This window comes from Streptomyces sp. AM8-1-1 (assembly GCF_032229325.1).
GTDB lineage: Bacteria > Actinomycetota > Actinomycetes > Streptomycetales > Streptomycetaceae > Streptomyces > Streptomyces achmelvichensis.
The window spans coordinates 7805108-7860130 of sequence record NZ_CP135086.1 but is presented as its reverse complement, the minus strand read 5'-3'; the positions used below and the strand labels follow the sequence as shown (position 1 = coordinate 7860130).

The following is a 55023-nucleotide window of genomic DNA, read 5'->3' as shown; positions in this document are numbered from 1 at the left end:
GGCAGCGATCACACCGAACCTCATCGGCAGGACCGGCCCGGCGGCTGCCAGCTCGCCCAGGACGTTCTGGTGGGCCATCAGGTCGCGGCGCCGGGCGCGCAGACCGGCGGGCGCGTCGGAGACAGCGGCGGCGAGGTCGCCCGCCGGTACGAGCCGTACAGCCGCTCCGCCCACGCCGTCGGTCACGGGGGACGGCATGCCGTCACGGACGAACGCGTAGACGTAGATGCCGTGCTCCGGTCGGGGGTCGACGGCCACGATCAGTCCTCCTCGGTACGGCGCCGGGTGCGGGACGAAGTGCTGCGTTCGCGGGAGCCGCTCTCGCGCGTACGTGAGGAGGGACGCCGGCGCGATGCACGGGACTCGCGCTCCTCTTCCTGCTCCTCGTAATCGTCGTCGTCGTCATCGTCGTGGCCCTGGCCGAGGGCGCCCTTGACCTTGTCCCCGATGGACCGCGCGGTCCGCTTGGCGCCGGCCTTGGCGACCCGGCCGCCCATGCCCTCGCCGAAGAGCTCGGGCACCGTCGTGGTGCGGGAGTCGTGCTCAAGGTCCAGGCGGTTGCAGGCTTCGGCGAACCTCAGGTACGTGTCGACGCTGGCGACGACGATGCGGGCGTCGATCTTCAGAATCTCGATCCCGACCAGCGAGACGCGGACGAAGATGTCGATGACCATGCCGCGGTCGAGGATGAGTTCCAGGACGTCGTAGAGCGTGCCGGCGCGCGGTGCGCACACGACCTCGTCGCTGTAAGTGGTCATGGACGGGCGATCCTCTCGGGTGATCCGGACAACCGAAGGTCAGCTGTCGGCCGATCCCCTGCGGTACCTGCTGATGCGGCGGTACGAGACCAGTCCGCCCTCGTCGTCGAGTTCCACCTCGTAGGTGGCGAGCAGGCTGGTGGTGTCGGGGATCCGCGCCACCTCCAGCACATCGACGTTGACCACCCAGCCGTCGTCGGTGCGGCTCACGGCCGACACACCTTCCGAGGGATGGTCGATCAGGCCGGTCAGCGTCCGGCAGGCGCTCCGGGCGGCATCCTCCGCGCCTCGTACCGACCGGTCCTTGGAGGAACCGGCCGCGGACGACGACTTCGTACGCCGCTCACGTGTGTCTGCCATGAGCTCACCTTCGTCGCCGGTGACGCGGGGCGCGCGCCGGGTTGGGCCGGACGGGTGCCGGGGCCGTCGGCCATCGGTGCCGCCGTGCCCGTGCCCGTGCCCGTGCCCGTGCGTAGGCAGCGGGTGCCGCCCTGGCCGGTGCCCGTGCGGTGGGCCGCGGGTACCGCCCCGGCCGGAGCGCGGCTCCGGGGCCCAGGTGCCCTTCGCGCTGATGTGCGGTTTGCTGGAGAGGTGCCCCGGTCGGCCGTGGGCCGTCGCTCCGTGTGCACGGGCCGCACGCACCGCTAGCGCCCGGGCACGGCGCGGAGCCCGCCCGCCGAAGGTTGTGCCGTGTGCGTGCTCTGTTCAGGAGGTTGCGCGATGAAGCGGAAGCCGTTGACGGCCTTGCAGGAACTACAGCTGTCGCCCAGCGAGCGAGCGGCCCGCGGGCGCGCCGCACGGGCGCGTGCTCCCCGGTCCGGCCACGCCGAATTCATGCCGTCGCGGCATCGGCCCGACCCGATCGACGTCATCGACAAGCAGTCCGCACGGCGCGTGCCGGAACTCGTCCCGATCCGCTACGGACGGATGTCGGAATCTCCGTTCCGCTTCTACCGGGGTGCGGCCGCGGTCATGGCGGGCGATCTGGCGACGACCATCGACTCGGGTCTGCGCGCCCAGCTGTGCGGCGACGCGCACATGATGAACTTCCGTCTGCTCGCCTCTCCCGAACGCAATCTGCTGTTCGACATCAACGACTTCGACGAGACCCTGCCCGGACCGTGGGAGTGGGACGTGAAGCGTCTCGGCGCCAGTCTCGCGATCGCCGGCCGGGAGAACGGGTTCTCGGACGCAGAGCGCGCCATGATCGTCCGGTCCGCGGCGCGGTCCTACCGCGAACACATGCAGGGTTTCGCGCGAATGCGCACCCTCGACGTCTGGTACGCCAAGTCCGACGCCGATCAGATGTCTGTCATGGCATCGGGCCGGCTGCACAAGCGGGGTCGCAAGCAGCTGTCCCGCGCGCTGACGAAGGCCCGCGGCCGCGACAGCCTCCAGGCCTTCAACAAGCTCACGCGGATCATCGACGGCGAGCGGCGGATCGTCGCGAATCCGCCGGTCATCACTCCCGCGGCCCACCTCCTGCCGGACTTGGAACGCGTCGACCTGGAAGAGAAACTCGCCGGTCTGATCAACCGCTACGCGAAGAGTCTTCAGTCGGACCGCCGGCACCTGCTGGAAGGGTTCACTCCGGTGGATGTGGCGCGCAAGGTCGTGGGGGTCGGCAGTGTCGGTACCCGTTGCTGGATCGTGCTGCTGCTCGGACGGGACGGGCAGGACCCTCTGATCCTCCAGGCCAAGGAGGCCGATACCTCCGCACTGGCGCCGCACCTCGGCAGCAACAGGCTCGCCACGGAAGGAGAGCGGGTGGTGGCGGGCCAGCGTCTGATGCAGGCGGCGAGCGACATCTTCCTGGGCTGGGAACGGGTGCACGGAATCGACGGCTGGGAGCGGGACTTCTACGTTCGCCAGCTGCGGGACTGGAAGGGCGTTCCCGAACCGTCGTTGATGGTGCCCCGGGGCATGAACCTGTTCGCCGAACTGTGCGGGGCGACCCTGGCCCGCGCGCACGCGCGGTCGGGCGACCGGATCGCCATCGCCGCCTATCTGGGCCGCAGCGACATCTTCGACCGCTCGCTGGCGCTCTTCGCCGAGGCCTACGCGGATCAGAACGAACGCGATCACCAGGCACTTCTCGACGCGATCAAGAGCAAGCGGGTCACCGCTCAGGAGGGGTGAGCCTCCCGACGACACCCGCCGTGCCCTGCGCACGGCGGCGCGCCGAGGCGTGTCAGGTCAGATGGCTGCCAGGAGCCGGTCCAGGGGGCGCGGTACCTGTCCGGGCTCGAGAACCTCGACGAGCGAGCGTGCGTAGTGCGCCTTACGGCCGGAGTGCGTTCCCATGAAGCGCAGCAGTTGCCGCTCCACGGTCCGCTCACGCTGCGCGGGCTGTTTCTGGAAGATGCGGAACGAGCGCAACTCGCCCTGGGCCTCGACCACTTCCTGCACCTCCTCAGGTCCGAGAGCGCGGATCAGCTCGTCCTCCAGGTCGGCCACGCAGACGTAGAAGCCGAGTTGCTCCATCTCGTCGCGACTGCGGGCGTTGCCCACGCCCGCCGCCTCCAGCCGCTGCTGGAAGAAGTCCTCCTCGCCGGCGTCGCAGAGACCGGCCAGCCGGACGTCGATCCCCTGCGGGCCGAACATCTTCAGGAACCGCCCGATGCTGGTGGCACCTCCGAGCGGTACGACGGAGATCCCCTCCGCGTCGAGCCGTCTGCCGTACCGGGCGGCCAGCACTTCGAGCGCGATCCGGTCGCTGTCCCCCTCGACCAGGACGACGGTCCGCACACCGACGGCGAGCCGCTGGGCGACGGCTTCGGCCTCTACGGCCCCGCCGCCCCCGGCCGCGCACTCGACGACGGCCAGTCGGAATCTCCTCATGTCCTCCGGGTGCCCCGGCATCCGCTGCGGTCCTCCCGTTGATCGGACGTCCTTGCCCGCCCCATTCTCGTCGGCCGCCCCGGAGCTTCGCCGCCCATTTATCACCGGGGCCTCGTCAGACTGTCCTTCCGCCGGTCGGAGCGTGCGGCAGTGTGTCTCTGCCGCACAGCACCTCGTCCTGCCTAGCGTCACCTCCATGACGACGTTCAGCAGTTTCGCCGTGCACATCCCCGACGCCGACCTGGAGCCCGACCCCCTGGATCCCTCGCAGATCGTGCAGGGCACGCCCGAGGTGTCGGGGAAGGTCCTGTGGGAGTCGGAGGACGGCAGGAACATCCGGGGGATCTGGCAGATCACGCCCGGCGTCGTCACGGACACCGAGGCGGACGAGCTGTTCGTGGTGGTCAGCGGCCGCGCCACCATCGCCGTCCAGGACGGACCCACGTTCGACGTCGGGCCGGGCGACGCCTGCGTCCTGCGCGAGGGCGACCGGACCACGTGGACCGTGCACGAGACCCTGCGCAAGGCGTACCAGATCACGACGTCCTAGCGGCACGGGCCGGTGGCCGGGCAACGTACTGCGGTCCGCCGCGACAGTCCGCAGCACGCTGCCCGGTTCCGTATGTCCGGTCGGCTACCTTCTGGTGCGTACCCGCCCGAAACGGGCACCCAGGGACCACGACGGAAGGGCGCCCGTATGTCCAGCGACCCCCCGCACCCGTCCGCGGGCGATCGCCTCACCGGCGCCACCGGCATCACCGCCGCCCGCGCCGGCGACCCCGCGGCCGCACGGCTCAAGGAGCGGATCTACGCCACCATCACCCTGGCTGCCGTGATCGTGACCCTCGCCGAGGCGGACACACCCGGCCACAGCGAGTCCGCGATCACCGTCGCGGTGACCGCGCTCGGGATCTGGCTGGCCACCCTGGTCGCCGACGAGCAGTCGCACCGCGCCATGAGCGGGCGAGGGGCGACCTGGACCGAGGTCCGGACGGCACTGCACATCTCCAGCCCGCTGCTGCTCTGCGCGGTGGGGCCGCTGGTGCTGATCGGCATGTCGGCCCTGGGCGTCGTGGAGCTGGACACCGCCCTGCTGATCAGCGCCGGCGTGGAGGTCGCGACCCTGTTCCTGTGGGGCTGGCGGACGGGACTGCGGATGGGCAACGGTCCGCTGAGCGCCCTCGTCTCGGGGCTCCTGGACACCGCGATCGGGGTGGGAGTCGTGGGCGTGAAGCTCCTCGCGGGTCACTGATCCGGTGCCCTCGGATCTCCCGGACCGCGTTCGAAGATCCGGATCGAGGGCAGGTCCTTGTGCAAGGCCGCAGAGAGCACATCGTGTTGGTACGCCAGTCCGTTCGAGCGAGGAGGATTGCATGACCACGTACGTCATCACCATCCCGGGCACATTCCTGCGCGAGCTGAGCGAAGGGGCCAGGGCCGAGGTCGAGGAGACGCTGCGTCCCGCCGATCCGCAGCAGACGTCGCTCGGACGTCTGGAGGATCTCGACATTCTGACGATCAACGAGAACGGCACGTTCAGCATCCGTCTGGAGGTGGAGGCCGACGACAGCGGCGGCGCGGAGGCGCAGGCCAAGGCGGCCGCCGCGACAGCGCTCAGCCGCGCGGGCTTCACCGAGGACGACGCACCGCTCGGCCCGGCCGCGGTGACGGGCATCGACGTCTGAGGGCTGTCGTCCGGATCGGGCCGCAGCTGAGTGCCCGTGGGGTCGCCGGCCTTTCCCGTCAGGGATGGCGGCAGGCGTTGCGCTGGTCCCGCGCCGGCCGGTGGCCCGGTCCGTTCTTCCGCCGAGGGGGCGGGGACGACAGGATGTGCGCGGTCTGCGCCCGGTCCCATGCCCGCCCCCACACCTCGAGGTCGTCCTCGTCCGTGACGCCGCAGGTCTGGATGAAGGCCAGGACGAACTCGCGTCGCGGGTGGGCCCGTTGGGTGAGGACCCTGCCGATCGTGGCGTGCGGCAGCTGGCCGTGGCTGCCGGCCTGCCTCTCGAGATCCCGGTAGGGGCGGCTGCCGTCTCTGCGGTACAGCTCCAGCAGGGCGAGGTGGAGTCCGGCGAAGGTGGTGACGTAGTCGATCCGGAGGCGGCTCGCGCCGTGGCCGGGCCAGGTGCTGCGGGCGTCGTAGCGTGCGCCCTTCCACAGGCGTTCCGCCTCCGCCGGGTCCGCCCCGCAGACCTCGGCGAGCGCTTTGACGACCACCAGCCGGGGCACCGTCCGGCCCGATACGGCCCGGCTGAGCGTGGCCTTGCTGAAGTGGGTGCGCTGGGCCAGTTCCGTGTAGCTCACCTGGGCGTCCGCGCGGCGCTGTCGCAGCCAGCTGGCAAGGGCGTGCAGCGATGTGGTGCACGGCGCGATGGGATTCTCGGCGCGCCCCATACGACGCCCTCCTGGCTGGGAACGGAGGCGAGCCCGCGGTCTCTGGACGTGGGGTGGAGAACGCGCAGCGTTTTCCCGCCGCCGTCTCGGCATTTACAAGATCAGATTACCTGCCCGCAGAGTCGATTGTCGGCAGTTGCCGCAGGAGACCGGTGGCGGGGGACGCTGCGGCCCGAAGACCGCTGACTCCCACCGGGGACCGCGGACCTGCGCATCTGCCGACGGCCCGCCGATGGGGGAAAATCGGTGGTACCGGACGTCCGCGCCCCGGTCCGCCCGGTACCCGCGATCCAGGGAGTCCCCATGGAGCTGCATCTGGCAGGCAAGGTCGCCGTGGTCACCGGCGCGAGCAAGGGCATCGGGCTGGCGGTGACCCAGGGGCTGGTGGCCGAGGGCGTGAACGTGGTCGCGGGCGCCCGTACCCTCACCGACTCCCTCGCCGACCTCGCGGCCGGCCCTCAGGTCCGGCCGGTACTCGTGGACCTCGCGACGCCGGAGGGACCCGGCGGGCTGGTGGGCGAGGCCCTCGACCACTTCGGCGGGGTGGACATCGTCGTCAACAACGTCGGCGCGGTGCGCCCGCGGTCCGGCGGCCTCGTCTCCGTGACCGACGAGGACTGGTCGGAGTCGCTGACGATCAACTTCCTGAGCGCGGTGCGCACCACGCGGGCGGCTCTGCCGTATCTGATCGACCGCGGTGGCGGTTCCGTCGTGACCGTCAGTTCGGTCAACGCCTTCCTGCCGGATCCGTCCATCATCGACTACTGCGCGAGCAAGGCGGCGCTGTCCAACTTCTGCAAGGCCCTCTCCAAGGAGGTCGCGTCCCGCGGGGTTCGCGTCAACACGGTCAGTCCCGGCCCCGTGGAGACCGCGCTGTGGCTCGGCGAGGACGGGGTCGCGGCGACGGTCGCGGAGTCCAGCGGCGCCACGCCCGACGACGTGACACAGCGCGCCGCGGCGCAGTCGGCCACCGGACGCTTCACCCGCCCGCAGGAAGTGGCCGATCTGGTGCTGCTGCTGGCCAGCGACCGTACGGGCAACGTCACCGGCGCCGACTTCACGATCGACGGCGGTCTGATCACGACGCTCTGACGCCTCCACGTCCGTCGACCACCGGGTGGTATGCATGCCGGACGTACTCCGGTTACCACTGAACGCACGGCTTCGGCCAGGATGGGCCCCATGATCGAGATCCGCACACCCCGCCTCATCCTCCGCCGCTGGCACGACGACGACCTCGTACCCATGGCGGACATCAACGCGGATCCACGCGTCATGGAATGGATCGGCGACGGTTCGGTCCGTGATCTGGAGGCCACCGCGGACGACATCGAGCGGTGGGAGGAGGAGTGGGACGAGGAGGGCTTCGGTCTCTTCGCCGTCGAACTGCTGGCCTCGGGCGAGCTGATCGGCTTCGTCGGACTGTCCGTGCCCGAGTTCCTGCCGGAGGTGCTGCCGGCCGTGGAGATCGGCTGGCGGCTCGGTCAGCAGTTCTGGGGGCAGGGTTATGCGTCCGAAGCCGCCCATGCCACCTTGGAGTTCGCGCTGCAGGACCGCGGTCTGGACCGGGTCATCAGCATCGCCCGGCCCGGGAACGAGGCGTCGCAGAACGTGATGCGCAAGCTCGGGATGGAACCGGAACGCGAGACGGTCCACCCGGCGTACGGCCATGCACTGACCGTCTACGCCATCGACCTCACGGAATTCGCCGCCTGACCGCACGGGGCCCGACGCCCCGGTCTTCTTTCCCGCCCGCACCGGGACCGCGCCCCTTCCGCCCGCCCAGAAAGAGCACGCTCATGACCCTCACCACCCTGGACCCCACCACCGCGCTGGTGGTGATCGACCTTCAGCAGGGCATCGTCGGCAGGCCCGTCGCCCCGCACTCCGGTGCCGAGGTGGTCGCGCGCGCCGCGCGGCTCGCGGACGCCTTCCGTGCCCACCGCTCCCCCGTGGTCCTGGTCCGCGTCAGCTTCGCCGCCGACGGGGCGGACGCCCCGCCCGGCCGCACCGAAGCCGGCCCGCTCGGTGCCATGCCCGAGGGGTGGGACGTGATCGTGGACGAACTCGCGGGCGGCAGCCACATCGCCGTGACCAAGCACAACTGGGGTGCCTTCCACGGCACCGACCTCGATGTGCAGCTGCGGCGCCGCGGTGTCACACAGATCGTGCTGGCGGGCATCTCCACCAGCATCGGCGTGGAGACCACCGCCCGCGCCGCCTACGAGCACGGCTACCACGTCACCCTCGCCACGGACGCCACGTCCGACACCGATGCCGACGCGCACCGCAACAGCGTCGAGCACATCTTCCCGCTCCTCGGCGAGACCGGGACCACCCATGACATCATCACTCTCCTGGAGAAGACATCCGGCTGACATCCGCGACGGACTCCACCAGACCGATCGGCCACGGGGGCCGCACAGGGGCACAAGATCCTGCTGCGGTGCACGCGTTGCGCGTCAGTTCCTCCCGTCGAACGGGCATATGATTCGTCGGGCTTCGTACCCACAGCGCCTCGTCATGGCGGTGGTGGTGCGGGCCGGCACCCACAAGCGTCGGCGGAACGACCACGCCGCGTCGCACTTCATCCTCGGAAGGCCTGCATGACCACTGATGCGCCCCGGCGCGACGGCGACGAGCCGACGCGCAGCACCACAGCTGCCGCGGGTTACACGGATCTGTTCCGTGAGCCGCAGTACCTCATCGAACTTCCGGAGCTGGAGGAAGACGATGCGCTCCCCGGCCGGCTTCCTTCGCAGGCCTGACGCCTGTCACGGGCGCGTTCCGCACAGAGGAGCGGCCCGGCGGATGTCCGCCGGGCCGCTCCTCTGCGTTTCCCGGGCCGTGAGGCCGGTTCGCTCCCCGTGTCAAAGGGGGAACGTGCCGATCGCGGCTACTTCCCGCGGTAGGCGTCCCGGATCGTCTGGGTGAGGGTGTTGCCCTGCTTGTCGGCGACAACCGCCCGGAACGAAATCGCCTGTCCCGCCTGCGGGTTGCGCACGATCACCCCGCCGCCGACGACCGCGGCCTTCTTCCACGTCTTGCCGTCGTGACTGACGTGCACGACGAGCGAGGCGAGGTTCTTGCCCGCGCCGGCGCCCTGGACGCTCACCGGCACCCGCATCAGAGCTCCTGCCCTGGCGGTGGAGTCCGCCGCCAGGCGCGGCGTGAAACGGACGACGGAGACCGGCAGGGACTGCTCGGAGGCAGTGTGCCCGGAGGTGAACGTCCATGCGGCGCTCACCTCGGTCGCGGCGCTGGGGCCGCCACCTCGTACGGCCGACGCGGTCAGCCGGAACGTGCCCGTGTCCGCCGGAACGGTGACGCCCTGCCAGCAGTTCAGCATGTCCCCGGAACCGTCGACCTCGACGCCGTCGCGATACAGCGCCGTCGCGAGGGTGTCGGTGTCCGAGAAGCTCCAGTTGCCCGTGCCGTGCCGGAACAGGTCCAGGCAGCCCGTGATGGTGTCACCGTTCCGGACCACCCCCTGCGACTCGCCGAGCCCGGGGCCGAACACGCCGATGCCGAGGTCGTCGCGGTACGCCCGTCCTGCCTCGTACCGCTTGATCCCCGTCCCGTGCGAGATCTCCGGCGAGGAACCGGTGTCGTCCCACTGGTCCAGCCCGATGGCCCAGGTGGTACCGGCCGGGGCGCTGAGGAACAACGTGGCAGCCGCCGGAAGCGGCCGGGTCACGGACGGGCTGAAGATGGAGCCGAAGCTGTCGTCGATGAACGGCGTCGCCACGAGGGCTCCCTGCTTGCCGCCGACCGTGGCACCGAGCCGCAGGCCGACCCTGGCGAGCTCCGCCCGCTCGGCCTGCCGTTCGAACCCGGTGGCCAGCCGTGTCACCTTGCTGCCGTAGGCGAGGCGGTATTCGTTCGTGCCCCGCCGGTCGAATGCGTTGAACTGCTGGAACAGCGTGCCGTCCGTCGAGAAGTCCGGCCCCAGCTGGGCCGTCCGCATCGTCTCGAACGAGGGTCCGGTCATGCCGGCCGAGAAACCGTAGTCAGGGGTGTCGAGTTCGATGAAGGTCTCGGCGAACACCCGCTCGGCAGCGGGGTCCGGACCGGTGATGCTGATCGGCTTCGCGGTACGGGCGTCCAGGGTGACCGTCGTGTCCTCGGTGACCTCGAAGTGGGGTGCCGAGATCTGGCTCCTGCCCTCGTCCTCCTCGATGATCAGTGCGTCGAGGTAGTAGACACCTTTCGGCAGCCGCGCCGTGTAGGTGCCGCCCGCGCCTGCGGTCGCGTAGTCCGTACCTGGTGCGCCGAGCCCGGAGAGCCGGTTCAGCGAGGGCCAGTACTCCTTCGCCGGCCCACCCGTGCGGTCGAGGTGGCGGACCGTCACGTCGTAGGTCTCCACCTCGCGCTCGACCGCCGCCACGGTGCGTACGGTCCGGCCCGCACCCTGGGCCGTCACCGTCGCGCTGTACATGCCGTTCACCTCGCCGCCCGGCCGGGTGTCGGCCGTCAGGTCGACCGCGGCCGTGCCGCCCGCCGGCACGGTCAGCCGCTCCGCGCCGAGAGTGAACATGCCGGCGGGTCCCGGCTTCCCGTCGGGTCCGACAGCGGTCACCGAGAGGTCGAGCGTCAGAGGCTCGCCGCCGAGGTTGCGGTAGGTGAGCCTTCTGGTCTCCGGCTTGTCGTCGGCGTGCGGGTAGGCCTGACGGGCGAAACCGACGGATGTCGGCTCGGCGACGACCGACACCTTCATGGCCGCCGCCACATCGACACGGCCGCTGCCCTCCGCGAAGGCCCCCGCGCCACCGGGTCTCGCGCCGGCGACCAGCGCGGCCTTGAGTTCCGTGCTCGTCCACTGCGGATGCTGCTGCTTGAGGAGCGCGGCGGCTCCCGCGGCGTGCGGGGTGGCCATGGACGTCCCCGAGATGGTGACGTATCCGGGCGGCTGCTCCCCGACCTCGCCCGCGATCCTGCTGCCCGGTGCGGAGGCCGCGGTGATCTCCACTCCGGGCGCGGTGACGTCGGGCTTGACGGCTCCGCCGCCGGCGCGCGGGCCGCGGCCGGACGACGGCGCGATCACATCGCCCGTGTCGACCGACCCCACGGCGAGCGCGGCGTCCGCACTGCCCGGGGAGTCCAGAGTGCCGACGCCCGGACCGGAGTTGCCCGCGGCGGCCACGACGAGAATGCCGCGTTCGGCGGAGAGCCGGTTGACGGTCTCCTCCACGGGGTCGACGCCTGGGCTGTCCGGGCGGCCGAGGCTGAGGTTCAGGATGTCGGCGTTCTGGGAGGCGGCCCACTCCATCCCGGCGATGACGGCGGAGTCGCTGCCGTACCCGTCGTCGTCGAGCACCTTGGCGTCGAGGACGCGCGAGCCCGGTGCCACACCCCGGAACCTCTCCGCCGACCCGGCGCCCGTGCCGGAGGCGATGGAGGCCACATGGGTGCCGTGCCCGAGGCGGTCCTTGGTGTCCGCGGCCCAGGAGAAGTTCGCCTCGGCCGCCTGCCGGCCCTGGAGATCGGGATGCGTTTCGTCGACTCCGCTGTCCAGGACGGCGATCCGGATGCCCTCGCCGTCGTAGCCGGCTGCCCATGCGGCGGGGGCGCCGATCTGCGGAACGCTCCGGTCCAGGTTCGCCTTCCGGACGCCGTCGAGCCAGATCCGCTCGAGGCCGGGTGCGGCGCTGCGCTGCCCGGCGCCGCTCGCGGACGCCCGGGTCAGGGTCTTCCACGCACTGCCCGCGGACGCTGCGGGGACGGTGACCGCGTCCGCGTCGATCCGCGGGAAGGTACGGCGGACCGTGGCCGCGCCGTCCTTGCGCAGAGCGCTTTTCAACCCCTGGGCCGTGCGCGCCCCTGCTGTGGTGCCCTGGCTGCCGTAGGTGACAATCAGTGGCAGCCCGGTCCGCGCACTCCCCCGATGCTGGGCCCTGGTGAGTTCACCGACATCGAAGAGCCGTTCGTCGACGCGCCCCGAACGGATCAACTGCCGTGCGTCCTGGGGCAGCACAAGCGTGCGACCCTTCGTGCGTTCGATCCTGATCGGTATGTCGTCCCGCCCCTTGCCGGGCACGATCCGTACGGGTTCACCCGCCGCGTCGACACCCACCGAGTCACCCGTGACCAAGGTGATCCACCGTGCTACGGCGGCGTCCGCGCGGGCGGCCGAACTGCCCGACGCCGGCGATGCGGAGGCCGGAGCGGCGGCGGTCGGCGGGGCGGTGACCAGCCCGGCGACACACGCAAGCGCCACGGCCGCGACGACGGTACTCGGTCCGCTGTGTCTTCTGTGCAACTCTCCCCCTCAGAGAACGCTGAGCACATGAGAGACATGTGGCTCCTGTTGGGAAGACGCGGCCGGCGGTGCGGAATGTTTCACTTCCACATGCCCCGGGGTCACACAAATGGCCCTGACCTATGACGAGATGCCGATTAGGGCGTACGGCTGATAAAGCCCGGCCCCTGCAACCCGCCGCGGGAGTTACGCCTCCTGACACTCAGTGACACACACATCACAGGAGGCTCTCATGCACAGCTGGCACACCACGGACACGGCAGCGCCGCAGACGTCGCAGGAGATCGACCCGTACCGCTTCCCCGGTGCCTGGTACCTCGGAGGGCGCACGGTGGACACCCTCACGGACTCGGCCGGTGACTACCTCCTGCCGGCTCCGGACCCGAGGGAGCGCGTCCCGTACGTGCTGCCGATCGGCGACCAGCGCCGGCTGGAGGTGCAGACGGCTCTGACCGCCGCGGGGGTCGCACCCCGCCCCGGCGACTTCGCCGCCATCGACGCGCTGTGCGTTCTGGAGGACTCCGCCTTCAGCACGGTTCTGCGGTGGATCACGGGTGGCTGAGGGCGGGAACCGCGGTGTGCGAGCAGTGGTAGTTGAACGCTATACTGATGATGTCCGGCCCGGTGGTCCGTTCCCCCCGTGCGTACCACCGGGCCGGCTCTGCCGTGGGTCCCGGGCAGAGGCGAACAGCCTCTGCCCGGGACCTTTTGCGTTGCGGGGACGCGCCCCCGTCCTAGAAGGACAGGTTCCAGGCGTCGATCTTTCCGGTGTCCTGCGAGGCCACGTCACGCACGCGCAGCTTCCAGGTACCGGCGGCCACCTCGGACGACGCGTTCACCGTGTAGGTCTTGGCGACGTTGTCGGCGCTGTCGCTGTTCGGAAAGTCCTCCAGCGTGTAGACCGTGCCGTCGGGCGCCACGAGGGACAGGACGAGGTCGCCGCGGTAGGTGTGCTTGATGTCCACACCGACCTGGAGCGTGGCGGGTGCGTTCCCGCTGACGCCGGTCACCGGCAGCGAGGAGTCCACCGTGCCGTTGTCGGCGATGGCGACGTCCGTGGTGTTCTCGAAGTACTTGCCGGGCGGCGGCGTGCCGCCGACGGCCTTCAGGGCGTCGACCTGACCCTCACCGAAGAAGGCGTTGTTGGCGGTCGTTCCCGTGCAGCGGCTGTCGGACGGGCAGGCGATGTCCGTCGCCTGGGTGGCCAGCCTGCCACGCAGATCCGCCGGGGTGGAGCCGGGGTCGGAACTCGCCAGGAGCGCGGCGACGCCCGCCACGTGGGGCGAGGCCATCGACGTGCCGTTCATGTTGCCGTACTTGCCGCCCGGCATCGTCGAGTAGACGCCGGAGGCGCCGTCGCCGCCGGGAGCCGCGACGTCGATGATGTTCCGGCCGAGGTTGGAGTACGACGCCTTGACGCTGCCGTTGCCCATGGCCGCCACCGTCACCACACCGGGCAGTTCGGTGGGGATGTCGATGCACGCGTTGGTGATGGTGCGGGTGACCGGGGTCGAGTCGTTCGGGCTCGACGTGTCGGTCCGCTTGTTGGCGAGGTCGTAGTTGGAGTTGCCCGCGGCCGCGACCTGAAGTGAGCCCTTGTTCTCCGCGTACTCCTGCGCGCGCCTGACGCCCTCGATGATCGCCGCCTGGTCGGCGTTGTCCGGGCAGTTGAACATCCACGGATCCGTGTAGTAGCTGTTGTTGGTGACCTTGAAGCCGTGGTCACCGGCCCACACGAAGCCGCAGATGGTGTTCTCGGCGAAGAACATGCTGGTGTTCGGCTCGGCGATCCGGACGGACGAGATCTTCACGCCCGGGGCCACGCCGATGACGCCCTTGCCGTTCTTCGCGGCCGCGATCGTGCCCGCCACGTGCGTACCGTGCGTGCCGACGTCGCGCCAGGCGCCGGTCCGGGCGTCCGTCTTGCCGTAGGCGCAGGAGACGGAGTCGGCGGCGTTGAAGTTGGGCGCGATGTCCTGGTGCAGGTCGTCGACGCCCGTGTCGAGGACGCCGACCTTGACGCCCGCGGAACCGGTGCTGACGGCCCAGGCCTTGTCGGCCTTGATCTGGGTCATGTCCCAGCGGTTCGACTCGGTCAGCGTGGTCGGGGTCTGCGCCGGAGTGGCCGGCAACGCGGGGCTGTACGCGTCCGCGGGAACGTCCGAGGTCCGGGTGGCACCCACCTGCTGGACACCGCTCACGCCGCGCATGGTGGCGGCGAAGGCGGTGGACGTCGAGTGCGCCACGACGACACCGATCGCGTCGTAGTGCGCGAAGACCGTGCCGCCGTTGTTCATGACCGCGGTCCTCAGGGCCGAGGTGTCGCCCGGCGCGCCGATGACCAGGTACGCCCGGGTGCCGGCGGCCCATGCGGCCGTCGACGCCGGGGCCGAGAGTGCCGCGGTGCTCCCTGGTGCGGTCGCGGCTGCGGGAGCCGCGCCGGCGGGGTGCACGAACACTGCGGTCGCGCCGAGAGCGGCCACGGCCACGACCGAGCGTCTCAGGCGGCTGGATATGAGGGTAAGCAAGAGATCCTCCGTGGGCCCGGGACGCTGGTGGCGCCGACCGGGCGGGTCGGGAAAGGTGAACGAAACATGTCAGATCTCGGACCCGCATGGGAAGAGTTCGATCACACAAGTGCCCATGTCCGACAGGTGGTTGGTCGGCCTCCGTTTGTCGGCCCATGATGGCGACCGCCCCCGAGGTGGGGCAGGGGCAGATGGCATCGGCCTGAATCACTGACGCATCGGTAGTTTCAGCGGCCGATCGTCGGTGACCCGAAGGGGAGCCCGGCAACACAACAACTGCGAATGGAGGAGGCACTCTCCGTGGAGTACGAGAACTGGCGTCAGGCTGCTGCATGCCTCGACGAAGACCCCGACCTGTTCTTCCCCGTCGGCAACACCGGCCCGGCCCTGCTCCAGGTCGCCGAGGCCAAGGCGGTCTGCAACCGCTGCCCGGTCCAGCAGCAGTGCCTGGAGTGGGCCATGGAACAAGGCCAGGACTCCGGAGTGTGGGGCGGACTCGGCGAGGACGAGCGCCGGGCGCTCAAGCGCCGCAACGCCAGGCGTCGATCGGCGGCGGCCGCCCACTAGGGTCTGCCGTTCGGCCTGATCCGAGCGACAGGCCTCAGGGCTGTCCGGCCGCCCGGCAGGGGCCGGACGACTGGCCCCTGGGCTGGCGGAGCGCCAGGAGGGCCCTCACCCGGTGAGGTGACGGGTCACTCCTCGCTCCGGCCCTCTCGCCTCGCGCGGCCCGGCCGATGTCCTACGACACGGCGCGGCCGCCCGCACGGGCACGGCGCGCCCCGCCGACGGCCTGCCGGCCCCCGCTGCGACTGCTGCGATCCGCCGGTGCCCATTACGGCCAGAGCAGATGCTGCTGCCAGATGCTGTCCGCTTCGTCCCGTTCGTAGCGCACCCGCGTATGGATCCGGCTCGCGTCGGCCTGCCAGAACTCGATCTCGGTGGGCACGAGCGTGTAGAGGGTCCACGACTCGGCGACCAGCCTCGGTTCCCGCTCGATACGGGCCAGGGACTCCTTCACTCCCAGGTCACGCTCTTCGAGGCTGCTGAGATGCCTGCTCTGGCAGCCGAGCAGGGCCTCCGCCCGCGCCGTGTCCGACCGGGCGAGATAGTCGGCGGCGCTGCGGTCGGCCGACTCGGGCGCGACCGCACCCCGCACGCGGACCTGGCGCCCCTGACCCGGCCAGTAGAACGTCAGCGCGGCGGAAGGACGGTCCGCCAGCTGCCGCCCCTTGGGACTCTCGGCATGTGCGGCGAACTGCCACCCCTCCACCGCGTCCACATTCTTCAGGATCAGCATCCGGGCGTTGGGCTCCCCGAGCGCGTCGACGGTGGACAGGGTCATCGCGTGGGGTTCCGGTACGCCGGCCTCGACCGCCTCCGCCAGCCACCACAGGAACAGTTCCACCGGCTCGCCCGGCGCGTTCGCGGGGTCGAACTCCGGCAGGGGTCCGGCAAAGACCTCCAGACCGCGCAGCCACTCCCGCACGCTCCCGGTCCGCTCACTCTCCGACACCGCAACCTCCCGAAATCGCCCCGTATATCCGCACTGCGAATCCTATCTACGGACGGGCATACGGCTCAGGGGGACCGGCGAGTCGGCGCGCAGCAGAGGGCCGGGAGTCCCCTACCGCACCCGCTCACGGTTCGCGACCGAGCACCACACCGCGCCCGGCGTAGTACCTGTCCAGCACCGCCCACGGCACTCGGGCGAACTGCTGGGACCGGCCGGGGAAGCCCGACGGATTGTGGATGAGGAGGTGCTCGTCGGTGACGCCGACGGCGAGTACCAGATGGCCACCGCGGCCCGGGGGCGACGCGTCCAGTTCGCGGACCGACGGGTGCACGGACAGCATCAGCAGCCGTCCGGCGGCAACCAGCTCCGGGATGTCGGTGGCGGGCAGGTCGGGGCGGGACTCCGCGTAGAGGCCCCACCGGCGTTCGGCGTAGGCGGCGAAGGGTGCGTAGATCAGGCCGTCCAGGCCGTCGTCGCGCCGGACGTAGGCGCCTGCTTCGACACATTCGGCGGCGAGGGCCATCGGAGTGGGCGCGGTGCCCTGCCAGAATTCGAGTGCCATACGCAGGCAGGCCACTCCGCACAGCCGCCAGGACCACCAGGCGTACTCCTCCGGGCTCTGGGCTCCGTACTTGGGCCACAGCGGATCATCGGCGGCGGTCATGGCCCCGGAAATGATGGCGGGCACCAGGTCGGGTGACGCCCATTGGGCGTGGTACGGAACGGCGTGCTGAATCGCCGGGTGATCGGCCATAGGGCTTCAGTCTGCCGGACGGGTGCCGTCGGGCCGGCGGACGGGTTCCCGGTGGGGAGGAAACGGAACCGGCCGGGGGTGGGGCCGGACGGTCCGGTCGAGCAGGACCGACCCGGCCGGACCGTACACCCGAACGAGGCCTGTACGAGGACAGGGTCCGATGGCCCGGATCGGGGAGCGCACACACCCGCCCCTGCCCCGCTCCGGCGTGCGCCGGCTGAATCCCCGGGGGGCGTAGGGGGTACGCCCCCTCGTCTCGTGCGAAAACACGCTTCCCGCCCGAGGGCGAGCGGAGGGACTTGTTTCGGACTGTCACGGCGGCACATGCCCCACCTACGGTCGCTTCCACTGCACCCACCGCGGTGAACTGCCGTACTGCGTGCGCCCATCGACCGTGAGGGGTACCTCTCGTGCGCAGTCTCAGACACGCACTCCTGCCGCTGGCAACCGCCGCCATGCTGGCATTGGTCGGGGCAGGTCCAGCCGTCGCAGGACCCGCCGCCCAGGCCGGGCCCGGATCCGAAGCAGACGTTCCCGGCGGGACCGCGGCCACCACCGGGCACACACCGCGCCTCGCCGGTGGTGCGGCGGTCGACTCCACGGCCGACGCGGCGGCGCTGGCCCGCCACTGGACACCCGAGCGGATGAGAACGGCCATCCCCCTCGACGGACCGCGGACTTCGCCCGGTACGGCACAGAGCAGGCCCGGACCCACCGGACGTCCGGGGTCCACGCCGTCGGCCGCTGGGCGCACGGACACCCTGAGGCCGCTGGTGACCGAATCGGCCGCGGTCGGCAAGGTGTTCTTCACCGACCCCGGCAACGGGCTCGACTACACCTGCTCGGCCAGTGCCCTCAACAGCAGCTCCAAGCAGATGCTCATCACGGCCGGGCACTGCGTGCACGGCGGCAGCGGCGGTACCTGGATGACCAACTGGACCTACGCACCCCGCTTCCGTTCGGGTGCCCGCCCCTTCGGCACCTTCGCGGCCAAACAGTTCCGCACCTTCAACTCCTGGATCAGCAGCAGCGACAAGGGCCGTGATGTGGCCATGGTGACCACATGGCCCCTCAACGGCAACAAGATCGTCAACGTCACCGGCGGTCACGGTCTGAGCTGGAACTACTCGCGCGAGCAGGCCATGACGGTCATGGGATACCCGGGCAACCGCGACAACGGGCAGCTCCAGTGGGCCTGTACGGGCACCACGCGAGCGGTCGGCGACGGCCGGCTGGAGCTCCGGTGCGACTTCGGCGGCGGGTCGAGCGGAGGGCCTTGGCTGCGGGAGTTCAACGACGCAGGCGGGCTGGGACAGGTCAACGGGGCGATGAGTACGCTCGCCACCGGAGGCTGGAACCGGAGCTCGTACTTCGACGACTCGGTCAAGGCCATGTTCGACGCCCAGGGCAGCGTCACCTGACACCCCGACAGGGCCCGGCCCGCCGAGGAGCGTTTCCATGCGTCGCAGGACAGTCGGCCGATGGGCAACCGCAGCCGTCCTGCTCGCCGCTGTCGTGGCGGTGGCCGCGTGGCGCTCCGCCGCCGGGGCACCGCCTCCCGGCACCGAGCCGGACTCCGGGAGCACCCGTGGCGATGTGCTCCCCGGCCCGGACGTGGTGGCCGAGGTACGGGACTACTGGACGCCGGAACGGATGAACGACGCCCGGCCGGCGCCCATGCCGGAAGACGACTGAAAACCGACCGGAGCGGGCCGGACGGGCGCGGGTGAAGCTGCGGGGACCAGGTCCCCGCAGCCCTGCGCCCGTCCGGCCGTCACACGCTCCGGCGTCGGGCACGCAAGCAGCCGGCTATGGGAACCGCTCGTGGGACTTGTCGGCCGGGACACGGTCGAAGCGCCGTTCCCTGGCCCGGTACAGGGCGTCCGAGAATTTGTTGACCGCCCAGATGAACCCGAGTGCCAGCAGGATGAACGGGACGACGAAGAGGCAGGCCACCATGAGGAGCGGCAGCCACTGAAAGGCAGGTGCGCTGCTCTGGAACAGCGGCCCCGCGGCTCCTCCTGCGGCTCCGACGGCCGGTACGAGCACCGCGGTCATCAGCACCAGACGCCAGCGAGGCCGCTCGTCGCCCTCGGGCGACTGCCTGCCGCTGTCGCCGTACGGCGGTTCGGGCCCGCTGCTCCCCCTCATGAGGTTGCATTGTGCAGCATCTTCCTCCGTCCGGAGGAACGTACGTTCCGGTTCACGCATCAGCGGCGGAGCCAGGGCGCCCACCCGGGGCATGCCCCTCGTGTAGCTAGGAGTCCGGGTCGGAGTCCCCGCCGGAATCCCCGTTGTCGTCGGAGTTCCCGTTGGAGTTCAGGTGCTCGGCGCGGAGGGCCAGTTCGCGCAGGACGTCGTTCGTCGTGATGTTGTCCCGTCCGGAATCGTGGACCTGGGCCAGTTCCACGAAGGCCAGGGTGAAGGCTCCGACGAGTTGGTGGATCGCTCCGCCGACCTTCTCGGCCACGAGGTTCGCGATCTCCTCGTGCGTCGCGTCCTCCGGGATGCGGATCCTGGGCAGCGTTTCGCTGAGCAGTGCGGTGATGACACTCGGGTCGCTCCCGATGTCGCGCTCCTCGTCCTCCTCGAGGATGCGCCGCCAGTCGGTCATCTGGGTGAGGATGCCGATCACACGCTTGAGGACCTCGCTCTGTTCCATTCCGGAAGCATAGGAAGCTCTGCGCCTGTCCGGGCGATCTTGGCGGAGCTGCGGCGACAGCCGTCGTGCCGCCCGCAGTTCGCGGATCCCGCTCACGACTTCGTGACCGCATCGGCGCGGCGCGACCCCGACCGGGCGCAGCAGAGCCGGCGGGACGGCCACCGCGGCGCACCGATGGAGTGGCAACGCCCGTGGGGCACGCGGCCGTCGCCTTTGTGACATGTCGCATCTGTGCCACGTGATGTCAGTGACATGCCTCGTGACCTCGGCGGATTCTGTCGTTCATCACCCGACCACCACCCGCTCGAAAGGTGTTTGCCTGATGAGATGGATTCGTCGATCAGCGGCGATATCGACCGTACTGATGGTCACCGTCGGAGGCGTGACGACCGCCTCCGCCGGAACGCCGCCGGACGGGCACTCGCCGATCGCCGACCGCGAGATCTCCGCCACCGTACGGCTGATCACCGGTGACCGGGTGACCGTGACGACGGTGCCGGGAGGCAGACAGGTCGCGTCGGTACGGCCAGGACCGGGGCGCGAGCGCATCTCCTTCCGCACCGAGGAAGGCGGCGACAAGGCCCTGACCGTCATCCCCTCCGACGCCCGGTCGTTGGTGACCGCCGGCACGCTGGACCGCCGGCTGTTCGACGTCACGGCGCTGATCGCGGCGGGCCTCGACGAGAAGCGCTCCTCCTCGCTTCCGCTGATCGTCTCGTCCGAGTCGTCACCGGCTGCGAAGAAGGACGCGCGGATGACGCGGGCCACCTCCGCCGCCGCCGACCGGCTGATGGCCTTCCGGGCCACCAAGACGCCCGTCTACGACCTGGACAGCATCAACGCCCGGTCGCTGAGGGTCGGGGCGGGCGAACTCGGCCGCTTCTGGAGCACGCTGGCATCCGCCACGGGCTCCGACGCCGCCCGCGCCGCCGTCACTCCGCGCATCTCGCTGGACGGCAAGGTCAGGGCCGTACTGGACCGCAGCACCGGTCAGATCAACGCGCCCGCCGCGTGGAAGGCCGGCTACCACGGCAAGGGCGTCAGGGTGGCGGTCCTCGACACCGGCGTCGACGACAAGCACCCGGACCTGTCCGGACGTATCGCGCAGGCCAAGGACTTCTCCAACAGCGGCAGTACCGGCGACCGCTTCGGTCACGGCACGCATGTCGCCGCGACCGTCGGCGGTACGGGTGCCGCCTCCGGCGGGTCCATGCGCGGTGTCGCGGCAGAGAGCGAGCTGATCGTCGGGAAGGTGCTCGACGACAGCGGGTACGGGACCGAGTCCTCGGTCATCGAGGGCATGGAATGGGCGGCCGCCCAGGACGCCAAGGTGATCAACATGAGCCTCGGGGGCGGGCCGACCGACGGCACCGACCCCATGAGCCAGGCCGTCAACGCGCTGACGGCGTCCACCGGCTCACTGTTCGTCATCGCCGCCGGCAACGACGGAGGCAGCGGCCAGTCCACGATCGGCTCGCCGGGCACCGCCGACGCCGCGCTGACGGTGGGCGCCGTCGACCGCGACGACTCCCTCGCCGGCTTCTCCAGCCGCGGACCCAGGCTCGGCGACGGGGCGGTCAAGCCCGATGTCACCGCGCCCGGTGTCGGCATCGTGGCCGCCCGCGCGTCCGGCACCGCCATGGGCTCGCCGGTCAACGCCAACTACGTGGCGGCGTCCGGCACATCGATGGCCACACCGCACGTCGCCGGTGCCGCGGCGATCCTGGCGCAGCAGCACCCCGACTGGAGTGCCCAGCAGCTCAAGGACGCCCTCATCAGCACCTCGAAGACGGTGTCGGGCACCAAGGTGACCCAGCAGGGCGGCGGCCGCATCGACCTCGCGACGGCCATGGGGCCGCTGACGGCCTCCGGTTCCCTCGCCTTCGCCCCGGTCCGGGCCGGCGAGCGGAAGGGGCAGACGCAGACGGTCGCCGTGCGCTACGCCAACACCGGCAGCCGGCCCCTCACGCTCGACCTCGGCGTCAGCCTGGCCACCGATGGCGGTCAGGCACCCGCCGCGGGCGCGGTGCGCCTCGGTTCGGCGTCGCTGACGCTCGCCCCCGGAGCCGAGGCGGAGGTGCCGCTGCACCTCGACGCGGCCGGTGTGAGCCGCGGGAAGTACTACGGCTACGTCACGGCGAAGTCCTCGGACGGCACGGTCCAGGCGCACACCACTGTCTCCCTCCAGGTCACCGGCCGGCAGCACGTGCTCACCGTGGTCCCGCGCGACCGTCAGGGCCGGCCCTCCGGCAGCGACGGCCTTCCGAACATCTGGGGCCCCGCCGGGTACGTGAGTTACACGGACCTGGAGAAGGGTGTCGCCGTCGTCGAGGAGGGCACGTACGTCCTCCAGGGCGGCTTCTTCTCGGAGAGCGTGAACGGCGGTGAGGCGGGCGAACTCATCGTTCCCGAGGTCAAGGTCACCAAGGACACGACGGTGGCGTTCGACGCCTCCGACGTCACCGAGGTGACGATCCGGACCCCGCGCCCCGCCGAGCAGCGCGGCTTCCTGAGCACCCAGTTCTACCGCGAGTTCGAGGGTGAGAGGAGGAGCTGGGGCCTCCAGATGTTCGACTCGATCAAGCGGGTCTACGTCAGCCGCACCGCCCCGGTCACCGAGGGCGCGTTCGAGTTCAGCTCCCGCTGGCAGCTGACCGCGCCTCAGCTGGAGGCCAGGGTTCCCGGCATGTCCCGGCCGCTCGTCCCGTACTACGAGCAGGACTCGCCCGTCTTCGGCGACCGGGGTGCGCGGCTGAGTGCCGTGAACGCGGGCACCGGGACCGCACCCGACTTCCGTCACGCCCGCGGCAAGCTGGCTGTCGTCCGCGTGGAGCCCTCCGACGACACCCGGGCGCTGGCGCGTGCCGCGAAGTCCGCAGGCGCCAAGGCGCTGATGGTCGCCTGGCCCGAGGGGATCATCCACTGGACGCGCTGGCGTCCCGATACCGAGCGCATGGCCGTACCCACCATGCGAGTCTCCTCCGCGCAGGGTTCGGAGCTGCTGGAGCGCGCGAAGAAGGGCGCCACGGTGGTGTTCTCGGGCACGGAGCACAGCCCGTACCTCTACGACGTCATGCAGGTGGCCAAGGGACACGTGCCCGACAAGCTGGTGCACACCGTCTCCGAGCGGGAGAGTGCCGTCATCCGCAGTGCCTACACGCAGACGGGTGCCTCGTCCTGGACGAGCGAGCAGCGGTTCGGATGGCGTCCGTACCAGAACACCGCCTGGGACGTCTCCAACCGGCACACGCCGGTCGGCCGCGAGCGCGTCGAGTACGTGAGCGGCGGCGACACCCTGTGGGACCAGGTCGTCCACCACAACGTCATCGACTCCCCCGACCGCCCGCTGGCTGCCGGAATGATGAACATGCCGCGTACCTACCGGCCCGGCGAGAAGGTGTCGGAGCGCTGGTTCGGGGCTGTGACCCGGCCGTCGATCCCCCGCGGAGCGGGTCGGGCTTCGGTGCGCACAGGTGACACCCTGTCCGTCTTCATCCCGGAGTTCACCGATTCCACCGCCGGTCACTACGGGTTCGCCGAGGCTCCTGCCTTCCCCGGCGGCGGTGTGGGTGGCGCGCGTGCGGCGAATGACCTCGCCGACACGACGCACGCGGTCCTGTACCGCAACGGGCAGCTGGTCGAGGAGTCCGACAACGGTGCCTGGGGCGACATCGAGGTGCCCGCGGGCGATGCCGAGTACCGGCTCGACCTGACGACCGCCCGGACCTCGGACGACTGGCGCTTCGGCACGGGCACGCGGACGTCGTGGACGTTCCGTTCGGGCACGGCCGCCGGTCCGGTGCGGCTGCCCCTGCTCCAGGTCGACTACTCGGTGGCGACCGACCTGTTCAACGCGGTGGTTCCCAGCCGTACCCACGCCCTCGGGATCAACGTCCGGATGCAGGACGGCATGCAGGCTCCGCGCGGCACGTCGGTGAAGGTCGAGACGTCCTACGACGGTGGCCGGACCTGGACCACCGCCACCACTGCCCGCAAGGGCGACGGCTTCACGGCCACGGTGAAGCGGCCGGACCGGGTGCGCTCCGACGCCTACGTCACCGTGCGCGTGACCGCGAAGGACGCGGCCGGCAACAGCGTCCGCCAGACGGTCGACCGCGCCTACCTGCACCCCGCCGCTCGGTGACGGCGCCCCAGGGTCTGTCGTTCGGAACCCCGGCAGGATCCGAACGGCAGACCCTGGGCACATCCCCGCGGACCGCGGCGGATGTCGGGGTGTGGGGCCCCGGCGTCCGCCGCTCGGCGCTCCCGGGCGCCTGCCCGACCGCCGGCCGGTCCGGCCCGCGAGGAGACGAAAAGATCGTCGTCGTCATCGGTGCGCGACACCTGACTCGGTTATAGTCCAAATTTCAAGCTCACCTGCTGGTTCGCCCTCGGTCGTGTGCGAACCCCTCAGCCCTGGAGACCCGGCATGCTGGAGGCGGCTGGCCTCACGTCGGTCGAGGAGACCGTCTACCGGCTTCTGGTCATCACGCCCAAGGCCTCGGCCGACGAGATCGCCGCGCAGACGGGTCTCGGGCGGGAACAGGTCGACGGCATCCTCGCGGCGCTCACCGCCAAAGGGCTCGTCATCTCCGGTGACGAGAGCCCTCTCCACTTCACCGCCGCACCTCCGGACGTGGCACTGCTGCCGCATCTCCAGCGCCGCGCGGACGCCCTCGAACAGAGCCGGGCCGCCGTCGCCGACCTCCTGGAGAGCTATCGCAGCACCCGGCGGCAGGACGCCGGCCATGTCATCGAGGTCATCACCGGGGCCGAGGCACTGCGCCAGCATCTGCGCCGGCTGCAGGACAACGCTCGCCACGAGATGCTCTGGTTCTGCAAGGCCCAGTACGTGGCCATGCCTTCGGGAAGCAATCGCGCGGAGTTCGACGCCCTGGCACGCGGGGTCCGCTACCGGGTCCTGTACGAACGGGCCTTCTTCGACGACGAAGGAGCCGTCGACAACGTTATCGCCGGGGTGCGTGCGGGCGAACTCGCCCGTTCCGTGCCGCATCTCCCCCTGCGACTCGCCGTCGCCGACCGGGAGACAGCCATCTGCCCGTTGGTGCCGGGCGGCCCGTACGGCAGTCCCGGAGAGCCCACGACCGCGCTGCTGCGTGACAGCAGTCTGCTGGAAGCCCTCACCGCTCTCTTCGAGCGCTACTGGGAGGACGCCGTGCCCCTGCACGTCAGCGCCTCCGGCACCATCGTCGGGCCGGACGACACCGAGGACAGGGAGGTTCTGCGCGAGACCGACCGCAGGGTGCTCTCCCTGCTGGTGGCCGGCATCGCCGACAAGGCGATCGCCAGTCAGATGGGGCTCAGCCGCCGCACCGTGCAACGCCGGATCCAGCACATGATGGCCCTCGTCGGCGCCGGGACGCGTATGCAGCTCGCCTGGCACGCGGCCCGTCGGGGCTGGCTCTAGGCGGGCGGGTCCAGGTGGGCAGCGGAGACCGATCGCAGCGGGGCCGGACGCTCGGGGTAGGCGGGCCGGGCAGGCGAGACGGGCAAGCGGCGGGCCGTCCCTATGTGCCCGGTCAGCCCAGATAGAAATCCTTGCGTTCCGCCACGAACTCCTCGACCGTCCGGGCGGGGACACCCGTCAGACGTTCGACGTCACCGGACGCGCGGTCGTAGCGATTCTGCCGGTGCAGGCGGCACATGGTGACGATGTGCTCCTCGATGTGCGGCGGCAGGCCGACCGTGGCGAGCACCTCGCGGCGCCACCGGTCGAGCGGCATGTCCACGTATGAGACCGGACGGCCCAGGGAGGTGGAGAAGGCCTGGGCCATCTCGTTCATGTCGACCGTCCGGGGCCCGGTCAGCTCGTAGACGTGCCCCACGTGCGGAACAGGGTTGGCGAGGACCGTCGCGACCACCCTGGCGACGTCGTCCACGGCGATCGGCGAGGTGCGTCCGGCGCCGAACGGCAGCACGATCGTGCCGTTCTCCCGGATGGTCCGGGCGGGCAGTGTGGTGAACAGCGGGTTGTCCAGGAACGACGTCGGCCTGATGTGCACGACCGGCAGGCCGGACCAGTTCATGACCTGCTCGGCCAGCCAGTGCAGCCGCTGCTGGTGCGACTCATCGGCGCTGGTGGCGGTCATCTGCGACACCGTCATCTGCGACATGCCGATGAGGGCGTCCAGCTCTCCGTGCTCCACGGCCACGCTCACCACGATGGTCGCCGCAAGGAGGTGGTCGGGTGAGACAGGCATGGCGAAGTACATGCTCCGAGCGCCCTGGAGGGCGGCCGCGACGGTCTCGGGTTTCGTGAGGTCGCCGAGAACCACCTCCGCCCCGGACGCACGCAGTTGGGACGCGCGGTCGTCGTCCCGGCGGACCATGACACGCACCGGCAAGCCCTGGGAACGCAGCTTCTCGACGACGTTGCGGCCCACGCTTCCGGCGCCGGTGATGAGGACGAGGTTCTCGACAGCCATGGCGCAGACTCCTTCGCGGTGCGGGAACGCGCCCCCCTCTCCACTCTCCCCCGTCGACGGGGGGACTGCTCCTAGAACACGTGGAGGAAGCACCCGACCGCCACCGCACCGGCGGCAGCGATCGACGTCAGTTGAATGAAGATCTTCCTTCGCTTCACAGAGACCCCTCCGAGGGACGTGTCGGGCCGACGGCCGCAGCTCTAAGGCGTCGGCGCGGGCGCCAATGATGTCGATCCGACATGGAAACCCGCGCCAACCGGGTGTGCGACTTCAGATGCCGCCCATACGTATCAGCCACCAGTCGGAGTTGTAGGCACCGCTCACCGAGTCGGCCGTGCCGGCCGGGCGCTCTTCGACGGTGTCCTCCAGCCGAATGGGCTCCGGCAGCTTCGAGAACCGGAGGCTGCGCTGCACCTGCGCCGCGTCAACAGGCTTGCGTTCCTGATCCATTTCAACGCCTCCTCAGCACGGTTTTCACGCCGCACTCCGACGACAGCCGTTCCACCTCCGCGAGAGGGGCTGGAACAGGTGTCTGTTGATGAGTCATCCGCTCAACGGACGACGGGGGTGACAAATTCCGGGCACCTCGCCCCGATCCCGCCGCCGTGGTCGCCGTTGACCTGAAGCGGCGGCGGCGCAGGTCCCGTGCCCTGTTGCCTGGCGTTCGGGACCTGCGGCCAGGGGCCGGTGGGGGCACCACCGGCCCCTGGGTGGGGTCATACGGCGCGGGCGTTGATGGTGACGGGGATGTTGCCGCGGATCGCCTTGGAGTAGGGGCAGATCTGGTGCGCGGCGTGGGCGAGCTCGTCGGCCTCGCTCTGGGTGACGCCGCCGACCTGGAGGTTGAGGACGGCTGAGAGCGAGAAGCCGTCGTCGCCGCCGTTCAGGCTCATGTCTGTATCGATCTCCGTGCTGGTGAGCCGGATCTTGCGCTGCCCTGCGGCGATGCGGACGGCGCCGAGGAAGCAGGCCGCCCAGCCGGCGGCGAAGAGCTGCTCGGGGTTGGTGGCCGTGCCGGCTCCACCGAGCTCCTTGGGCATTGCCAGGTCGGTCGACAGAAGACCGTCGTCGGACTGCACGCGTCCTCCGTTGCGACCCTCGCCGGTGACCTTTACGTGGGCGGTGTAGCTGTGAGACATGACTGTCCTGTTCTCCATGGGGGGGTGTAGCGGATCCCGCACAGTGGCGGACCTGCTCGTCGGGAGCACCCGGGAAGAGCGTCACCTGTTCGAGCGGTGACGCCATAGTTGCATCTTCAAGCGTCACCGGTCAAGACGGTGACGCGGGGGATGCGCGAAGGCGGCCGATGCGGGATCAGGCAGGCCGTCGGGGAATCCGGGGCTCGACGGCCCCCGAAATCGGATGAAGGGCGCTCCGCCGACCACGGATCGGGCGCGGCTGCACAGGGGAATGGCATGGCTCGGCGGCACTCGGCTGCCGAGTGGATTCAATCGCCGCCGACTGGAGCGGCAGAGGGGCGGTCGCTTCGCGACCGACGTCGATCAGGCCTGGACGGCGCGCTTGCGCGCCCGGTAGGCGGCGGCCTTGATCTTGTTGCCGCAGGGGTCCATCTTGCACCACGCGCGGCGCGCCCCTCGCGATCGATCGATGTAGAACTGGGTGCACTCGGGGTTCGCGCACTCCTTGAGCAGCGGCACGTCCGGCCCGCTCAGGAGGGTGACCGCGTCGCGGGCGACATACGACAGCGCCTGCTGGACAGTCGCTTCGATCCGGCGCCCGGACGCCGTGAGCTGGGGAACGGGTGCGGGTCGGCTCGCCACCTCATTGACGAGGGACAGGGCCTTTTCGTCGTAGCTCTCGCCCGCGATCCTCGCCAGCACCAGCGGGTAGATCGCCTCCCGCAGTTCCACCGCCTCGACGAGATCGGACGGGTCGCAGGCGACCTCACTGTCCGTGATGCCGCATTCCAGGAACCACAGGGCGAGGCTCTTCGGCGAGTCGAGCATCTCCCGCGTATGGGGGCCCCGGCGCACGCGCAGCGTCCCGGCGAAGTCGAGTGCCGGGCTTTCGGCAGGGAAGGCGTGCATCATGTCACCATTCTGACAGGTGACGGTTTGGACGGGCAAAGGTCGTCATGATCGGAGACCTTTGCCGCAGCTCGCCGGCCGTGCCGCACATGGGTTTCCCGCCTGACACCGCCCGCCATGGGAGCAGGCTCCTGGGTGTGGCCCGGCCCTCATCCGAGGGAGATTCCCGAACCGGGCCACCGGGATGCACGTTCCAGCCTCAGGCGCGGCAGCGCAGCATCTCGAACGCGGGGTTGGCCCGGTAGTCCGCCCAGAAGGCGTCGCCATACGCGGCGATCCCGGCCTGCGAGACGGTGGTCGGGACCCATGTAATCTCGCTGAATCCCACCTTGGCCAGACACGTCTCGAACACCTCGCGGCGCGCCAGCCCTGCCGTGAACGAGATCGGTGCCTCCTCCAGCAACGCGGTGATCTTCACCCGGGGCCCGATGCCGGTCTCTTCGCCCGTCAGCTCGGTGAGGAACCCGTACGGGCGCGGCGACGGCCCGGAAAAGTCGTAGTCCGGCGTCTGGTGGAGCATGAAAAACTCGCCACCGCTCTTGAGGCTCTCGTGCACCTTGCGACACAGGTGCTCGAATACGGCGACGGTCTCCGCGTAGTTGAGCAGCATCACCGCGGTCGCCAGATCGAACCGCTCCCCCGCCGGCGACATGTCGCCCACGTCGACCGCCTCGTAGCGCACACCCAGCGGCTGCGCCTGCTCGATCCCTTCCGCGACACGGATCATCTCCCCGGAGATGTCGACGCCGAGGACGTCAGCCGCGCCGCGCCGTTTCAGCTCACGGCTGTAGAAGCCGGTACCGCAAGCCAGGTCGATCACCTTCTTTCCGGTGACGTCCCCGACCATGCCGAGGAAGCTGGGCGCTTCCACGTACTGGGCCAGCGGCAGGGCCTTGAAGCCCTCGAACGATTCACCGATCTCGTCGTACGTCTGCTGTGCACTCACCGCGCACTCCTCCCGTTGGGTGTCCTCGCCCCGGACACCCGGCAGTCTCTCCATACGCGACAGCGGGCCCGTGCTGGCAGAAGCCACAAAGATCGAGGGGTTGGCGTCACCGGTCACACGAACGCGGCGCCGGAAGCTCGGCGAACTCCGCACCCGGGACGGACGCATGACCGCAGACGGGTTCCAGGCTCTGTCCGGGTGCCGTGGGCCAACGCTTCCTGGACCGCCTCGGCGTTCGACCGGCGGAGCACGTGCTCGACGGCCTGTTCGTGGCCCGATGCGTCACCCTGCTGGGGCAGTTGGGAGTCCTGCCCCCGTGAGATCCATTGGGCGGCTGACGGCAGTGGCCCACCACGGGGGTCGACGGGCCAGGAAAACGTGTCGAACGCGGAGTCGACCTCTGAGAAGGTCCTGAGTGCCCCGGAACTGCTGCGAAAGGAAGCCCGTGCCGCGTGCTGTCACGTTGATTCGCTCTGCCTCCCTGTCCGATATTGCGGAATACGCCTACGCGGCGACGGCCCCGGCCTCGTCGCGGCTGATCTTCCTGGCCGGAGCATGTCCTCTGAATGAGGATGGCTCCACTGCGGCGATCGGGGACGTCGCGGGGCAGGCGGCCAGGGCTGTGGAGAACATGCGGACCGCTCTGACGGACGCGGGCGCGTCACTGCACGATGTCATCAGCACCCGTGTTCTCGTTGCCTCTCACCGGCGGGAGGACTTGGTGACGGCGTGGGGGGTCGTCCGGGACGCGTTCGGTGACCACGACGTGCCCAGCACATTGATGGGTGTCACCGTGCTCGGCTATGACGGCCAACTCGTGGAGATCGAAGCCATCGCCGCCGTGCTTGATTCGTGAGCCGACGGGCCATCCCCCGCCGAGGGACCAACCGCACGCCCGGGATTTGGCTCCCGTCACGATCGGAGGTGGGTGGCGGGTTCTTGGGTGCGCCGGCGGCGTGCTGGTGAGCCCGCACGGAAGTGGGGTCGATGTTGAGTTCCAGTCAAGGTCGCCCTCGGCATCGGCGGCGGCCTGGATGTGCCGGCGGAGCCTCTCCCAGGTGCCGTCGGCCGACCACAGCAAGTACCGCTTGTGAACTGTCGTCCACGGCCGAAGCGTTCGAGCAGTTCACGCCACTGCAACCCACTACCGAGCCGGTGAATGATTCCGTTGATCACCTGGCGGTGATCCCGCCACCGGCCGCAGCGGTTACTGCTCACCGGCAGCAGCGGCTCCGGCACCGCCCACAGAGACATGATCTAGGTGCAATACCGGTGACTTTGAGTGGTGTTGGTCGTTGGTTGTGGTGTGCCAAGGCCTGGGCAGGTGAAGTCGTCGGGTGAGCGGTTGTCGGATCGGATCGCTCTGGGTGTGTTGACGCGGGTGTTTCCGCCTGAGTTGGTGGATGAGGTGGTCGTGGAGTGCGGGCGGTTGGAACAGCGGTCGCGGCTTCTTCCGGCTCGGGTGGTGGTGTATTTCGTGCTCGCGATGTGTCTGTTCTCGGGGCAGGGCTATGAGGAAGTGGCCCGACTCTTGACGCAGGGGCTGGAGCGGGTGCGGCGGTGGGACAAGGGCTGGCAGGTGCCGACGACGGGGGCGATCGGGCGGGCCCGTAGACGGTTGGGGCCGGAGCCGTTGAAGGTGCTGTTCGACCGGGTGTGCCGGCCGGTCGCGACCGGTCGGACGGCTGGTGCCTGGTATCGCGACTGGCGGCTGGTCGCGGTGGACGGCACCGTTTTCGACGTGCCGGACACGGAGGCGAACGCGGGATTCTTCGGCCGGCCCGGTTCGGGCCGGGGACAGCAGCGGAGTGCGTATCCGCAGGTGAGAGTCGCAGCCCTGGTCGAATGCGGCACCCATGCCGTGTTCGCCGCGCAGACCGGCCCGCTGTCGGTCCATGAACAGCAACTGATTCCCGGGCTGTTGAGCCGACTGGAGCCGGGGATGCTGCTGCTGGCCGACCGCGGCATCACCGGCTTCGAACTCTGGCAGGCCGCCTCCGGCACGGGCGCGGACCTGCTGTGGAGGGTCCGCAAGAACATTGTCCTTCCGGTCCTTCAAGCCTTCGAAGACGGCTCGTACCTGTCTGAGATCGCCTCGTCCGGCGACCGGGACCGGCGCGATCCGGCTCGGGTCCGCGTCATCGAGTACACCCTCGGCCGCAGCGGCGACGAGACGGTCTACCGGCTGATCACCACCATCTGTGACCCGCAGCAGGGTCCCGCCACCGACCTCGCGGCTGTCTACCACCAGCGGTGGGAGATCGAGAACACCCTGGACGAGATCAAAACCCACCAGGGCGGCCGGCAGTTGGTCCTGCGATCGCAGTACCCCGACGGCGTCGAGCAGGAAATCTACGGCTTCCTCCTCGTCCACCACGCTCTGCGGGACGTCATGCACCACACCGCCCACCAGGCCGGCCTCGACCCCGACCGGATCTCCTTCACCCGCACCCTCCGCATCGCCCGCCGCCACGTCACCGGCCAGGCGGCACTTTCCCCCCTCCCGGCTCAACCAGGCCTTCACCCACACCATCGGTGAACTGCTCGAACGACTCCTGCCGCCCCGCAGACAACGCTCCAACCCCCGCGTCATCAAACGCAAAATGTCCAACTGGCACCTCAAACACCCCCACCACAACAACCCACCCCCACCACCCCCAACAACAATCACCCTCATGCCACCCACCAAACCCATCAGCAAACGCCAGAAAGGTCCCTAAAACACCGGTATTGGATCTAGGTGGTGAGTTCCGTCTGGTGCGCGGTCGGGGGACGGAGGCTGTGGCGGATGTAGTACTCAGTGCCGAGGAACTCGTCTCGGGTGGCCCGTGGGAGGTTGGCGAGCAGGCCGGGTGCGGCTCCACGTTGCACCTCGGTGCGGTGGGCGAGTACGGCGGCGGTCTTCTGCTCCAGCCAGGGGCGGACATCCAGGGTGGCCGTGATGTGGCTGTCCGGGACGCTGCGCATGGTCATCTCGGTGAGTCTGCCCGGTCGGGTGAGGTGGTCGGCGAGTGAGGGAACCGCCGAGTGGGGGTGTGTGGCCAGGTAGAGGGCGCTGGGCTGCCAGGGTTTGCCGGCCTGTCGGTATAGCTGATCGAGGCCGGCCGCGTGGACAGCGATCAGGGTGACCCGGTGCGTGTGCAGGTGGTCCGGGTGGCCGGTGAGTCCGCCGTAGGCGTCATGGGTGACCACGACCCGGGGACGGAACTCGCGTATGTGCGCGACCAGCCGCTCCACCGTCTCGTCGAGCGGTGCGTCGCAGAAGCGCATCCTGCCCGGGGCCGATTCCTGTGCTCTCGCGTCGGCGTATCCGAGCATGCGCGGTGTGCCGGCGCCGAGGATCCGGAGCGCCTCGGCCAGTTCCGCGGCGCGGGCGGTGTCCTCGGCCCAGGTCGTGGTGACGACAGCGGTGCGGCCACCTGCGGCCGCGTGGCGGGCGAGTGCTCCGCCGGACCAGAGGGACTCGTCGTCCGGGTGGGCGTAGACGGCGAGCAGGCTCGGAGCAGACATCGCTGGGTCACCTTCCGGGACGGGGGCAAGCCGGTCAGGCCTGCGGTGGCAGGCCCCTGTGAGGGGGCAGGGCTCACACCTCGCCGCCGGTGTCGATCACGCAGAATCGATTCCCGTCGGGGTCGGCCAGCACCACGAAGTCCGCTTCCTGCGGGTAGCTGTCCCAGTCGATCCGCCGCGCGCCGAGGGACACCAGCCGCTCGACCTCGGCCGCCTGGTCCGACGCGTCCCCCGCGTACAGGTCCAGATGGATCCGCGGACGGTCCTGCACCGGCGTCTCGCTGCGGCCGAGCGAGAGCCGGGGCCCGGCCCCCCGCGCCGGGATCAGGACCACCCAGTCGTCTTCCATCTCGTCCCGTGGCACGTAGTCCAGGGCCCTGGTCCAGAACGTCGCGGCGCGGCGTACGTCCGAGACCCCCATCACGACCGATCCGATACGCAGCATGCCGCGAGTCAATCAGACGGCTCCCGCGCGAGTGCCCCGCGAGAGCCCGCCGACCTGTCTGCGGGCTCGGTCCCGGCCCGGTCCCGAGCCCGCGAAATCTTCTTCAGAAAAAATCTCGCCCGAGAGGTATCAGGTGCCGAGGAGGGGGCAGACGGACTGTCGACCCGAGCTCGCGGCCTCTCCCCCCTGGCCGCTCGGGCTCCGCGGCCCCACCGGCTCCCCCCCCTGCCGGTGGGGCCGCTTTCTGCTATTTGACCGATCCCGCCATCACGCCCTGCACGAAGTGCCGCTGGAAGGCGAAGAACACCACCAGTGGGACCACGAGCGAGAGGAAGGCTCCCGGGGCCAGGACGCCGATGTTGCTGCCGAACTGCCTCATCTCGGACTGGAGGGCGACCGTCAGCGGCTGGGACTCGCTGTCCGCGAAGAGCAGCGCCACCAGCATGTCGTTCCAGACCCAGAGGAACTGGAAGATCGCCAGACTGGCCAGGGCCGGCCGGCCGAGCGGCAGGATCAGGCGGGTGAAGATGCGCCACTCTCCGCCGCCGTCCATCCGCGCGGCCTCCAGCATTTCGCGGGGGATCTCCGCGAAGTAGTTGCGGAGCAGGAAGATCGCGAACGGGAGACCGTAGGCGACGTGGAAGAGGATCACGCCCGGGATGGTGCCGAAGAGTCCGATCGTGCCGAACAGCTTGGCGACCGGCAGCAGTCCGATCTGGACCGGCACCACGAGGAGCCCGACGACGACCAGGAAGATCGCGTTGCGGCCGGGGAACTCCAGCCAGGCGAAGGCGTATCCGGCCAGTGCGGCGATGATGACGACCAGCGCGGTGGTCGGCACCGAGATCAGCACGGTGTTCCAGAAGGCCTGGGTGATGCCGGAATCAGCGAACAGCGCGGTGTAGTTGTCCAGGGACAGCTGACCGGGGTCGGTCAGCGCCGTCCACCAGCCCTTGGCCGCGTTGTCGCCGTCGGATCGCATCGACGACAGGAACAGCCCGGCCAGCGGGGTGATCCAGACGAGTGCGACGACGATCAGGATCGCCTGGACGACTCCGTTGCCCAGGAGCCCGGTGAGCCTGCCGATACTGCGCCGGCGGGGGGCTGCCGCCCGGGTGGGCTCGGGGGCCGGGGTCTTGGCCGGCGGCGGGGACGGCCGGCGCTCGATCGTGCTGTGGCCGCTCATGCTCCGCTCCTTCGGAAGCGCCGGACGTTGAAGATCATGGCGGGGACGACCAGCAGCAGAAGGAGGACGCTGATGGCACTGCCGAGCCCCTGGTTGTTGCCGCCGCCGAAGGACACCAGCCACATCCGGGTCGCCAGCACGTTGGCCTCTTCCTGCACGGGCCCCGGCGCGATGATGTAGACGAGGTCGAAGACCTTCATCACGTTGATCACCAGGGTCACGAAGACGACCGTGAGCACCGGGGCGAGCAGCGGGACCGTGATCCTGCGGAAGATCTGCCACTCGTTGGCGCCGTCCATCCGGGCCGCCTCCAGCGCGTCCCGCGGCAGCGCGGCGAGTCCCGCGCCGATCAGCACCATGGAGAAGCCGGTCCAGATCCACAGATAGGCGCCGATGATCGCCGGGGTGACCAGTGCGGGCCCGAGCCAGGAGATGCCCTGGTACGGGGCGGCGAAGTTCTCCGCCGGGAGACGGACGGTGTACGAACCGTCCTTCAGGCCCGTGAAGGTGAAGGACCCGTCGGCGGCCGTGGTGGCCTTCGCGGCCATCTTTCCGTCCCGTACGGCCTCCACCGACATGCCCGGCAGACCCTTCTCGGCCGGGTCGACCTTGCCCGGGCTGCCGCCGCCTCCGGGCGTGAAGTCGTGGTAGACCACGCCGCTGAGTTCGTCCGCGGCCGGTGCCGCGGAGCCGGCGGCCCGTGCGGGCTTCGCCTCGGCGGGCATCTTGTCGGGTGCGACCCCGACGAAGCCGAGCGTGACGGATGTGCCGGGGGCGACCGCGTCGGCCGTACGGTACGAGCCGCCCTTGTCGGCGGCTAGGCCGAACCCTTGCCGGGCCCGGGCCGTCGGATAGGCGGACCGGTCGTCGAAGGCGTCGTGGACGCCGACGGCGACGGCGTTGAGCACGCCCTTGTTCGGGTCCTCCTCGTACGCGAGGCGGAAAATGATGCCGGCCGCCAGGAACGACACCGCCATCGGCAGGAAGAGGACCAGTTTGAAGGCGGTCGCCCAGCGCACCTTCTCGGTGAGCACGGCGAGGACGAGTCCCAGGCCGGTCAGCAGCACCGGGGCGACGACGACCCAGATGGTGCTGTTGCGGATGGCCTTGAGGGTGGCCGGGTCGCTGAATATCTCGGCGTAGTTCTGACCGCCGACGAAGCGGTCACCACTGGCGTCGAAGAGGCTGCGGCCGGCGGAGAAGAGCACCGGGTAGACGACGAGGGCACCGAGCAGCAGCAGGGCGGGGAGGACGAACACCACCGCGAAGTTGCGCTTCTTGAGCTGGGCGCGGCGCCGTGGGTTCGCGGCGCGGGCGGATGCGAGAACAGCCATGACCGCTGCCTCAGCTCTTGTACGCCTTGGCGGCCGCGGCTTCGAGCCGGGCCGCGGTGGCCTTGGGGTCGGAGGGGTCGCGCAGGAAGTCCTGGAGGAGCTTCCACTCACCCGTGCCCTTGGTCCCGCCGAATGCGGCCGGGGCCTGGTCGGACATGTCGAAGCGGACCGAATCACCGGCCTGGATAAGCGACTTGGCCGTGGCGCGTGTCGTGTCGTCTCCGTACGAGGCGAAATCGACGTCCTTGTTGGGCGACAGGAAGCCGCCGGCGCCGGCCCACACGGAAGCCGCTTCGGGAGTCGCCAGGAACTCCAGCAGCTGGTGCGCCGCCTTCTGGTTCTTGCCGTCCTTGAGCACGACGGCGGCGTCACCGCCACTGACCACGGGCGCTTTGCCGCTGTCGACGGCTGGAAACGGGAAGAACTTGGCGTCCTCGCCGAGCTTCTTGCCGAAGTCGTCCTTGGCCATGCCGCCGACGAAGTCGCCCTCGTAGACCATGCCCGCCTTCGGCTCGGGGCCGAAGACCTGCTCCACGGAGCCGGGGAAGTCGGTGCGCAGCGCGCCGGCCGCGCCTCCGGCGACGAGCTGCTTGTCCTTGAACACCTCGCCGAGCGTGGTGAGTGCCTTGACGACGCTGGCGTCGGTCCAGGGCAGGGTGTGGGTGGCGAGCTGGTCGTACTTCTCGGGTCCGGCCTGGGAGAGGTAGATGTTCTCGAACCAGTCGGTGAGGGTCCAGCCGTCCTCGCCGGCGACGGAGAAGCCGGGGAGTCCGGAGTCGGCGATCGTGCGGCCGGTCTTCACCATCTCGGTGTAGCTCTTGGGCTCCGCGACGCCGGCCTGTTCGAAGGCGCTCGGGCTGTACCAGACGGTCGACTTGTGCGCGGCCTTGAAGTAGAGGCCGTAGTAGGTCTTGTCGACGGTCCCGTACTCCTTCCAGACCGAGGCGAGGTTGGCGGAGGCGGTCGTCGCCGCCTTCTTCGACAGCGGTGCGAGCCAGCCCTCCTTCGCGAACTGCTGGAGTACGCCCACCTGCGGGACCATGGCGACGTCCGGGGCGTTGCCGCCCTCGATCTTGCTGCCGACGAAGGTGGAGACGTTGTCGCCGGTGGGCACGAAGACCGTCTTGGCGCCGGTCTCCTCGGTGAAGGCGTCGAGCACCTTGCGGAAGTTCTTCTGCTCGCTGCCCGTCCACACACCGGCGATGGTCACGGTCTGGCCGTCGAGGGGCTTGCCGCCGCTCGCCGGTCCGGTGGTGCCGCCGCAGGCCGTGGCGCCGACGGCGAGGGTGAGTGCGGCCGAAGCGGCTGCTGCTGTACGCCGGTTGATCGAGGGTCGTCGCATGGTGGTTCCTTCCGAGGGTGGGTGAGGAAGAGGGACTTCAGGCAGTGGGGCAGTCGCCCGTCCACCAGGCGGCGGTCGCCCCGGGGAGCATGCCGTCGGGGCAGGGGCCGCTCGACAGGAGCGGAGTGCCGGCGACCGGCGCCGGCACGGGGTCGGTGCCGAAGTTGACGGCGCAGATCAGTCCGTCGCCGCGGACCATGGCCAGCACCTGTGGCGGCGTGTCCAGCCAGCGGAGCGAGCCTTCGCCCAACTGGGGCAGGCTGCGCCGGAGTTGGAGTCCTTCGCGGTAGAGGTGCCAGAAGGAGCGGGTGTCGGCCAGTGCCAGGTCGGTGGCGTGCGCGGCGAACCACTCGGGCTGCGGCAGCCACGGCCGGGCACCGGCCTCGCCCTGGCTGAAGCCGAACGGGGAGGCGTGGCCGGACCAGGGCAGTGGGACGCGGCAGCCGTCGCGGATGCGTGCCCGGCTGCCGGTGCGGTGGAAGATCGGGTCGGTGAGCACTTCGTCCGGCAGGTCCAGGACTTCGGGGAGGCCGAGTTCCTCTCCCTGGTAGACGTACGCGGCTCCGGGCAGTGCCAGCATCAGCAGGGCGGCGGCGCGGGCGCGTGCGGCGCCGAGTCCGCTGCCCTCGACTCCGGGCTCACCGGCGTACCGGGTGACCGTGCGCACCTGGTCGTGGTTGTTGAGGACCCAGGTGACGGTGGAGCCGGTGCCGGCGATGTCGCGTATCGCCTCGGTGATGGTCTCGCGGAACGCGCCGGCGTCCCACGGTGCGCTGAGGAGGTCGAAGAAGAACGCCTGGTGGAGTTCGTCGGGCCGTACGTACTCGGCGTGTTCGCGTGCTGTCGGTACGGAGACCTCGCCGACGAGCAGCCGTTCGTTGCCGTCGCGCGCGGCGTACTCCTCGCACACCGATCGCCAGCGGCGCCACACCTGGTGGACCTCGGGCTGGTTCCAGGCGAGCGGGTTGACCGAGTCGCGGGAGCGTTCGTCCGCCTCGGGGTCGGCGGAGTCGGGGAGTTCGGGGTGCTTGTAGAGGCCGGCGGCGACGTCGATCCTGAAGCCGTCGACGCCCCGGTCGAGCCAGAAGCGGAGTACGTCCTCGAAGGAGTCGCCGACTTCGGGGTTGCGCCAGTTCAGATCGGGCTGCTGCGGGGTGAACAGGTGCAGGTACCACTGTCCCGGGGTGCCGTCGGGCTCGGTGATCCGGCTCCAGGCGGGGCCGCCGAACATCGCGCGCCAGTTGTTGGGGGGCTCCTCGCCCCGGGGGCCGCGCCCGTCCGCGAAGTGGAAGCGGCCGCGGGCCGGGCTGCCGGGTCCGGCGGTGAGGGCCTCGCGGAACCACGGGTGCTCGCTGGAGCAGTGGTTGGGGACGATGTCGAGCAGGAGCTTGAGCCCGAGCCTGCGGGCGTCGCCCATCAGCAGGTCGAATTCGGCGAGGTCGCCGTAGACCGGGTCGACGTCGCGGTAGTCGGCGACGTCGTATCCGTGGTCGTGCTGCGGCGAGGGGTAGAACGGGCTGAGCCAGATGCCGTCGACGCCGAGCTTGCGCAGGTACGGCAGTCCGGCGCGGACGCCGGCGAGGTCGCCGATGCCGTCCCCGGTGCTGTCGAGGAAGCTGCGGACGTAGACCTGGTAGATCACCGCGTCGCGCCACCATGCGGTGGCCGTGCGGGAGGAGCGGCCTGGGGCGGCCGGAAGGGTGGTGAGCATCTCGCGTCGACCTGTTCCTGCTGGATGCGAGTGCGCCCCGGATCGGGTGCGCTGTGATGCCTGCATGTTAAGTAGCGATGACGGCAGGGTGTCAACGAAGTCGCCTAAACCAGCCCGGGTATGCCCGACTATCTCCACATTACAAAGAACGGCTTGCTACTTAACATGTAAGTTGCAAGCCGTTCAGAGGGAGCGGAAAGGGGTCACTGCCTGCGGGCGATGGAACCCAGTTCGCGGGACAGCCGCACCGTGGCCTGCCCGGGCGTCTGCCGCAGCGCCATGACGTCCTGCACGACGGCCTGCACCGCCAGGCTCACCTGGTCGTACCGCGGGCTCTTGGGCCGCGGCTCGGCCGCCAGCACGCTCTGCCGCAGTGTGGGCAGATAGGGGTACGCCCGGATCAGCCCGGGATCCTCGTACAGGTCCGCGCGCACCGGCGGCAGCGAGCCCTCCGTCAGCACCTGACGCTGAACCCGTTCGCTGGTCAGATAGGCGATCAGATCGGCGGCGGACTCCGGATGGCGCGAGTGACTGCTCACGGCCAGATTGGAGCCGCCGAGCACACTGGTACCGGGACCGTCCGGACCCGGCAGAGGCACCGCGCCGAACTTCCCCGCGACCTTCGACCCCGGGGCGTTGGCCTCCGAGTGGACATACGGCCAGTTCCGCAGGAAGAGCAGCCGGCCGTCCTGGAAGGCCTGCCGGGACTCCTCCTCCTTGTAGTCACGGGCCTCGGGGGAGATCCACCCTTCGCGCACCCCGCTCGCCAGGAACTCCAGCCCGTCCCGGGCCGCCGCCGAGTCCACCGTGACCCGGGCGCCGTCGTCACGGAGGATCGAACCGCCCGCCGAGTGGACCGCCTCGGTGGCGTTCACCGTCAGCCCCTCGTACGGCAGGAACTGGCCCGCATAGCCGTCCAGACCGTAGCGGGGGGCGAGGGTCCTGGCCTGCCGGGCGAGCTCCGCCCAGGTGCGGGGCGGCCGTTCGCCCGCCTTCTCCAGGATGTCCTTGCGGTAGTACAGCAATCCGGCATTGGTGACATAAGGCACCGCGTACAGGCGGCTGTCGAAGGTGGCCGTGTCCACGACCGGAGCCAGGAAGCTGTCCAGGGGGAACCGGTCGCGCTCCAGCGGGGAGATCCAGCCCGCCGCGGCGAACTCCGAGGTCCACGCGACATCGATGTTCAGCACATCGAAACGGTCACTGCCGGAGCGCAGTTCGCTGGTCATCTGCGCCCGGGTCTCGTCCGCCGAGTCCGGCAGCTCGACCAGAGTCACCTGCTCCTGCGGATGTCCGCTGTTCCAGTCGTCGAGCAGCGGACCGAGGTACTCGGTCAGATCGCCCGCCGTCACCAGCGTCATGGGACCGCGGCCGTCACCGGCCGGGCCCGCCCGGCTGCCGAAGCCCGCGTAGCCCGCGAGCAGTACGGCGAGTACGAGGAGCCCCCTACCCGCGGCATGCATCCACCGCATAGGTTCCTCCCGGTACACCGATCCGGCCACGACGCCGTTCAATGTGGCCTATGTATACCCGTTAGGCATGGGCGATACTAGACGTCCAGGCAGAGAAGGCGGGTGGCACGAACCACACCCCGCGTCCGAGCAACAAGAGACTACGGACCTCGGAGGGAGGGAGCGCGTGCGGCTGCCGCTCCTGGCTCTCCTCACCCGTGGACCGGCGCACGGTTACGAGCTCAAGCAGGACCTTGAGAAGCTCCTGGGCGCCGCGTACCCTCAGTCGAACGTCGGCCAGATCTATGTCACCCTGGGGCGGCTGGAAAAGGCCGGTCTGATCGCCGGCGAGGACGTCGAGCAGGCCGGCAGGCCCAACAAACGCACCTACCGGCTCACCGATGCCGGGCACGAGGCCGTACTGGCCTGGTTCGAGGAGACCACCGACGAGCCGAGGGTGCGGGACGAGTTCTTCATGAAGATCGCCCTTGCCCCGGAGTCCGGACTGGCCGACCCGATCGTGCTGATCAACAAGCAGCGTCGGCAGTATCTGAACACCATGCGGGACCTGTCGAAGCTCGCGGTGGCCGAGGACCGGGACAACCGGATCTCCCAGCTGCTGATCGAAGGCGCGATGCTGCATCTGCAGGCCGACCTCGACTGGCTCGAACGCTGTCAGGAGGAGCTGGAATGAGCGACGACGCCACTCCCGCCGAGCCGGGCACAACGCCCGGCGAGCGGGGCGTCGTACCGATCGTGCGCGCCGAGGGCCTGACCAAGACCCACCACGGCGAAGGCGCCCCGGTACCGGCCGTGCGCGGGGTGGATCTGGTGGTCCAGCCCGGAGAGTTCGTCGCCGTCACGGGGCCCTCCGGCGCGGGCAAGTCCACGCTGCTCCATCTCATCGGCGGACTTCAGCGGCCCGACAGCGGAAGTCTCTGGCTCGACGGACGCCAGGTCGACGGCTATCGCGAGGCCCGCTGGGCGATGCTGCGCCGGCGCAGCATCGGCATCGTCTTCCAGTTCTTCAATCTGGTCTCCGATCTCACGGTCGCCGACAACGTGGAACTGCCCGCCCTGCTCGCGGGCGCCTCGCCCAGGGCGGCGCGGGAGAGCCGGGCGGAACTGCTCAGCGAACTCGGCCTCGAAGGCCGGAAACGCTCCATGCCCGGCGAACTGTCCGGCGGTGAGCAGCAGCGGGTGGCGCTGGCCCGGGCACTGGTGAACCATCCGGCGCTGCTGCTCGCCGACGAACCGGCGGGCAGCCTGGACAGCAAGGGCACCCGCGAGGTGCTGCGGCTGCTCTCCCGCTTCCACCAGCGTGGCCAGACGATTCTGCTGGTCACCCACGACGCCCGGATGGCCAGTGCGGCCGACCGTGTCATCAGCTTCTTCGACGGGCGAATAGCCGACGACGCGGCACTCGGGGCGGGGTCCCGCGCCACGGGAGCCGGAGTCTCCGGTGTGCTCGAACTGAAGGAGTGAGCGTGCGGGCCACACTTCGCTGGGCGCACGCCGATCTGCGGGCCCATCGCGGGCAGTCGGTCTTCGTCGTGCTCGCCAGCGCGGGGATCATCAGTTCCCTCCTGCTCGCCGTGGCCCTCTTCAGCTATGCGGCCAACCCCTGGCAGCGGATCTTCACCCAGTCCGACGGAGCCCATGTCTGGCTCCACACCCGGGCCGCGGCGGACACCGACGCGCTGTCCGATCTCGAAGGGGTCGCCGGGGTCTCGGGCCCGTACCGCACCGGGAAGGCGACGCTGGAGTCCCGTGGCGTACGGGCGAGTGTGTCCCTGCGCGCGACCGGGACCCGGCCGCCCGATGTCGCCCGGCCGCTGGTCACCGACGGCAACTGGCTGGACGCCGGCGCGGGCGGTGTGGTGCTGGAGAGTTCCGTCGCCCGAGTCCTGTGGGCGGAGCCGGGTGACAGCCTGACCGTGAAGGGACCGGACGGCGCCGCGCACACCCTGCGGGTCGCCGGCGTGGCCGAGGCCGCGGAACCTCTCTACCGCCCCGGGGGCGAGCCCGGCATCGGCTGGGTGCTGCCCCGCACGCTCGACCAGGTCGCCCCCCGCAGCACCTCGCAGAGCGTGGGACTGCGGCTGCACGACCCCGCCGATCTCGACTTCACCGTCCAGCAGGCCGTGACGCTGCTCGGCGCGGACCGGGTCGCCGAGGTGACGAAGTGGCAACAGGCACGGGCCGAGGCCGGCAGCGACGACCGGCTGCTCGGGCAGCTGTTCGCGGTGTTCGGCCTGGGTGCCCTGCTGGCCGCCGCTCTCGCCGCGTCCGGCGCGATCGGCGCACGGATCCGGGGACAGCTGCGGGACATCTCCGTCCTCAAGGCGATCGGTTTCACCCCGGGCCAGGTGGTCCGCGGCTTCCTCCTCCAGCACCTCGCGTTCGCCCTGCTCGGTGTCGCTCTGGGCACCGCCGCGATCGCCGTCCTGGGCTCCCGGATACCCGGCCGCATCGGTGAGGCGGCCGGAGTCTGGCAGGACCTGCCCGGGCACACGGCCCTGATGATCGGGGTCCCGAGCGGCGCGGTCCTGCTCATCGCCGCCGCCACCACGCTCGCCGCCTGGCGGGCGGGACGGGTCCCGCCGGTACCGATGGCACGGTCCGCGCTTCCGTCGGCCTCGCCCATGACCGGTCTCGGCCGACGGGCTCTCGGCCTGCGGGTGCCGCCCGCGCTGGTGCTCGGGTGGCGGGCCGCGTTCCCCCGGCGTGCGCGCACCCTGCTGACGGTGGCCCGCCTCGCGCTCCCGCTGCTGCTGATCACGGTGGCCCTGGTCGCCTGGTCCACGCTGGACGTGTTCCGCAGCCGCCCCGCCGACATGGGCGTTCCCGCGGCGCTGACCGTACGGGCCGAGCAGCCCGGCAGCCCTTCCGGGCAGCAGCTCGACCGGGCGCTGACCGCGCCACCGGCCGTCGCCGCCGTCCATCCCGGAGTGGAGGTCGCGGCCCTCGTACCCGGGCAGACCGGCACCATCACCCTGCGTGGTCTCGGCACCGCCGGGTCGCCCTATCCCTTCACGGTGGTGGAGGGACGGGCCGCCGACGGGCCCGACGAGGCCGTCGCCGGACAGGGACTGCTCGATCTGCTGGACGTCCGGGTCGGTGACTGGGTGCGGATGACCGTCGAGGGGCGGCCGCAGATTCTGCACATCGTCGGGCGGAGCATCGAACCCGAGGCGGGCGGCCGGGTGATCTCGACGACGGTGGACACCCTGGCGGAGCGCGATCCCGCGCTGCGGCCCGACTTCTACCATCTCGTGCTGCGCCCCGGCGCCGACCCGCGTGCCGTGAGCGACGCGCTCGCCGCGGCGGCCGGCGGAGCCCTGGAGATCCGCGAGACACCGAATCCGGCGGACCGGCTGGAGCCGGCACGGGGGGTGATCGCGACGCTGATCGGTGTGCTGGCGCTGATCGGGCTCACCGAGCTGCTGACGGTCATCGGCACGGGGGTGCGCGACCGCGGCCGCGATCTGCTGGCGCTCAAGGCGATCGGGCTCACTCCGCGCCAGATCAGCGCCGCGATCGTGACGGCCGCGGGGTTCACCGCGCTGCTCGCTGCCGCGCTGGGTACCGGGCTCGGGGTGCTGTCGGGCAGCTGGCTGGTCGACATCCAGGGCCGCTCCAGCGGTATGGGCGCGGGCATCGCCCATGCCCCGCCGGCACTGCTGCTCGCCTCGGTGGCCGCCGGGGCCGTGCTGGGCGCCGTCGCGGCAGCGGCGCTCCCCGCCACCAGGGCGGCGCGCAGACGACTGGCGGACTCCCTGGCCGAGACGCTCTGAGGCGAACCTCCCGGCCCCGCCCCGCAGTTGGCACGTACTTGGCTCGGAGTTGTCCCACGCCGTGATCCAACTCCGTGCTTTCATACGGCAGTCAGCGGGAATGACTCATGTTCCTCGGGGGAACGGAAGAGGGGCCTGCTCATGTCGACGGGGGATCCACAGAACCGCATTCCGGCCTATCCGGGCGTCGAACGCTTCATCGACGCCTTCGACAAGCTGGTGGTGCAGCCGCGGCGCAGCCGCAGCAGAGTACCGGTCGTCCTGCTCAGCGAGCCGGGCGACGGAAGTGCCGGGCGGCGGATCGTCGCCGGGCTGCGGTCCCGGATGCGGGGCCGCAGTGAAGTCCTCGCACCGCACGCGTACATTCCGCAGATCCCGGACGGGGCGGATCCGCCGCCGCTCGAACTCTTCGAGCATCTGACCCTTCAGCTCGCGGAGACGATGCCGCCCGGGACCGGTGAACTGCGGCTGCACAGCTACCGGTTGCTCCGATCCGTCGTGACCGCCCCGGCCATCGAGGGCCTGATGGAGCGGCGCCACGCCGAGCTGCGCAACCACTGCTACGCGGAGCACCGCAACTGGTCCCGCACCGCGCAGACCCTGTGGTGGCTCGGCGGCCGTGACCAGGCGAGCGGCGGCACCCTCCTCGAACTGCTGTGGAACTTCATCGCCGGTCCGCTTTTCCAGCGGCTGCCGCGCGCCCTCTACAGCTGGCGCGCCAACCGGCGCATGCTCGGCCGGGCCCGCAGCCGCAGCTGGTACGCGGAGTGGGTACGGCGCCAGCACGGCAGTCCGCCCACGGACTTCTTCCGCTCCGCCCTCGACCTCGTGCACGGTGAACCGGCCACTGAGCCCGAGCGGATGGACCGGGTGCTGATGCACGCCCTGCTCGCCGATCTCGACCAGGCGTGCCGTTCCCGGATGTTCAACCCCTGGCGGCGCAGGCGCACCACCCGTTTCGTGCTGCTCTTCGACGAGGCGGGCCCCGCCGACTCGCGCGTCCAGCGTTTCCTGCGGGAGTTGCGCTCCGCGATGGAGGATCTGCGCTGCACCTCGGTGTTCGCCGTCGCGGGCGGCGTGCGCTCGCTCGCCTCGCGTATCCCGGACATCGACGCCACCGGTCTCGCGCACGCCGGCGCGGAGCTGATCAACATCGAGCGCCGCGGGATGACGCCGGGGCAGCCGACGGGCATCGTCGTCCCGGTGACGGAGGTCCCCGAGGACGATCAGGCGGCGGTCTACTGGCTGGGCCGCTGGCCGACGCTGGTGACACCGTCGCCCCGCTGGGGGCCGGGTGCGGAGGTGGCCGGCGTACTCGGGGTCGGCACCGTGGCGCTCGCCGTCGCGGCGGCTCTGGTCCTCGTACCGGACGTACGGGGCGGGGACGACGACGATCCGTGCCAGGGCTCCACGTTCCTCGGCACGGACGGGCAGTGCGTCGGTGTCGCCGAGGGAGCGGCGGGCTTCGGCAGGGGCCCCAGCGAGCAGGCCGTACGGGCCGTGCTGCAGCAGATCGAGCGGCAGAACGGGGAGGTCGACACCGAACTCGCGGGCAGGCGCGCCGACGACCGCCGCCCCGGCCGCCGTACCGTCGTCTACTTCGGTCCGCTCACCGGCGGCAAGGACGCCGAGGACCCCGTGCGCGGCGGCACCCTGGCCGAGCTGCGCGGAATCGCGCTGGCACAGCAGCACATCAACGCCCAGGCGCTTCGGTCGGGCGAACGCGTACCGCTGCGGGTGCTGGCCGCCAACGCCGGTGACCGGTTCAAGGACGCGCCCGCCGTCGCCGAGCGGATCGCGGAACTCGCGGCGCGGGACCCCTCCATCGCCGGCGTCGTCGGCTTCGGGCAGAGCCGCCGCAAGACGTACGACGCGATCCGCGTTCTCGACAAGGCCGGCATCCCGATGGTCGGCACTTCGGGGACGGCCGATGAACTCCTGCGCCAGGGCGAGCACTACTACCAGACGGCCCCCACGGATTCCCGGGCGGCGGAACTGATGGCCGTGTTCGCGAAGAGCGCCGCCATGACGGGCGGACGGACGGCTCTGCGGGTCAGCCTCGTCGCGGACGCGACCGACGCATACAGCAACAGCCTCGCCGCCTCCTTCCGTGCCTCCTACGGTCCGGCGCGCACCGACGTGCTCCTCTACACACCGAACGACGCCCCGGAACCCGAGCCCGTACCGGGCGCGGTGAACGGCCGGCCGGTACCCACCGTGGAGGACCTCGCCCGCGAGGTCTGCCGCGCGGTCCAGAAGGAACCGCGGACGGCGGTGGTGTGGTCGGCGCGCGCCAGTCAGTTCCAGCTGTTCCTGGCGGAGATCTCCCGCTTCTCCGGCGACTGCCCGAAGATCAGCGTGCTCGGCGGTGACGACGTCACCAATGCCCTCACCGAACAGCAGCGCCCCTGGGACGACTTCACGGGCCTCACCCTCTTCTACGCCTCGCACGGCTACGCGCCCACCCTGGCGAAGGAGAGCCCGGAGGCAGCGGCCTTCCTCACCGCGTACGACCGCGCGTACAGCACCGACCGCACGCCCAGCACCAAGGCGATGCGCGAGGACGGCCATGTCGCACTCGCCTGGGACGCGTTGCGCTATCTCGCCGAAGGCATCGACCAGGCGTGGCGCACCACCGGCAGTCACGACGACCGTCTCGACCGCGGCCTGCTGCAAGGGGTGCTCTACCAGGGCCTGGGCGGCGGCGGTTTCGACGGCGCGACCGGCAGGATAGACGCCCACGGCGCGGCGGGCGGCGGACGGGTGACGGAGAACAAGCTGCTCGCGGTGCTGCGGGGCAGCAACGGGCAGCCGGCGACGGAGCTGCTGTGCGGCACGGTGACGCGCGGCGACGAACGCCGGACGTGGGGCCCGAAAGGCAAGGAGTTCCCCTGTCCGCAGAGGTGACCGGTCACGCAGTGCGAGGGGTGAGCCGGGACGGGCGGCTCGGTAGCATCGGGCGATGAACCGTCCTCGGCTGATCGCCACCGACCTCGACGGCACGCTGCTGGGCCCCCGCGGCGTCCTGTCGCCGCGCACGCTGAGCGCCCTGCGGGCCGCCGTCTCCGCCGGTACGGAGGTCGTCTTCGTCACGGCCCGGCCGCCCCGTTTCGTCGACATGCTCACCGCCGCGACCGGCCTGGTCGGCACGGCGGTGTGCAGCAACGGGGCCCTCGTCTACGACGTCGCCTCACGGATCGTCGTCGAGACGCGGGCCCTGCCGCTGCCCACGGCCCGCCAGGTGGCCACGGCCCTGGCGGCGGCCGCTCCCGGGCTGGGTTTCGCCCTGGAGACCGGACACCATCTGCTGTACGAGCCGGGGTTCGGGCTGCGCTTCGAAGGGGCCGCGGAGTTCGAGGTGGCGGTGGCATCCCTGGTGGAGCTGTGGCTGACGGAGGTGCCCGTTACCAAGCTGCTCGCCTGGTCGGCGCAGCTCGACGCGGACTTCCTGCTGGCGGCGGCGGAGGAGTCGGCCGGCGGGGTCGCCCAGTTCACGCACTCGGGCGGCCGCGGTCTGCTGGAGATCAGCGCACCCGGCGTGAGCAAGGCGAGCACGCTGTCCGCGCTGTGTGCCGTCCGTGGCATCGACGCGAGCGACGTCGTCGCCTTCGGTGACATGCCGAACGACCTGGCGATCCTCCAGTGGGCGGGCACCGGCTACGCGATGGCCAATGCCCACCCGGCGGTGCTGGCGGCCGTGGGGAGGCACACCGCGTCGAACGCGGACGACGGGGTGGCCGTCGTGCTCGAGGAGTTCTTCGGCCGGGGCTGACCGTACGTCGATGGCAGCGCAGCGGTGGCCCGGCGCCGTCACAGCATCACGTGTTTGCCCTGTGTGTAGTCCAGCAGGCCGGACATCGAGAGATCACTGCCGTACCCGGAGTGCTTGACTCCGCCGTGCGGCATCTCGGACACCGTCGTGCCGTGGGTGTTCACCCAGACGATCCCCGTGTGCAGGGCCCGGGTTGCCCGCATGGCGCGCTCGTGGTCGGCGGTCCACACACTGGCGGCGAGTCCGAACCGTACGTCGTTGGCCAGGCGGAGCGCCTCGTCCTCGTCGGTGAAGCGCTGCAAGGTGACGACCGGCCCGAAGATCTCCTCCTGCACGATCTCGTCGCTCTGGCGGACCCCAGCGATCACGGTGGCTTCGAGGAAGTGGCCGGGGCGCCGGAGGCGTGAGCCGCCGGTGACGATCTCGGCGTGGGCAGGGAGCCCGTTCAGGAGGCGTTCCACGGAGGCGAGTTGACCGGCACTGTTGAGCGGTCCGAAGTCGGCTCCCGGGCGCTGTTTCGCGGCGTGCGCCGCGAGGGCGGTCACGAACGCGTCGTACACCCGGGTGTGCACGAGGAGCCGTGTCGGTGCCGTGCAGTCCTGGCCCGCGTTGTAGTACGCGACCGTGGCGAGCTCCGCGGCGGTGGACTCGATGTCCACGTCGTCGTGCACGATGACGGGGGCGTTGCCGCCGAGCTCGAGGTGGACGCGTTTGAGGTCGGCGGCGGCGGCCGCGGCGATCTCCTGGCCCGCGCGGACGCTGCCCGTGACCGCGATCATCCGGACCTCGGGGTGGGAGACGAGGGCCCGGCCGGTGTCCCGGTCGCCGCACAGGACGTTCAGTACGCCCGGCGGCAGGTGGTCGGCGGCGATCCGCGCCAGCAGCGCGACGGACGAGGGCGTGGTGTCGGCGGGCTTGAGCACGGTGGTGTTGCCCGCCGCCAGAGCGGGGGCGATCTTCCACGCGGCCATCATCAGCGGGTAGTTCCACGGGGTGATCTGGGCGCAGACACCGATCGGTTCGCGGCGCAGCAGGGAGGTGCGGCCCTCGGTGTACTCCCCCGCCGCGGCACCCGGCAGGGCGCGGGCGGCTCCCGCGAAGAAGCGGAACGCGTCGACGATCGCCGGGAGTTCGTCGTCGCGGAACAGCTCGACGGGCTTGCCCGTGTCCCCCACTTCGGCCGCCACCAGGTCGTCCGCGTGTGCCTCCATCGCGTCGGCGATGTGCAACAGGGCGCGTTGCCGTTCGCCCGGGGTGGTCAGGGACCAGGTCTCATGCGCCGCTGCCGCCGCGGCGCAGGCCGCCTGGACATCGGCCGGTCCGGAGCGCGGGGCGCTGCGATGTGTCTCGCCGCTGGCGGGGTCGACGAGTTGTGTCACCTCGCCGGACGAGGCGGGCAGATCGGCGCCCCCGATGTGGTTGAGGATCACGGAGTCCTTCTCGGTCTCAGCCACGCCGCAGTGCCTCCTTCGCCGCCGCACGGCCGGTGCGGACGGCGCCTTCCATGTAGCCGGCGACCCACTGGTCGGAGCCGCAGACGTAGAAGGGCGGTTCGTGGGTCGCGTGCAGGGGGCCGACTCCCGTGACATCGCCGGGTGTCCACTGCGTGACATAGCCCTGGGTCCACGGGTCGGTGCCCCACAGGCGCAGATACGCGGCGACGGGCTGGTGGGCGTCGTCGCCGTAGAGACGGGCGATGTCGCCGAGCAGTTCACGATCGCGGGTGTGCGAGGGCATGCCGAGCAGGACGCCGTAGCGCTCCGGGGGAATCAGGGCGGAGAGGATTCCCTCGCTCTGCGGCCAGGTGCTGCCGAGCACTCCTTCGCACTCGGACAGCCCGTTGAGGTCGCGGCCACGCCAGAAGGGTTTGTCGTACGCGGCGGTGAACTTGGCCGCGACCGCCTGGCGTTGGCGATGCAGCGAGGCCAGGCGTTCGTCGGAGACACCCGAGACGGTGACCGATCGGAGGGGGCCGACGGGCAGGGCGCTGACGACGGCCCCGGCGGTGACGGTTTCCCCGCCGGCGAGACCGACCTCGACCCTGCCCGGTTCCACGGTGACGGATGCGACCGGAGCGCCGAGCCGTACCCGCTCCCCCAGTCCCTCCGCCATGCGCAGGGCCACCGTCGCCGACCCTTCGGCGACGCGCAGTCCTTCCCAGTCCTCGTAGTCGTAGTGGTCGCCGTCCCCGCTGCCGGGAACCGCGGCGTTCTTGCGCAGGGCGGCGAGCAGCGAGGTGCGTTCGTAGGAGCCGCTCGCGAGGGCGAGTTGGCCTATCTCCCACAGACGTACGACTCCGGGGGACGCCCCTTCGCCGCGCAGCCAGTCCCCGACGGACAGCCGGTCCAGCGCGGCGGCTTCGGGGTGGGACCACGGGTCGTCGGGGTCGACGGTCCGTGCGAGGGCGGTGAACGCTGCGGTGACCCGGCGGTGGCAGGCGTCGTCCCCGCCGGTGAACCAGTGCGGCGGGTCGCCCGCGGAGACGCCTTCCGGCGTGGCGCGGGCCATGGCGCCCGGCTCGGCGACATAGCTGGGGACGAGGGTGAGACCGAGTTCCGCGGCGAGGGCGAGGTACGCGGTGTGGGCGCGGCCGACCACTTCGCCGCCGAGCTGGACCAGCCGGCCGTCGGGAAGGCGGGTCTGTTCCACCCGGCCGCCGACGCGGTCGCGTGCCTCGACGACGAGGACGTCCGCTCCGCCGGCGGCGAGGTCGCGGGCCGCGGCGAGTCCGGAGAGCCCGGCGCCCAGGACGATGACGTCGTGGTTCATACGCGCTCCTTGGATGCGGTGTTCTCGCGTCCAGCGTGCCCGTCGAGGACCAGACAGTGCTCGGGCTTCCAGCCGATCTCGACGCTTTCGCCGCCGCTCCAGCGGTCCTCCATACGGGAGCGGTCGGTGTTCTGCTCCAGGACGGAGACGGTGATGCCGGGGGCGAGTTCGATGAGATAGGTGGTGGTGGGGCCGGAGTACACGGTTTCCCGGATGACGCCGTTCACCATGGCCATGTCGGGGGTGAAGTCGGAGAGCCAGATCTTCTCGGGCCGGATGGAGAGGCTGACGTTGCTGCCCTCGGTCACTCCGCTGCGGCTGCCGACGGGCAGCGACGGGCCCTTGTCGACGACCACGGAGCCGGAACGGTAGGTGCCGGGTACCAGGTTGGACGTACCCATGAAGGAGGCGACGAAGGTGCTCGCCGGGTGTTCGTAGACGTCCTCGGGGGTGCCGCACTGCTCGACGTGGCCCTCGTTCATCACGGCCACCCGGTCGGACATGGTCAGCGCCTCGTCCTGATCGTGGGTGACGAAGACGAAGGTGATGCCGATCTCGCGCTGGATCTGCTTGAGCTCGACCTGCATCCGGCGGCGGAGCTTGAGGTCGAGCGCCGCCAGCGGCTCGTCGAGCAGCAGGACCTGGGGGCGGTTGACGAGGGCACGGGCCAGGGCGACGCGCTGGCGCTGACCGCCGGAGAGCGTACGGGGTTTGCGGTCGGCGAGGGAGCCGAGCTGCACACGGTCGAGCATGTTGCCGACGCGCTCGCGGATCTCCTTCCGGCCCACGCCCTTGCGCTTGAGGCCGAAGGCCACGTTGTCGGCGACCGAGAGATGGTCGAAGAGGGCGTAGCTCTGGAAGACGGTGTTGACGTTGCGCTGGTTGGGCGGGAGGCAGGTGACGTCCTCACCGCCGAGCAGGATGGTGCCGTCGGTGGGATCGGTGAAGCCGCCGATCATCCGAAGCGAGGTGGTCTTGCCGCAGCCGGAGGGGCCGAGGAGCGAGAAGAACTCGCCGGCCCCGATGTCGAGGGAGAGTTCGTGCACGGCGAAGGAGCCTGCGTAGCTCTTGCTGACGCCGTCGAGGCGGACTGCGGGCGAGGTGTCCGCGGAGGTCGTGGTTGTCACGGCTGTCACTTCCCGGAGAGCAGATCGAGGCCGCCGCGGCGGCCGAACAGGCGCGGGATCGTCAGCGCCAGGACGATGAGGCCGACGGAGCCGGCCAGCATGAGGGTCCCGACGGCGTTGATGGTGGGCTGCACACCGAACCGGATCGCCGAGTAGATGCGTACGGACAGCGGCTGGGGCTCCACGCCGGTGGTGAAGTAGGCGAGGACGAAGTCGTCGAAGACGAGGGCGAAGATGAGGACCGCCGAGGCCAGGATGCTGGGGAGCAGGGCGGGCAGTGTGACCAGCCGGAGCGACTGCCAGCGGGTGGCTCCGAGGTCCATCGCGGCTTCCTCCACCTCGGGGTTGAGTGCCGCGATCCGCGAGCGGAGGATCACCGTCACATAGGAGATGGAGAAGGTGATCTCCGCGAGCATCACGGTGCCGGTGGAGAGGGTGATGCCCATGCCCTTGAAGAGCAGCATCGCCGCGACACCGGTGACGATCTCCGGGGTGATCAGCGGGACGAGCATGACCAGTCCCGCGAGGGAGCCGAGCCGGCTGCGGCAACGCACCAGACCGAGGGCCAGGGCGACGCCGAGGATCAGCGATCCCACCATCGCGACCAGGGCCACCTGCAGGCTCATCCCGAGCGACGACAGCAGGACGTCGTCCCGGAAGAACGCCGAGTACCAGCGGAGGCTGAAGTCCTCGAAGACGGTGAGGGACTTCTGGGAGTTGAAGGAGAAGAGGACGACGACGCCGATGGGGAGGTAGAGGAGGAGGAAGAACAGCACCGTGACGGCGATCGCGAAGCGTGGCCTGCGGTCGGTGCCTCGGCGGTGTCGGGTGCGGGAAGCGTGGCCCTGACGGGAGGCGGCGGACCTGCCCGCGCCGCGCGGCGAGGTGTCGGCCGCGGTGCGGGGGCCCGGCCGGCGCACCGGGTGGAGGGCGGGGCGCAGCGTCATCGGACCGCCTCCGCCTCGTCCTTGCGGGTGCGGCGCAGGTAGCCGATCATCCCGACGAACAGGACCGCCATCATCAGCATGGTGAGTGCCGAGCCGAGCGGCCAGTTCTGGCCCTGGAAGAACTTGTCCTGGATCAGGTTGCCGATCATGATCTGGTCGGGCCCTCCCATCAGTTGGGCGCTCACGAAGTCGCCCATGGCGGGCAGGAAGACAAGGACGCAGCCGGCTGCCGCTCCTTGCCGGGTGGCGGGCAGAGTGACGAAGAAGAAGGTCCTCAAGGGGCCGCCGTACAGATCGCGTCCCGCTTCGATGAGGGAGACGTCCATGCGTTCCAGCGCCGCGTACAGCGGGATGATCATGAAGACGATGAATCCGTAGACGAGTCCGGCGACGACTCCGGGGCCGGTCTGGAGGATCTTGGTGTCCCCGTCCGCGAAGCCCATGGCGCGCAGCGCTCGGAGCAGCGGTCCGTCGTCGGACAGGACCACGGACCAGCCGTACATCCGCACCAGGTAGTTGGCGAAGAAGGGCACGACGATGGCGGCGATCAGGAGGTTCTTGTAGCGGCCGCCGTGCAGGGCGATGGCGTAGGCGACGGGATAGGCCACCAGGAGGCAGATCACGCACGTGAGCAGTGCGTAGCCGAGGGAGCGGAGCAGCACGGCACGGTAGGCCGGGTCGGCCATCGCCGCGATGTTGTCGAAGTTGAGACCGAACTGCGGATTGCCCAGCGGATCGGTGGTGCCGAACGCGAGCGCGGCGACCAGCACGAGCGAGGCGATGAGGAAGCCGGTCATCCAGAGGGTGCCGGGAATCATCAGCCAGGTCCACAGCCGGGTGCCGGCGGCGGAGGGACCGGGGCGGGACCGGGACGCCCCTCGGCCGGGACGGGACAGGGGCTCCGCGCCGTCGGTACGCGGCGCGGGCTTCCCGCTGTCGGCTCGGTCCAGGGGTTTCCCGCCGTCGGGACGGGTGCGTTGTGCCATGTCAGCCGGCCTTCACATGGGTCCAGGCGGTGTCGCGGGCGCGTTCGCCCTTCGAGCTGCCGTTGCGGAAGAAGAGTTCGTCCTTGAGGTCGTCTGCGCCGACCAGGCACTGCGGGAAGGGCTCCACCAGGGCGGCGTAGGTGTCCTCGCTGCCGCCGACCGGCATGGGATAGCCGATGTACTCGATGTTCTTCTTCACGTTCTCCGGGCGGAGCATGTAGTCGATGAAGAGCATCGCCGTGCCGGGGTGCCGTGCGTCGGAGGGGATGGCGTAGCAGTCCGAGTTGACGGGGGCGCCTTCCTTCGCGACCTCGAAGCCCAGGACGGACGGGTCCTTGGCCTGCCCGAGCATGGCCGCCATGTCGCCGCTCCACGCCTGGGTCATCACCGCGTTGCCGTTGAGCAGGTTGTTGTAGCTGTCGCTGGAGAAGCCGCGCAGGTGGGGCCGGAGCGACTGCAGCGTGTCGGTGATGCGGTCCAGGTCCTTCTCGTCGGCGGTGCTGACGTCGAGGCCGAGCTTGAGCGCGCCCAGCCCGAGGACCTCGTCACGGTCGTCCAGCACGAAGACCTTGCCTTTGGCGCGCCGGTGCCACAGGTCCTCCCAGGAGCCGGTGAGCTCGCCGACACGGTCCTTCCGCCAGCCGATCCCGGTCTTGTACATGGTGAACGGGACGGTGTGGGCCGAGCGCGCGTCGTACCAGGGGTCGGCGAAGTAGTCGTACGCGCCGAAGACGGACTCGGCGTTCTTCAGCCGGGTGTGGTCGATCCGCCTCAGCCGGCGGCCCTCGGTCAGCCGCTGGGCCCACTTGGCCGTCGGGAAGATCAGGTCGTAGCGGTTTCCCGCGTTGAGCTTGGCGGCCATGCCCTCCATCGAGTCGAAGTTCGACTGGATGACCTTGACGCCGTACTCCTTCTCGAACCCTTTGAAGACGGCCGGATCGACGAAGTCGGCCCAGTTGAAATAGATCAGGTTCCCGTCGACGCGCACATCGATCGGGTCGTCGGGATCGCCGTGGGCGTTCGGATCCTCGGGCAGGAAGCCGCAGCCGGCTGTCGCTGCACCGAGTCCCAGGCCGAGAGCCGCGCCGGTGCTGGTGCGGAGGAAGGAGCGGCGGGACGGTGGGAGTGCCTCGGGGGACATCTACGGTCCTCTCCGTGGGGGTCCGTGGACGGACGAACAGTGCTCAGGGCGCGGTCACGGACGCACGGATGCCTGACTCCGTGCTCGACCTGGGAGCCGCCGGACGGTGTGGGGTGCACCGCCGCCGCGGTTCCGGTTTCTCCTGCCTGGGCCGCCGGTGTCGGCTCAGGGCGTCGGAGCGCTGCGGGGGATGTCCGGCCCGGCGGCGCCGCCGGCCCGGTCGCCGGTGCTGCCGTCGAGGTCTTCGCGGACGCGTCCGGCGAACCAGCCGACCGCCGCCTCACGGCGGGACAGCGGTCCGGGCTCGAAGCCCGGCGTGGTCAGTCCCTTCTGCACCCTGGCCACCAGCTCGGCGT

At 70.4% G+C, this 55023-nt stretch carries 52 protein-coding genes (2 of these 52 only partly in view); 21 read left to right on the top strand and 31 right to left on the bottom strand.

Going from position 1 to position 55023, the window contains the following annotated elements; genetic code table 11:
• The 3 genes in view from RPQ07_RS35080 to RPQ07_RS35070 are tightly spaced (at most 39 nt apart) and all read right to left on the bottom strand, a layout consistent with a single transcriptional unit that may run on beyond the window.
• A protein-coding gene (locus RPQ07_RS35080) for a GvpL/GvpF family gas vesicle protein (RefSeq protein ID WP_313948294.1) crosses the window boundary here: on the bottom strand, positions 1-258 show its beginning. The gene continues 489 nt to the left of window position 1, outside the view; only the first 258 of its 747 coding nucleotides appear in the window; it begins with the start codon at positions 256-258; the stop codon falls past the left edge of the window.
• Between the two features lie 2 nt (positions 259-260).
• Positions 261-758, bottom strand: coding sequence for a gas vesicle structural protein GvpA (locus tag RPQ07_RS35075; RefSeq protein WP_313948293.1), 498 nt, complete (start codon positions 756-758; stop codon positions 261-263).
• A gap of 39 nt (positions 759-797) precedes the next feature.
• On the bottom strand, positions 798-1118 hold the full coding sequence (locus RPQ07_RS35070; RefSeq protein WP_313948292.1) for a gas vesicle protein: 321 nt from the start codon (positions 1116-1118) through the stop codon (positions 798-800).
• 360 nt (positions 1119-1478) lie between these two features.
• Between RPQ07_RS35070 and RPQ07_RS35065 the strand changes: the two genes are divergently transcribed.
• Positions 1479-2897: a DUF2252 domain-containing protein gene (locus RPQ07_RS35065; protein WP_313948291.1), complete on the top strand. Its 1419-nt coding sequence runs from the start codon at positions 1479-1481 to the stop codon at positions 2895-2897.
• 57 nt (positions 2898-2954) lie between these two features.
• On the opposite strand, the gene RPQ07_RS35060 is transcribed toward RPQ07_RS35065, so the two are convergent.
• Entirely contained in the window at positions 2955-3599 is a 645-nt protein-coding gene (locus tag RPQ07_RS35060; protein ID WP_313948290.1) for an ATP-dependent endonuclease, read from the bottom strand.
• 196 nt (positions 3600-3795) lie between these two features.
• On the opposite strand from RPQ07_RS35060, the gene RPQ07_RS35055 reads away from it, so the two are divergent.
• The 3 genes from RPQ07_RS35055 (at position 3796) to RPQ07_RS35045 (ending at position 5284) form a co-directional block, all read left to right on the top strand.
• Positions 3796-4149, top strand: coding sequence for a cupin domain-containing protein (locus tag RPQ07_RS35055; protein WP_313948289.1), 354 nt, complete (start codon positions 3796-3798; stop codon positions 4147-4149).
• A gap of 147 nt (positions 4150-4296) precedes the next feature.
• Positions 4297-4851: a hypothetical protein gene (locus RPQ07_RS35050; protein ID WP_313948288.1), complete on the top strand. Its 555-nt coding sequence runs from the start codon at positions 4297-4299 to the stop codon at positions 4849-4851.
• Positions 4852-4972: 121 nt separating this feature from the next.
• On the top strand, positions 4973-5284 hold the full coding sequence (locus RPQ07_RS35045; RefSeq protein ID WP_313948287.1) for a hypothetical protein: 312 nt from the start codon (positions 4973-4975) through the stop codon (positions 5282-5284).
• A 58-nt stretch (positions 5285-5342) separates the two neighbouring features.
• On the opposite strand, the gene RPQ07_RS35040 is transcribed toward RPQ07_RS35045, so the two are convergent.
• Positions 5343-5993, bottom strand: coding sequence for a helix-turn-helix transcriptional regulator (locus tag RPQ07_RS35040; protein WP_313948286.1), 651 nt, complete (start codon positions 5991-5993; stop codon positions 5343-5345).
• A gap of 303 nt (positions 5994-6296) precedes the next feature.
• On the opposite strand from RPQ07_RS35040, the gene RPQ07_RS35035 reads away from it, so the two are divergent.
• The 4 genes from RPQ07_RS35035 (at position 6297) to RPQ07_RS35020 (ending at position 8761) form a co-directional block, all read left to right on the top strand.
• A complete protein-coding gene (locus RPQ07_RS35035) occupies positions 6297-7085 on the top strand; it encodes an oxidoreductase (protein WP_313948285.1) in 789 nt (262 codons plus the stop codon).
• 90 nt (positions 7086-7175) lie between these two features.
• Entirely contained in the window at positions 7176-7709 is a 534-nt protein-coding gene (locus tag RPQ07_RS35030; protein WP_313948284.1) for a GNAT family N-acetyltransferase, read from the top strand.
• Between the two features lie 83 nt (positions 7710-7792).
• A complete protein-coding gene (locus RPQ07_RS35025) occupies positions 7793-8371 on the top strand; it encodes a hydrolase (protein WP_313948283.1) in 579 nt (192 codons plus the stop codon).
• 228 nt (positions 8372-8599) lie between these two features.
• Complete coding sequence (locus RPQ07_RS35020) at positions 8600-8761, top strand: hypothetical protein (protein WP_313948282.1); 162 nt, start codon at positions 8600-8602, stop codon at positions 8759-8761.
• Positions 8762-8889: 128 nt separating this feature from the next.
• Here the strand turns inward: RPQ07_RS35020 and RPQ07_RS35015 are convergent, their stop codons facing one another.
• Positions 8890-12210: a S8 family peptidase gene (locus tag RPQ07_RS35015; protein WP_313948281.1), complete on the bottom strand. Its 3321-nt coding sequence runs from the start codon at positions 12208-12210 to the stop codon at positions 8890-8892.
• Between the two features lie 274 nt (positions 12211-12484).
• Here RPQ07_RS35015 and RPQ07_RS35010 point away from each other — a divergent pair, with 274 nt between their 5' ends.
• Complete coding sequence (locus RPQ07_RS35010) at positions 12485-12814, top strand: hypothetical protein (RefSeq protein WP_313948280.1); 330 nt, start codon at positions 12485-12487, stop codon at positions 12812-12814.
• 172 nt (positions 12815-12986) lie between these two features.
• On the opposite strand, the gene RPQ07_RS35005 is transcribed toward RPQ07_RS35010, so the two are convergent.
• Complete coding sequence (locus tag RPQ07_RS35005) at positions 12987-14741, bottom strand: S8 family peptidase (protein WP_413777864.1); 1755 nt, start codon at positions 14739-14741, stop codon at positions 12987-12989.
• 321 nt (positions 14742-15062) lie between these two features.
• Here RPQ07_RS35005 and RPQ07_RS35000 point away from each other — a divergent pair, with 321 nt between their 5' ends.
• Positions 15063-15347 (top strand): WhiB family transcriptional regulator, encoded by a 285-nt coding sequence (locus tag RPQ07_RS35000; protein ID WP_313948278.1) that lies wholly within the window; start codon positions 15063-15065, stop codon positions 15345-15347.
• A gap of 265 nt (positions 15348-15612) precedes the next feature.
• Here the strand turns inward: RPQ07_RS35000 and RPQ07_RS34995 are convergent, their stop codons facing one another.
• Together RPQ07_RS34995 and RPQ07_RS34990 are read right to left on the bottom strand one after the other, a co-directional pair.
• Positions 15613-16293, bottom strand: a complete 681-nt coding sequence (locus tag RPQ07_RS34995) for a pyridoxal 5'-phosphate synthase (RefSeq protein ID WP_313948277.1) — start codon at positions 16291-16293, stop codon at positions 15613-15615.
• Between the two features lie 124 nt (positions 16294-16417).
• Positions 16418-17047: a C39 family peptidase gene (locus RPQ07_RS34990; RefSeq protein WP_313948276.1), complete on the bottom strand. Its 630-nt coding sequence runs from the start codon at positions 17045-17047 to the stop codon at positions 16418-16420.
• 410 nt (positions 17048-17457) lie between these two features.
• On the opposite strand from RPQ07_RS34990, the gene RPQ07_RS34985 reads away from it, so the two are divergent.
• Together RPQ07_RS34985 and RPQ07_RS34980 are read left to right on the top strand one after the other, a co-directional pair.
• A complete protein-coding gene (locus RPQ07_RS34985) occupies positions 17458-18468 on the top strand; it encodes a trypsin-like serine peptidase (protein WP_313948275.1) in 1011 nt (336 codons plus the stop codon).
• Between the two features lie 37 nt (positions 18469-18505).
• Entirely contained in the window at positions 18506-18742 is a 237-nt protein-coding gene (locus RPQ07_RS34980; protein WP_313948274.1) for a hypothetical protein, read from the top strand.
• Between the two features lie 114 nt (positions 18743-18856).
• Here RPQ07_RS34980 and RPQ07_RS34975 read toward each other — a convergent pair whose 3' ends face one another.
• Positions 18857-19198, bottom strand: coding sequence for a hypothetical protein (locus RPQ07_RS34975; RefSeq protein ID WP_313948273.1), 342 nt, complete (start codon positions 19196-19198; stop codon positions 18857-18859).
• A 106-nt stretch (positions 19199-19304) separates the two neighbouring features.
• Complete coding sequence (locus RPQ07_RS34970) at positions 19305-19709, bottom strand: hypothetical protein (RefSeq protein WP_313948272.1); 405 nt, start codon at positions 19707-19709, stop codon at positions 19305-19307.
• 322 nt (positions 19710-20031) lie between these two features.
• Here RPQ07_RS34970 and RPQ07_RS34965 point away from each other — a divergent pair, with 322 nt between their 5' ends.
• Both RPQ07_RS34965 and RPQ07_RS34960 read left to right on the top strand, forming a co-directional pair.
• A complete protein-coding gene (locus RPQ07_RS34965) occupies positions 20032-23853 on the top strand; it encodes a S8 family peptidase (RefSeq protein WP_313948271.1) in 3822 nt (1273 codons plus the stop codon).
• Positions 23854-24138: 285 nt separating this feature from the next.
• Complete coding sequence (locus RPQ07_RS34960; protein WP_313948270.1) at positions 24139-25137, top strand: helix-turn-helix transcriptional regulator; 999 nt, start codon at positions 24139-24141, stop codon at positions 25135-25137.
• A gap of 112 nt (positions 25138-25249) precedes the next feature.
• Here RPQ07_RS34960 and RPQ07_RS34955 read toward each other — a convergent pair whose 3' ends face one another.
• From RPQ07_RS34955 to RPQ07_RS34935, 5 genes are all read right to left on the bottom strand, one after another.
• Complete coding sequence (locus tag RPQ07_RS34955) at positions 25250-26155, bottom strand: NAD(P)H-binding protein (RefSeq protein WP_313948269.1); 906 nt, start codon at positions 26153-26155, stop codon at positions 25250-25252.
• A gap of 270 nt (positions 26156-26425) precedes the next feature.
• Complete coding sequence (locus tag RPQ07_RS34950; protein ID WP_313948268.1) at positions 26426-26605, bottom strand: hypothetical protein; 180 nt, start codon at positions 26603-26605, stop codon at positions 26426-26428.
• A 266-nt stretch (positions 26606-26871) separates the two neighbouring features.
• Entirely contained in the window at positions 26872-27294 is a 423-nt protein-coding gene (locus tag RPQ07_RS34945; protein WP_313948267.1) for an organic hydroperoxide resistance protein, read from the bottom strand.
• Positions 27295-27657: 363 nt separating this feature from the next.
• Positions 27658-28206 carry a CGNR zinc finger domain-containing protein gene (locus RPQ07_RS34940; protein ID WP_413777808.1) on the bottom strand — a complete coding sequence of 183 codons (549 nt, stop codon included), beginning with the start codon at positions 28204-28206 and terminating at the stop codon, positions 27658-27660.
• Positions 28207-28402: 196 nt separating this feature from the next.
• Complete coding sequence (locus tag RPQ07_RS34935; RefSeq protein WP_313948266.1) at positions 28403-29149, bottom strand: class I SAM-dependent methyltransferase; 747 nt, start codon at positions 29147-29149, stop codon at positions 28403-28405.
• Positions 29150-29594: 445 nt separating this feature from the next.
• Here RPQ07_RS34935 and RPQ07_RS34930 point away from each other — a divergent pair, with 445 nt between their 5' ends.
• Positions 29595-30005, top strand: a complete 411-nt coding sequence (locus RPQ07_RS34930) for a RidA family protein (protein WP_313948265.1) — start codon at positions 29595-29597, stop codon at positions 30003-30005.
• A 56-nt stretch (positions 30006-30061) separates the two neighbouring features.
• Here RPQ07_RS34930 and RPQ07_RS37860 read toward each other — a convergent pair whose 3' ends face one another.
• On the bottom strand, positions 30062-30403 hold the full coding sequence (locus tag RPQ07_RS37860; protein ID WP_413777807.1) for a transposase: 342 nt from the start codon (positions 30401-30403) through the stop codon (positions 30062-30064).
• A gap of 52 nt (positions 30404-30455) precedes the next feature.
• Between RPQ07_RS37860 and RPQ07_RS34925 the strand changes: the two genes are divergently transcribed.
• Positions 30456-31688 (top strand): IS4 family transposase, encoded by a 1233-nt coding sequence (locus RPQ07_RS34925; RefSeq protein ID WP_313948732.1) that lies wholly within the window; start codon positions 30456-30458, stop codon positions 31686-31688.
• Positions 31689-31885: 197 nt separating this feature from the next.
• On the opposite strand, the gene RPQ07_RS34920 is transcribed toward RPQ07_RS34925, so the two are convergent.
• The 7 genes from RPQ07_RS34920 to RPQ07_RS34890 all read right to left on the bottom strand — a co-directional run bounded on the left by RPQ07_RS34920 (position 31886) and on the right by RPQ07_RS34890 (position 40149).
• Complete coding sequence (locus tag RPQ07_RS34920) at positions 31886-32659, bottom strand: PIG-L family deacetylase (protein ID WP_313948264.1); 774 nt, start codon at positions 32657-32659, stop codon at positions 31886-31888.
• Between the two features lie 73 nt (positions 32660-32732).
• Positions 32733-33104, bottom strand: coding sequence for a VOC family protein (locus RPQ07_RS34915; RefSeq protein ID WP_313948263.1), 372 nt, complete (start codon positions 33102-33104; stop codon positions 32733-32735).
• A gap of 247 nt (positions 33105-33351) precedes the next feature.
• Positions 33352-34290 (bottom strand): carbohydrate ABC transporter permease, encoded by a 939-nt coding sequence (locus RPQ07_RS34910; protein ID WP_313948262.1) that lies wholly within the window; start codon positions 34288-34290, stop codon positions 33352-33354.
• Positions 34287-35624, bottom strand: a complete 1338-nt coding sequence (locus RPQ07_RS34905) for a sugar ABC transporter permease (RefSeq protein ID WP_313948261.1) — start codon at positions 35622-35624, stop codon at positions 34287-34289. The genes RPQ07_RS34910 and RPQ07_RS34905 overlap by 4 nt, the downstream gene beginning before the upstream one ends.
• 10 nt (positions 35625-35634) lie before the next feature.
• Complete coding sequence (locus tag RPQ07_RS34900; protein ID WP_313948260.1) at positions 35635-36966, bottom strand: ABC transporter substrate-binding protein; 1332 nt, start codon at positions 36964-36966, stop codon at positions 35635-35637.
• A gap of 37 nt (positions 36967-37003) precedes the next feature.
• Positions 37004-38677 (bottom strand): glycoside hydrolase family 13 protein, encoded by a 1674-nt coding sequence (locus RPQ07_RS34895; protein WP_313948259.1) that lies wholly within the window; start codon positions 38675-38677, stop codon positions 37004-37006.
• 203 nt (positions 38678-38880) lie between these two features.
• Positions 38881-40149, bottom strand: coding sequence for an ABC transporter substrate-binding protein (locus tag RPQ07_RS34890; protein ID WP_313948258.1), 1269 nt, complete (start codon positions 40147-40149; stop codon positions 38881-38883).
• 166 nt (positions 40150-40315) lie between these two features.
• On the opposite strand from RPQ07_RS34890, the gene RPQ07_RS34885 reads away from it, so the two are divergent.
• The 5 genes from RPQ07_RS34885 to RPQ07_RS34865 all read left to right on the top strand — a co-directional run bounded on the left by RPQ07_RS34885 (position 40316) and on the right by RPQ07_RS34865 (position 47697).
• Positions 40316-40822 (top strand): PadR family transcriptional regulator, encoded by a 507-nt coding sequence (locus RPQ07_RS34885; RefSeq protein WP_313948256.1) that lies wholly within the window; start codon positions 40316-40318, stop codon positions 40820-40822.
• Positions 40819-41613 carry an ABC transporter ATP-binding protein gene (locus RPQ07_RS34880; protein ID WP_313948255.1) on the top strand — a complete coding sequence of 265 codons (795 nt, stop codon included), beginning with the start codon at positions 40819-40821 and terminating at the stop codon, positions 41611-41613. Before RPQ07_RS34885 ends, RPQ07_RS34880 begins: the two co-directional genes overlap by 4 nt.
• Before the next feature lie 2 nt (positions 41614-41615).
• The gene (locus RPQ07_RS34875; RefSeq protein WP_313948254.1) at positions 41616-43925 is read left to right on the top strand and encodes an FtsX-like permease family protein; all 2310 of its coding nucleotides are present in this window, start codon (positions 41616-41618) and stop codon (positions 43923-43925) included.
• Between the two features lie 141 nt (positions 43926-44066).
• Positions 44067-46832: an ABC transporter substrate-binding protein gene (locus tag RPQ07_RS34870; RefSeq protein ID WP_313948253.1), complete on the top strand. Its 2766-nt coding sequence runs from the start codon at positions 44067-44069 to the stop codon at positions 46830-46832.
• Positions 46833-46887: 55 nt separating this feature from the next.
• Positions 46888-47697: an HAD family hydrolase gene (locus RPQ07_RS34865; RefSeq protein WP_313948252.1), complete on the top strand. Its 810-nt coding sequence runs from the start codon at positions 46888-46890 to the stop codon at positions 47695-47697.
• 38 nt (positions 47698-47735) lie between these two features.
• Here RPQ07_RS34865 and RPQ07_RS34860 read toward each other — a convergent pair whose 3' ends face one another.
• The 7 genes from RPQ07_RS34860 to RPQ07_RS34830 all read right to left on the bottom strand — a co-directional run.
• Positions 47736-49151: an aminobutyraldehyde dehydrogenase gene (locus RPQ07_RS34860; RefSeq protein ID WP_313948251.1), complete on the bottom strand. Its 1416-nt coding sequence runs from the start codon at positions 49149-49151 to the stop codon at positions 47736-47738.
• Positions 49144-50466, bottom strand: a complete 1323-nt coding sequence (locus RPQ07_RS34855; RefSeq protein ID WP_313948250.1) for an NAD(P)/FAD-dependent oxidoreductase — start codon at positions 50464-50466, stop codon at positions 49144-49146. The genes RPQ07_RS34860 and RPQ07_RS34855 overlap by 8 nt, the downstream gene beginning before the upstream one ends.
• A complete protein-coding gene (locus RPQ07_RS34850; RefSeq protein ID WP_313948249.1) occupies positions 50463-51593 on the bottom strand; it encodes an ABC transporter ATP-binding protein in 1131 nt (376 codons plus the stop codon). The genes RPQ07_RS34855 and RPQ07_RS34850 overlap by 4 nt, the downstream gene beginning before the upstream one ends.
• A gap of 5 nt (positions 51594-51598) precedes the next feature.
• The gene (locus RPQ07_RS34845) at positions 51599-52540 is read right to left on the bottom strand and encodes an ABC transporter permease (protein ID WP_313948248.1); all 942 of its coding nucleotides are present in this window, start codon (positions 52538-52540) and stop codon (positions 51599-51601) included.
• Positions 52537-53526: an ABC transporter permease gene (locus RPQ07_RS34840; RefSeq protein ID WP_313948247.1), complete on the bottom strand. Its 990-nt coding sequence runs from the start codon at positions 53524-53526 to the stop codon at positions 52537-52539. Before RPQ07_RS34840 ends, RPQ07_RS34845 begins: the two co-directional genes overlap by 4 nt.
• Position 53527: 1 nt before the next feature.
• On the bottom strand, positions 53528-54667 hold the full coding sequence (locus RPQ07_RS34835; RefSeq protein WP_313948246.1) for a spermidine/putrescine ABC transporter substrate-binding protein: 1140 nt from the start codon (positions 54665-54667) through the stop codon (positions 53528-53530).
• A gap of 165 nt (positions 54668-54832) precedes the next feature.
• A protein-coding gene (locus tag RPQ07_RS34830; RefSeq protein ID WP_313948245.1) for an aromatic ring-hydroxylating dioxygenase subunit alpha crosses the window boundary here: on the bottom strand, positions 54833-55023 show its 3' portion. Its footprint extends 1030 nt past the window's final position; the window shows 191 of its 1221 coding nt (coding positions 1031-1221); its start codon lies beyond the right edge, outside the window; it ends in the stop codon at positions 54833-54835.

Excerpts from the sequence above, each read along its gene's own strand:
- RPQ07_RS34975 (WP_313948273.1), bottom strand. The coding sequence starts at position 19,198 with ATGAGGGGGAGCAGCGGGCCCGAACCGCCGTACGGCGACAGCGGCAGG.
- RPQ07_RS34990 (WP_313948276.1), bottom strand. The coding sequence starts at position 17,047 with ATGGCCGATCACCCGGCGATTCAGCACGCCGTTCCGTACCACGCCCAA.
- RPQ07_RS35025 (WP_313948283.1), top strand. The coding sequence starts at position 7,793 with ATGACCCTCACCACCCTGGACCCCACCACCGCGCTGGTGGTGATCGAC.
- RPQ07_RS34900 (WP_313948260.1), bottom strand. The coding sequence starts at position 36,966 with ATGCGACGACCCTCGATCAACCGGCGTACAGCAGCAGCCGCTTCGGCC.
- RPQ07_RS35050 (WP_313948288.1), top strand. The coding sequence starts at position 4,297 with ATGTCCAGCGACCCCCCGCACCCGTCCGCGGGCGATCGCCTCACCGGC.
- RPQ07_RS35070 (WP_313948292.1), bottom strand. The coding sequence starts at position 1,118 with ATGGCAGACACACGTGAGCGGCGTACGAAGTCGTCGTCCGCGGCCGGT.
- RPQ07_RS34855 (WP_313948250.1), bottom strand. The coding sequence starts at position 50,466 with ATGAACCACGACGTCATCGTCCTGGGCGCCGGGCTCTCCGGACTCGCC.
- RPQ07_RS35040 (WP_313948286.1), bottom strand. The coding sequence starts at position 5,993 with ATGGGGCGCGCCGAGAATCCCATCGCGCCGTGCACCACATCGCTGCAC.
- RPQ07_RS34905 (WP_313948261.1), bottom strand. The coding sequence starts at position 35,624 with ATGGCTGTTCTCGCATCCGCCCGCGCCGCGAACCCACGGCGCCGCGCC.
- RPQ07_RS34980 (WP_313948274.1), top strand. The coding sequence starts at position 18,506 with ATGCGTCGCAGGACAGTCGGCCGATGGGCAACCGCAGCCGTCCTGCTC.
- RPQ07_RS34945 (WP_313948267.1), bottom strand. The coding sequence starts at position 27,294 with ATGTCTCACAGCTACACCGCCCACGTAAAGGTCACCGGCGAGGGTCGC.
- RPQ07_RS34950 (WP_313948268.1), bottom strand. The coding sequence starts at position 26,605 with ATGGATCAGGAACGCAAGCCTGTTGACGCGGCGCAGGTGCAGCGCAGC.
- RPQ07_RS34910 (WP_313948262.1), bottom strand. The coding sequence starts at position 34,290 with ATGAGCGGCCACAGCACGATCGAGCGCCGGCCGTCCCCGCCGCCGGCC.
- RPQ07_RS34890 (WP_313948258.1), bottom strand. The coding sequence starts at position 40,149 with ATGCGGTGGATGCATGCCGCGGGTAGGGGGCTCCTCGTACTCGCCGTA.
- RPQ07_RS34840 (WP_313948247.1), bottom strand. The coding sequence starts at position 53,526 with ATGGCACAACGCACCCGTCCCGACGGCGGGAAACCCCTGGACCGAGCC.
- RPQ07_RS35010 (WP_313948280.1), top strand. The coding sequence starts at position 12,485 with ATGCACAGCTGGCACACCACGGACACGGCAGCGCCGCAGACGTCGCAG.
- RPQ07_RS35030 (WP_313948284.1), top strand. The coding sequence starts at position 7,176 with ATGATCGAGATCCGCACACCCCGCCTCATCCTCCGCCGCTGGCACGAC.
- RPQ07_RS34965 (WP_313948271.1), top strand. The coding sequence starts at position 20,032 with ATGAGATGGATTCGTCGATCAGCGGCGATATCGACCGTACTGATGGTC.
- RPQ07_RS34960 (WP_313948270.1), top strand. The coding sequence starts at position 24,139 with ATGCTGGAGGCGGCTGGCCTCACGTCGGTCGAGGAGACCGTCTACCGG.
- RPQ07_RS35065 (WP_313948291.1), top strand. The coding sequence starts at position 1,479 with ATGAAGCGGAAGCCGTTGACGGCCTTGCAGGAACTACAGCTGTCGCCC.
- RPQ07_RS35075 (WP_313948293.1), bottom strand. The coding sequence starts at position 758 with ATGACCACTTACAGCGACGAGGTCGTGTGCGCACCGCGCGCCGGCACG.
- RPQ07_RS34865 (WP_313948252.1), top strand. The coding sequence starts at position 46,888 with ATGAACCGTCCTCGGCTGATCGCCACCGACCTCGACGGCACGCTGCTG.
- RPQ07_RS34940 (WP_413777808.1), bottom strand. The coding sequence starts at position 28,206 with ATGATGCACGCCTTCCCTGCCGAAAGCCCGGCACTCGACTTCGCCGGG.
- RPQ07_RS34870 (WP_313948253.1), top strand. The coding sequence starts at position 44,067 with ATGTCGACGGGGGATCCACAGAACCGCATTCCGGCCTATCCGGGCGTC.
- RPQ07_RS35035 (WP_313948285.1), top strand. The coding sequence starts at position 6,297 with ATGGAGCTGCATCTGGCAGGCAAGGTCGCCGTGGTCACCGGCGCGAGC.
- RPQ07_RS35020 (WP_313948282.1), top strand. The coding sequence starts at position 8,600 with ATGACCACTGATGCGCCCCGGCGCGACGGCGACGAGCCGACGCGCAGC.
- RPQ07_RS34895 (WP_313948259.1), bottom strand. The coding sequence starts at position 38,677 with ATGCTCACCACCCTTCCGGCCGCCCCAGGCCGCTCCTCCCGCACGGCC.
- RPQ07_RS34880 (WP_313948255.1), top strand. The coding sequence starts at position 40,819 with ATGAGCGACGACGCCACTCCCGCCGAGCCGGGCACAACGCCCGGCGAG.
- RPQ07_RS34915 (WP_313948263.1), bottom strand. The coding sequence starts at position 33,104 with ATGCTGCGTATCGGATCGGTCGTGATGGGGGTCTCGGACGTACGCCGC.
- RPQ07_RS35060 (WP_313948290.1), bottom strand. The coding sequence starts at position 3,599 with ATGAGGAGATTCCGACTGGCCGTCGTCGAGTGCGCGGCCGGGGGCGGC.
- RPQ07_RS34845 (WP_313948248.1), bottom strand. The coding sequence starts at position 52,540 with ATGACGCTGCGCCCCGCCCTCCACCCGGTGCGCCGGCCGGGCCCCCGC.
- RPQ07_RS34920 (WP_313948264.1), bottom strand. The coding sequence starts at position 32,659 with ATGTCTGCTCCGAGCCTGCTCGCCGTCTACGCCCACCCGGACGACGAG.
- RPQ07_RS35045 (WP_313948287.1), top strand. The coding sequence starts at position 4,973 with ATGACCACGTACGTCATCACCATCCCGGGCACATTCCTGCGCGAGCTG.
- RPQ07_RS35000 (WP_313948278.1), top strand. The coding sequence starts at position 15,063 with ATGGAGGAGGCACTCTCCGTGGAGTACGAGAACTGGCGTCAGGCTGCT.
- RPQ07_RS34970 (WP_313948272.1), bottom strand. The coding sequence starts at position 19,709 with ATGGAACAGAGCGAGGTCCTCAAGCGTGTGATCGGCATCCTCACCCAG.
- RPQ07_RS37860 (WP_413777807.1), bottom strand. The coding sequence starts at position 30,403 with ATGTCTCTGTGGGCGGTGCCGGAGCCGCTGCTGCCGGTGAGCAGTAAC.
- RPQ07_RS34835 (WP_313948246.1), bottom strand. The coding sequence starts at position 54,667 with ATGTCCCCCGAGGCACTCCCACCGTCCCGCCGCTCCTTCCTCCGCACC.
- RPQ07_RS34955 (WP_313948269.1), bottom strand. The coding sequence starts at position 26,155 with ATGGCTGTCGAGAACCTCGTCCTCATCACCGGCGCCGGAAGCGTGGGC.
- RPQ07_RS35055 (WP_313948289.1), top strand. The coding sequence starts at position 3,796 with ATGACGACGTTCAGCAGTTTCGCCGTGCACATCCCCGACGCCGACCTG.